Origin of the sequence: Ectothiorhodosinus mongolicus, assembly GCF_022406875.1 — a bacterium.
Taxonomy (GTDB): Bacteria; Pseudomonadota; Gammaproteobacteria; order Ectothiorhodospirales; family Ectothiorhodospiraceae; genus Ectothiorhodospira; species Ectothiorhodospira mongolica.
In genome coordinates, this window is the sequence record NZ_CP023018.1 from 1327512 (window position 1) to 1370913 (window position 43402).

Annotated in this window: 44 protein-coding genes and 2 tRNA genes (2 of these 46 only partly in view); 30 read left to right on the forward strand and 16 right to left on the reverse strand. The window is 55.8% G+C overall.

Features of this window, described 5'->3' with window-relative positions; translation table 11 throughout:
• Window positions 1-330 carry the end of an adenosylcobalamin-dependent ribonucleoside-diphosphate reductase gene (locus CKX93_RS06350; protein ID WP_076755824.1) on the forward strand. 1827 nt of this gene lie to the left of the window's left edge, so 330 of the gene's 2157 nt are visible here — the last part of the coding sequence; its start codon lies beyond the left edge, outside the window; its stop codon occupies window positions 328-330.
• 16 nt (window positions 331-346) lie between these two features.
• Window positions 347-1069 carry a TSCPD domain-containing protein gene (locus CKX93_RS06355; protein WP_076755825.1) on the forward strand — a complete coding sequence of 241 codons (723 nt, stop codon included), beginning with the start codon at window positions 347-349 and terminating at the stop codon, window positions 1067-1069.
• A gap of 6 nt (window positions 1070-1075) precedes the next feature.
• Here the strand turns inward: CKX93_RS06355 and CKX93_RS06360 are convergent, their stop codons facing one another.
• Genes CKX93_RS06360 through CKX93_RS06390 form a run of 7 tightly spaced genes read right to left on the reverse strand, consistent with a single transcriptional unit; the run spans window position 1076 to window position 9279 of the window.
• Window positions 1076-2086, reverse strand: coding sequence for a glucokinase (locus CKX93_RS06360; RefSeq protein ID WP_076755826.1), 1011 nt, complete (start codon window positions 2084-2086; stop codon window positions 1076-1078).
• Between the two features lie 9 nt (window positions 2087-2095).
• Window positions 2096-3223, reverse strand: a complete 1128-nt coding sequence (gene tal, locus CKX93_RS06365) for a transaldolase (protein WP_076755827.1) — start codon at window positions 3221-3223, stop codon at window positions 2096-2098.
• Window positions 3224-3271: 48 nt separating this feature from the next.
• Window positions 3272-4069: a 16S rRNA (adenine(1518)-N(6)/adenine(1519)-N(6))-dimethyltransferase RsmA gene (rsmA, locus tag CKX93_RS06370; RefSeq protein ID WP_076755828.1), complete on the reverse strand. Its 798-nt coding sequence runs from the start codon at window positions 4067-4069 to the stop codon at window positions 3272-3274.
• 5 nt (window positions 4070-4074) lie between these two features.
• Window positions 4075-5091 carry a 4-hydroxythreonine-4-phosphate dehydrogenase PdxA gene (pdxA, locus tag CKX93_RS06375; protein ID WP_076755829.1) on the reverse strand — a complete coding sequence of 339 codons (1017 nt, stop codon included), beginning with the start codon at window positions 5089-5091 and terminating at the stop codon, window positions 4075-4077.
• Window positions 5088-6446 (reverse strand): peptidylprolyl isomerase, encoded by a 1359-nt coding sequence (locus CKX93_RS06380; protein WP_234982827.1) that lies wholly within the window; start codon window positions 6444-6446, stop codon window positions 5088-5090. Before CKX93_RS06380 ends, pdxA begins: the two co-directional genes overlap by 4 nt.
• The gene (locus CKX93_RS06385) at window positions 6430-8592 is read right to left on the reverse strand and encodes an LPS-assembly protein LptD (RefSeq protein WP_234982828.1); all 2163 of its coding nucleotides are present in this window, start codon (window positions 8590-8592) and stop codon (window positions 6430-6432) included. The genes CKX93_RS06380 and CKX93_RS06385 overlap by 17 nt, the downstream gene beginning before the upstream one ends.
• Window positions 8593-8628: 36 nt before the next feature.
• Entirely contained in the window at window positions 8629-9279 is a 651-nt protein-coding gene (locus CKX93_RS06390; protein ID WP_076755961.1) for an adenylate kinase, read from the reverse strand.
• Window positions 9280-9451: 172 nt separating this feature from the next.
• On the opposite strand from CKX93_RS06390, the gene ppa reads away from it, so the two are divergent.
• The 9 genes from ppa (at window position 9452) to lipB (ending at window position 17862) form a co-directional block, all read left to right on the forward strand.
• The gene (gene ppa / locus CKX93_RS06395; RefSeq protein WP_076755831.1) at window positions 9452-9985 is read left to right on the forward strand and encodes an inorganic diphosphatase; all 534 of its coding nucleotides are present in this window, start codon (window positions 9452-9454) and stop codon (window positions 9983-9985) included.
• A gap of 27 nt (window positions 9986-10012) precedes the next feature.
• On the forward strand, window positions 10013-11857 hold the full coding sequence (mrdA, locus tag CKX93_RS06400) for a penicillin-binding protein 2 (protein ID WP_076755832.1): 1845 nt from the start codon (window positions 10013-10015) through the stop codon (window positions 11855-11857).
• Window positions 11854-12978 (forward strand): rod shape-determining protein RodA, encoded by a 1125-nt coding sequence (gene rodA / locus CKX93_RS06405; RefSeq protein WP_076755833.1) that lies wholly within the window; start codon window positions 11854-11856, stop codon window positions 12976-12978. Before mrdA ends, rodA begins: the two co-directional genes overlap by 4 nt.
• Window positions 12975-14000: a lytic murein transglycosylase B gene (mltB, locus tag CKX93_RS06410; protein WP_143339932.1), complete on the forward strand. Its 1026-nt coding sequence runs from the start codon at window positions 12975-12977 to the stop codon at window positions 13998-14000. Before rodA ends, mltB begins: the two co-directional genes overlap by 4 nt.
• On the forward strand, window positions 13997-14857 hold the full coding sequence (locus CKX93_RS06415) for a septal ring lytic transglycosylase RlpA family protein (RefSeq protein WP_076755834.1): 861 nt from the start codon (window positions 13997-13999) through the stop codon (window positions 14855-14857). Before mltB ends, CKX93_RS06415 begins: the two co-directional genes overlap by 4 nt.
• Window positions 14858-14924: 67 nt before the next feature.
• Window positions 14925-16088: a D-alanyl-D-alanine carboxypeptidase family protein gene (locus CKX93_RS06420; RefSeq protein WP_076755835.1), complete on the forward strand. Its 1164-nt coding sequence runs from the start codon at window positions 14925-14927 to the stop codon at window positions 16086-16088.
• On the forward strand, window positions 16085-16948 hold the full coding sequence (locus CKX93_RS06425) for a D-amino acid aminotransferase (protein ID WP_076755836.1): 864 nt from the start codon (window positions 16085-16087) through the stop codon (window positions 16946-16948). The genes CKX93_RS06420 and CKX93_RS06425 overlap by 4 nt, the downstream gene beginning before the upstream one ends.
• Window positions 16945-17214 (forward strand): YbeD family protein, encoded by a 270-nt coding sequence (locus tag CKX93_RS06430; protein WP_076755837.1) that lies wholly within the window; start codon window positions 16945-16947, stop codon window positions 17212-17214. The genes CKX93_RS06425 and CKX93_RS06430 overlap by 4 nt, the downstream gene beginning before the upstream one ends.
• A 3-nt stretch (window positions 17215-17217) precedes the next feature.
• On the forward strand, window positions 17218-17862 hold the full coding sequence (lipB, locus tag CKX93_RS06435) for a lipoyl(octanoyl) transferase LipB (protein ID WP_076755838.1): 645 nt from the start codon (window positions 17218-17220) through the stop codon (window positions 17860-17862).
• Here lipB and CKX93_RS06440 read toward each other — a convergent pair.
• Genes CKX93_RS06440 through hemA form a run of 4 tightly spaced genes read right to left on the reverse strand, consistent with a single transcriptional unit; the run spans window position 17859 to window position 21511 of the window.
• On the reverse strand, window positions 17859-18269 hold the full coding sequence (locus CKX93_RS06440; protein ID WP_076755839.1) for a hypothetical protein: 411 nt from the start codon (window positions 18267-18269) through the stop codon (window positions 17859-17861). The genes lipB and CKX93_RS06440 overlap by 4 nt on opposite strands.
• Window positions 18270-18305: 36 nt before the next feature.
• On the reverse strand, window positions 18306-19139 hold the full coding sequence (gene prmC, locus CKX93_RS06445) for a peptide chain release factor N(5)-glutamine methyltransferase (protein ID WP_076755840.1): 834 nt from the start codon (window positions 19137-19139) through the stop codon (window positions 18306-18308).
• A 9-nt stretch (window positions 19140-19148) separates the two neighbouring features.
• Complete coding sequence (gene prfA / locus CKX93_RS06450) at window positions 19149-20231, reverse strand: peptide chain release factor 1 (protein WP_076755841.1); 1083 nt, start codon at window positions 20229-20231, stop codon at window positions 19149-19151.
• On the reverse strand, window positions 20228-21511 hold the full coding sequence (gene hemA, locus CKX93_RS06455) for a glutamyl-tRNA reductase (RefSeq protein ID WP_076755963.1): 1284 nt from the start codon (window positions 21509-21511) through the stop codon (window positions 20228-20230). The genes prfA and hemA overlap by 4 nt, the downstream gene beginning before the upstream one ends.
• A 183-nt stretch (window positions 21512-21694) precedes the next feature.
• Here hemA and CKX93_RS06460 point away from each other — a divergent pair, with 183 nt between their 5' ends.
• From CKX93_RS06460 to CKX93_RS06520, 13 genes are all read left to right on the forward strand, one after another.
• Entirely contained in the window at window positions 21695-23257 is a 1563-nt protein-coding gene (locus CKX93_RS06460; protein WP_159435530.1) for a tetratricopeptide repeat protein, read from the forward strand.
• Window positions 23257-23859 carry a lipoprotein insertase outer membrane protein LolB gene (gene lolB, locus CKX93_RS06465; RefSeq protein WP_076755842.1) on the forward strand — a complete coding sequence of 201 codons (603 nt, stop codon included), beginning with the start codon at window positions 23257-23259 and terminating at the stop codon, window positions 23857-23859. The genes CKX93_RS06460 and lolB overlap by 1 nt, the downstream gene beginning before the upstream one ends.
• Window positions 23856-24755 (forward strand): 4-(cytidine 5'-diphospho)-2-C-methyl-D-erythritol kinase, encoded by a 900-nt coding sequence (gene ispE, locus CKX93_RS06470; RefSeq protein ID WP_076755843.1) that lies wholly within the window; start codon window positions 23856-23858, stop codon window positions 24753-24755. The genes lolB and ispE overlap by 4 nt, the downstream gene beginning before the upstream one ends.
• Window positions 24756-24760: 5 nt before the next feature.
• Window positions 24761-24835, forward strand: a tRNA-Gln gene (locus CKX93_RS06475).
• Window positions 24836-24878: 43 nt separating this feature from the next.
• Window positions 24879-25817, forward strand: coding sequence for a ribose-phosphate diphosphokinase (locus CKX93_RS06480; RefSeq protein WP_076755844.1), 939 nt, complete (start codon window positions 24879-24881; stop codon window positions 25815-25817).
• A gap of 59 nt (window positions 25818-25876) precedes the next feature.
• A complete protein-coding gene (locus CKX93_RS06485; protein WP_076755845.1) occupies window positions 25877-26530 on the forward strand; it encodes a 50S ribosomal protein L25/general stress protein Ctc in 654 nt (217 codons plus the stop codon).
• Window positions 26531-26541: 11 nt separating this feature from the next.
• Window positions 26542-27120, forward strand: coding sequence for an aminoacyl-tRNA hydrolase (gene pth, locus CKX93_RS06490; protein WP_076755846.1), 579 nt, complete (start codon window positions 26542-26544; stop codon window positions 27118-27120).
• 24 nt (window positions 27121-27144) lie between these two features.
• Entirely contained in the window at window positions 27145-28236 is a 1092-nt protein-coding gene (gene ychF / locus CKX93_RS06495) for a redox-regulated ATPase YchF (RefSeq protein ID WP_076755847.1), read from the forward strand.
• Window positions 28237-28295: 59 nt separating this feature from the next.
• A tRNA-Met gene (locus tag CKX93_RS06500) sits at window positions 28296-28372 on the forward strand.
• A gap of 101 nt (window positions 28373-28473) precedes the next feature.
• Complete coding sequence (locus tag CKX93_RS06505; RefSeq protein WP_076755848.1) at window positions 28474-29517, forward strand: efflux RND transporter periplasmic adaptor subunit; 1044 nt, start codon at window positions 28474-28476, stop codon at window positions 29515-29517.
• Window positions 29514-32630 (forward strand): efflux RND transporter permease subunit, encoded by a 3117-nt coding sequence (locus CKX93_RS06510; RefSeq protein ID WP_076755849.1) that lies wholly within the window; start codon window positions 29514-29516, stop codon window positions 32628-32630. The genes CKX93_RS06505 and CKX93_RS06510 overlap by 4 nt, the downstream gene beginning before the upstream one ends.
• Before the next feature lie 2 nt (window positions 32631-32632).
• The gene (locus tag CKX93_RS06515) at window positions 32633-33271 is read left to right on the forward strand and encodes a flavin prenyltransferase UbiX (RefSeq protein ID WP_076755850.1); all 639 of its coding nucleotides are present in this window, start codon (window positions 32633-32635) and stop codon (window positions 33269-33271) included.
• Window positions 33268-33843 carry an LON peptidase substrate-binding domain-containing protein gene (locus tag CKX93_RS06520; RefSeq protein WP_143339934.1) on the forward strand — a complete coding sequence of 192 codons (576 nt, stop codon included), beginning with the start codon at window positions 33268-33270 and terminating at the stop codon, window positions 33841-33843. The genes CKX93_RS06515 and CKX93_RS06520 overlap by 4 nt, the downstream gene beginning before the upstream one ends.
• Before the next feature lie 13 nt (window positions 33844-33856).
• Here CKX93_RS06520 and hemL read toward each other — a convergent pair whose 3' ends face one another.
• The 3 genes from hemL to thiD form a co-directional block, all read right to left on the reverse strand.
• The gene (hemL, locus tag CKX93_RS06525) at window positions 33857-35137 is read right to left on the reverse strand and encodes a glutamate-1-semialdehyde 2,1-aminomutase (protein ID WP_076755852.1); all 1281 of its coding nucleotides are present in this window, start codon (window positions 35135-35137) and stop codon (window positions 33857-33859) included.
• 104 nt (window positions 35138-35241) lie between these two features.
• A complete protein-coding gene (gene thiE / locus CKX93_RS06530) occupies window positions 35242-35892 on the reverse strand; it encodes a thiamine phosphate synthase (RefSeq protein WP_076755853.1) in 651 nt (216 codons plus the stop codon).
• Window positions 35879-36703, reverse strand: a complete 825-nt coding sequence (gene thiD / locus CKX93_RS06535; protein WP_076755854.1) for a bifunctional hydroxymethylpyrimidine kinase/phosphomethylpyrimidine kinase — start codon at window positions 36701-36703, stop codon at window positions 35879-35881. Before thiD ends, thiE begins: the two co-directional genes overlap by 14 nt.
• An 80-nt stretch (window positions 36704-36783) precedes the next feature.
• Between thiD and CKX93_RS06540 the strand changes: the two genes are divergently transcribed.
• A complete protein-coding gene (locus CKX93_RS06540) occupies window positions 36784-36948 on the forward strand; it encodes a rubredoxin (protein WP_076755965.1) in 165 nt (54 codons plus the stop codon).
• Here the strand turns inward: CKX93_RS06540 and CKX93_RS06545 are convergent.
• Window positions 36945-37616 (reverse strand): histidinol-phosphatase, encoded by a 672-nt coding sequence (locus tag CKX93_RS06545; RefSeq protein WP_076755966.1) that lies wholly within the window; start codon window positions 37614-37616, stop codon window positions 36945-36947. The two genes, CKX93_RS06540 and CKX93_RS06545, sit on opposite strands and share 4 nt — an antisense overlap.
• Before the next feature lie 113 nt (window positions 37617-37729).
• Between CKX93_RS06545 and CKX93_RS06550 the strand changes: the two genes are divergently transcribed.
• The 5 genes from CKX93_RS06550 to CKX93_RS06570 all read left to right on the forward strand — a co-directional run bounded on the left by CKX93_RS06550 (window position 37730) and on the right by CKX93_RS06570 (window position 42691).
• Window positions 37730-38254 (forward strand): RNA pyrophosphohydrolase, encoded by a 525-nt coding sequence (locus CKX93_RS06550; RefSeq protein ID WP_076755967.1) that lies wholly within the window; start codon window positions 37730-37732, stop codon window positions 38252-38254.
• Between the two features lie 8 nt (window positions 38255-38262).
• Window positions 38263-40539, forward strand: coding sequence for a phosphoenolpyruvate--protein phosphotransferase (gene ptsP / locus CKX93_RS06555; protein ID WP_076755855.1), 2277 nt, complete (start codon window positions 38263-38265; stop codon window positions 40537-40539).
• A 40-nt stretch (window positions 40540-40579) separates the two neighbouring features.
• A complete protein-coding gene (gene argC, locus CKX93_RS06560) occupies window positions 40580-41611 on the forward strand; it encodes an N-acetyl-gamma-glutamyl-phosphate reductase (protein ID WP_076755968.1) in 1032 nt (343 codons plus the stop codon).
• A 96-nt stretch (window positions 41612-41707) separates the two neighbouring features.
• Window positions 41708-42073: an iron-sulfur cluster insertion protein ErpA gene (gene erpA / locus CKX93_RS06565; protein WP_076755856.1), complete on the forward strand. Its 366-nt coding sequence runs from the start codon at window positions 41708-41710 to the stop codon at window positions 42071-42073.
• A 12-nt stretch (window positions 42074-42085) separates the two neighbouring features.
• Entirely contained in the window at window positions 42086-42691 is a 606-nt protein-coding gene (locus tag CKX93_RS06570; RefSeq protein ID WP_076755857.1) for a tetratricopeptide repeat protein, read from the forward strand.
• On the opposite strand, the gene CKX93_RS06575 is transcribed toward CKX93_RS06570, so the two are convergent.
• Window positions 42688-43402, reverse strand: the 3' portion of a protein-coding gene (locus tag CKX93_RS06575; protein WP_076755858.1) for an anhydro-N-acetylmuramic acid kinase. 404 nt of this gene lie beyond the right edge of the window; only the last 715 of its 1119 coding nucleotides appear in the window; its start codon lies beyond the right edge, outside the window — the gene reads right to left on this strand; the stop codon is at window positions 42688-42690. The two genes, CKX93_RS06570 and CKX93_RS06575, sit on opposite strands and share 4 nt — an antisense overlap.

The window sequence follows — 43402 nt, forward strand, 5'->3', positions numbered from 1 at the left end:
CAGGCCGCGGCGCAGAAATGGATTGATTCCTCCATTTCAAAAACAGCCAATGTACCCACCGATTATCCTTTTGAGGATTTCAAGAATATTTATCTCTATGCCTATGAGCAGGGTTTGAAAGGCTGTACCACCTTCCGTTTCAATCCTGAGGCCTTCCAGGGCGTTCTGGTTAAGGAAAAGGATCTGGAGAATACCGTGTATCGCTTTGTCTTAGAGGACGGCAGCACGGTGCTCGCCAAGGGCAATGAGGAAATTGAATACGACGGCGAGACTCATACGGCCGCTAATCTCTACGATGCCCTGAAAGAAGGGTACTACGGTAAATTCTGATTACGGAGTGACAACAATGGCTATTCAGATCGCAAAACAAATTGTCGACTTCGGCATTCAGAAGGACGAACCAGAAACTCAGCCGGCTGCAGAAGCGCCAGCGGCAGAGCAGGCGGTTACCCCTGCTGCCGAGGTCACCGCTAAGGTCGTGCAAATGCACGAAAAACTGGAGCGTCCGGAGATGCTCTTGGGTTCGACCTATAAGCTCAAGACGCCGCTGTCCGAGCACGCACTCTATGTGACGATTAATGATGTGGTGTTAAACCCAGGCACAGAGCATGAATTGCGCCGGCCCTTTGAGATTTTCATCAATTCAAAGAACATGGATCACTTTCAGTGGATCGTCGCTCTGACGCGGATTGTCTCGGCAGTGTTCCGTAAGGGTGGGGACGTTACCTTTTTGGTGGAAGAGCTGCGCTCGGTGTTTGACCCGCGTGGTGGCTATTTCAAAAAGGGTGGCAAATACATGCCCTCGCTGGTGGCCGAGATTGGCGATGCGATCGAAAGCCATATGCGCATGATTGGTCTTATCAAAGACAAACTCGATGAGCATCAGCAGCGCCACGTACAGGAAAAGCGGGCGGAATTTGAAGCTCTAACCGACGCCGGCACCGTGGGTGAAGCGGAAGGTAATTTCCCGGCGACCGCTACTTTATGCGGCAAATGTCACACCAAAGCTGTGGTGGTCATGGATAACTGCCTGACCTGCTTGAATTGCGGCGACAGCAAGTGCGGCTAGTTTAAATCAGGCGCGCAATCGCTCTCTGGCATACCGGGCTGCGCCCAGCAGCCCGGCATCCGTTTCTTGAATAATACCCACCGGCATGCGCTGCAATAGGTGCTGCATGGGTGGCTTGTGGGTAAAGGCTTCAATGAAGCCGCTAGTCGTCAGCAGGGGACGCAGCTTCGCAGCAATTCCCCCGGCAATATAGACGCCGCCAAAGGGTAAGCAATCCAGCGCCAGATCCCCCACCTGACTGCCGTACATTTCGATAAATTGCTGCAACACCCGCAGTGCTAGAGGGTCCTCCTGTTCCAGTGCTAGTGCAGCGATTTGTGCGGCCGGATCAGTCTCTTCAAGGGCCTTTTCTAATGCGGGGCTGGTCATATCTGGCTGTCCACAAAAGAACGCGGCGATACGGGCAATGCCGCGGCCGCTCAAAAGATCCTCGCGTGTGCAACGGCCCTGTTGGGCGTGGATGAATTGCCAAAGTGACTGTTGCAGTGCATTGCTGGGCGCAAAGCCCGCATGTCCGGCTTCTGTGGCCAATACTTGAGGCGTGGGGCCAGACAAGCGCAGGCAAGCGCCAAGGCCCGTGCCAGCGCCCACCACCAAGCGCGGCGCCTGATTATTGGGCGTGCCCGTCTGCAGCCAAAATAGCGAGTCCGGTGGTAAATCATCAAGACCCTGCGCAATGGCCGCAAAATCATTCAATAAATGAACCTCTGTGATCGCCAGAAGCTGGGTGAGTTTTTGAATATCCACCTGCCAAGCGAGATTGGTTAATGTCACTTTTTGGAATGGCGCATTCATATCAACAGGTGCAGCAACCGCCAAGACCGCCACGTCAATAGAGCCGACGGTCTGGGTTTTGAGGAATGTCTGTAACAAATCCTCGATTGAGGCATGGTCGCCGCACAGGGTTTCCCAGCGGGCTATCGGCTGCCAACCATTGTCATTCTCTCGAGTTTCGCCCAACAACAAGCGGGCGCGTGTGCCGCCGATGTCTGCTGCCAAAAAGCATTGACCAGGCATGTTGGCTGACTAGGAGGCCTGCAATTGCCGCCGCTTGCGGTCAACGGTTTGCAACAAATGGTCGAAGGCATCGACAAAGGCCTGCACGCCCTCCCGTTCGAGTCTGTCGGTGATGCTGGTCAGGTCAATGCCTAAATCGCTTAAAGCGCTCAGACGTGGAGCCGCTTCATGGGCGGGCGCAGGCAGTTGCGTGGACGCCACGCCGTGGTCAAGAAACGCTTCATAAGTAGCTGGGGGTAGGGTGTTGACCGTGTTCTCACCAATCAGTGCTTCGACATAAACCACGTCACGATACTCAGGGTCCTTGGTACCCGTGCTCGCCCACAAAAGGCGCTGTGTTTGTGCCCCTGCAGCCGCCAATTTCTGCCAGTCGGCACCGCTACAAGTGTCCTGGTAATGAGCATAAGCCAGCTGTGCATTGGCGATGGCGATTTGCCCCAGCAAATGGCTCACAGATTGGCCTTGCTGCAGCCGATCTTTGAGCAGCGCATCCACAGCGCTGTCGACGCGGCTGATGAAAAAGCTGGCTACAGAGGCGATATTGCTAATGTTCTTACCCGCAGCAAGACGCGACTCTAGACCGCGCATGTAAGCGCTGAGTACTGCCTGATACCGCTCCAGAGAGAATAAGAGCGTGACGTTAACGCTGACTCCTTCGGCAGTCAGCTGTTCAATGGCATCGATCCCCGCCAAGGTGGCCGGCACCTTGATCATCAGGTTGGGGCGCTTGACACGGGCATGTAGCTCTAAAGCCTGATGAATCGTCGCCTTGGCATCATGCGCCAAATCCGGCGAAACCTCGAGGCTGACATAACCGTCACGGCCGTTGGTTTTTGCATAAGTGGGCGCAAAAATATCAGCGGCTGCCTGAAGATCTTCTATGGCTAGTTGATAAAAAAGATCGGCCGTGCTGATATCCGGTTCGCGTTGTCGCTGCTTGCGGATGCGCTCATCATAAAGCGAGCTATCACTGATGGCTTTATCAAAAATTGCGGGATTGGAAGTCAAGCCGGCCAAGCCATGCTGCGCAATGAGCTCGGCAAGCTGCCCGCTGGACATTAAGTCACTGCGGATATAGTCATACCAAATGCTCTGTCCCAGAGCGCGTGCCTGCAGCAGTGGGTTGGTGTTCGACATTCAGCGCAACTCCTTCATGGATAAGCTTTCAACAGTGTAACCCGAGCCTTAAACGGGCTTCGAGCCTTGGCGATCCAGGCAGGCGTTACTCAAACGCACGAAATCATCCACACTCAAGGTTTCTGGTCGTCGTTGAGGGTCGATTTCAAGTGCCTCGATCATCGCTGGCGGGCAATAAAGACTCAGCGCATTGCGCAGTGTTTTGCGACGCTGAGAAAATGCATCACGCACCAGCCTGCCCAAATGTTGTGGGTTGCTGGCCACGCGCAAAGGTTGGCTATGTGGGATTAGGCGCACCACGGCAGAGTTGACCCTAGGTGGTGGATTGAAGGCGCCCGGTGCCACATCAAACAGGCGCATCGCCTGGCAGTGATACTGAATCATCACACTCAGACGCCCATAGGCATTGCCACCCGGAGGCGCGGTGAGTCGGTCAACCACCTCTTTTTGCAACAGAAAATGCATATCAGCAATTTGCTCGATCTGCTCGAGCAAGTGGAACAGCAAAGGCGTGGATATGTTGTAGGGAAGATTTCCCACCACCCTCAGTGGCCTTGGACCAATGATGTCATTTAAGTCGAAGCTCAGCGCATCTTGTTGATGAATCTGTAAGTCACCAAGACCCGCGCAGGCTCGCTGTAGCAGCGGAATCACATCCCGATCGAGTTCGACAACGTGCAAACGGCCAAGGCGCTCAAGCAAGCCTCGGCTAATGGCGCCGAGTCCTGGACCGATTTCCACCAAGGTATCGCCGGCGCAGGGATGGATGGCGTTAATCATGCGTTGGATAACGCCGGGGTCATGCAAAAAGTGCTGCCCAAAGCGTTTGCGTGCTTGATGTTCCATCGGATCTAGCGGCTGGCCGAAGAGGACAGCGGTGCCTTTTGGCTTAAATCCACGGCCATTTGCAGCGCTGCCTCTAAACTGCCGATATCGGCTTGGCCCGTGCCAGCAAGATCCAGCGCCGTGCCATGATCCACCGAAGTGCGAATCATCGGCAGTCCCAGAGTGATATTCACCGCATGACCAAATCCAACATGCTTCAGTACTGGCAAGCCCTGATCATGGTACATCGCAAGCACGGCATCGGCATCCCGTAGATGTCGGGGCGTGAACAAGGTATCCGCCGGCAGTGGGCCTTCTAAGTGCATGCCTTCACGACGCAGCTGATCGAGTACGGGGATGATAATGCGGCATTCTTCATCACCCAGATGGCCATTCTCCCCTGCGTGCGGGTTAAGACCGGCTACGACGATACGCGGCTGGTCAATCTTAAACTTAGCCTGCAGATCAGCCTGCAGGATGCGCAGCACCGCAATCAGGCGCTCAGCCGTCACGGCGTCGGCAACAGCGCGAAGCGGCAGATGCGTGGTAAGCAACGCAACACGCAGATCATCAGCTACCAGCATCATCACCGGTAAAACCTGACCACAGCGCTCGGCAAGAAATTCGGTATGCCCAGTAAAAGTGATTCCCGCATCATTGATTACGCCTTTGTGCACGGGTCCGGTGACCATGGCCGAAAACAGATTTTGTAAACACCCGTCAGCGGCTTTTTTCAGCGTCTCAAGGACATACTGGGCGTTGGCTGGATTCAGTTGGCCGGCTTGTGCGGGCGCAGAGATCTGCACTCCGGGCATGACATGCATGACGCCGGGGTGGTCGGCCACCGCCGGTTGATCCGCGTCGAAGGGGGTGAACTCCACAGGCAAGGATAGCTGTCTTGCGCGTTGTCGCATGAGCTCAAGATCGGCGACTACCACGCGCTGGGCAGCACTGGCATGCATACCCAGCTGGCAAACTAAATCAGGCCCGATACCCGCCGGTTCCCCCGGGGTAATGGCGACTCTGGGGACCCGCTCACTCACCGCAGGCGGCGGCCACGTTCCATGCCTGCTGCCAGAGGATCATCAAGGCGATACTCGACAAAAGATTCATCGCGCAAACGACGCAACCAAATCTCCAGTTCATCCTCACGTTTTCGCTCGCGAATGAGGTCACGAGCTTGAGCCCGCATGATCTCGCGAGAACTATCGTGGCTGCGCCGTTCAGTGACTTGCAGAATATGAAAACCAAAGGGGCTAGCAAAGGGCTCTGAGACATCACCCACGGCGGTACGATTCATGACGTCCTCAAAGGCCGGAACCATCATGCCGGGGTCAACCCAGCCTAGGTCTCCGCCGCGCGTGGCACTGCCAGGGTCATCAGAATGCGCCCGCGCCAGTTCCGCAAAATCTGCACCATCGGCAATGCGGTTATAGAGATTGCGCAGCCGCTCACGTGCCTCTTCGGGGGTGAGGATCTCCGAGGGTGTGATCAGAATGTGGCGGGCACGTGTTTGTTCGATTTGTACCTGCTCATTGCCGCGGCGCTCAGTCAGCTTGACTAGATGAAAGCCCGAAGGAGAGCGAATGACTTCACTGATGTCACCCTCACGCATGAGCACTACATGACGCGAGAACAAGGTTGGGACTTGGGCGGCGGAACGCCAACCCAAATCGCCGCCATCCAGCACGGTTTGCCCTTCAGATTCACGCAACACCAGTTGTGAGAAATCAGCTCCGTCCAAGGCTTCGCTGCGAATCGCTTCAGCGCGCGCCCGCGCTTCGCGAATTTGCTCAGGATTGGCACCCTCCGGCAGGGAAATAAGCAGATGCTGTAACCGATATTCTAAATTGCGATCAATAGCACCGCTCTCGCTGGCAATCAAATCATCGATTTCCTGCTCACTCACCTGAATACGTGTATCCACACGGCGCCGATGCAGTTGTGAGATGGTCATTTCGTCACGAATCTGTTCGCGAAAAGCCCTGAAATCGATACCGTCGGCTACCAAGCGATCGCGAAACTGCCCTAAACTCATGCGATTTTCACGGGCGATGTTTTCCAGCGCATTGTTCAGACTGATGTCATCAATGCGAATGCCGAGGCGACTGGCCTCCTGTAATTGCAAACGCTCCATGATCAAGCGATCCAGAACGGGTCTGAGTAAAGCCTCGCGAGGCGGTCTCTGACCATCGCGAGCGGCAATTTGCTGTTCAATCAAGCGCAGACGCTCGAGCAACTCACTTTGCATGATCACATCTTCATCGACCACAACAGCAACGCGATCTAAGAGTTCACCATCGCCCGCCTGCGGGACCGTTCCTTGAGCTTGCGCGGCGTTTAAAGCGTAGGCGCCGAGTAGCGCACAGGCCAGCATCGATTTAATAATCTGTTTCATAACCTAAGACACCCTCAGAAATCAGCTCGCCCAGTGGGTCACCCAAACTGCCCATGCCGCTAAAAATAAGTTGTAGAAAAACGCCCTCATTATACGGCTCTTCTGTGTTTGCTGTGAGGATACGTCGTCCCAAAAGCCGCACAGCCCAACAACAGCTCCGATATTCCAGCCCCGCAAAGGCTTCAAGGTCTTCTTGGTCGCGCAAGCTATAGGACCAACGTCCCACAGCCGTCCAGCGAGAGCCCAGCGGCCAAGCGGCAGAAAAGTCGACTTGCTCTTGATTGTCTCGGCGGTATCGGTGCGCCAGGTTCAAGACGCGCTGCTGGTCGGGTCGATATTGTAATTGAGTCGTCCCCTGTTCAATTTGTTCCCAATTTTTATCCCATTGCGCGGTGGTTCTCACACTCACGGACCGCCAGGGTCGCCAAGCCGCCTCACCGATGTAGGAAGAAGCGGATTCCGTTTCAATTTGATTGGATCCTAAGCCTACCCGTCGGTCGCTGAGAAAATGAATTTGCCCCAAGCTGGCGCGGAATTCCTCGATGCCCGAGTCCAAATTGATGACGCGGGTGGTGAGCGCGGTGGTGATCTGATTGGTATCGCCGACGCGGTCTGCACCGCTGAATCGTTGTTCATTAAACATCTGATCGAAACTAAACCCGAACCTTGAAGTGTCAAAGCGCGGAATGTCGTCTTGATCTCGAAACGGCGTGTAGGTGTAGAAAAGGCGGGGCTCTAGGGTCTGCAGGCGTTGCTCACCGAAGAAGCGATCGAAAAATAGCCCCCCATCCAGGCTGACCGTTGGTAGTGCACGGCTGAGCGAATCATCCCCAGAGGCAAAGGCATTATCCGCCTCAATATTGTTTAAAGCATAGTGGGTCAGCCGATAACTGGCCTTAGGCGTAAAAAACCACCCCGGGGCGCGTTGTGGCCAGCTTAAGCCATAGGTCACATCGGTACGCTGCGCTGTTAATGAATCACGTCGATCGAACGCCACCCATTCCGCATCTAAGCGGTAATCCAGATCGCTGCCCGCAAAGCCACCGCTGCTGCGCCATTGAATTTGCGGCAGGCGTTTGTAGGGACGTGATCGGCCAGCGATACTTGGGTCGATGGTCTCATAGTCCTGAGCCCGTGCCAGAAGACTCCAGCCATTACCGCGATAATTCAGATCAGCACGTCTTTCCAAATGGGTGGCACTGGTGATGTTCAGGCTGTCTGCAAAATCATCAAAATACTCAGGGTCTGATACCGTTGACCCAAAGGTCGAGAACCCCAGTCTTGGAGAAATATCCCAGCGATGCTGCCAGGCAAATAGGCTACGGTCATCGTTATAGACAGAATCATTGGGCAGATAATCCAGTTCCAGCTGACCGCTGCTCGCCGAAGTTAGGTAGCGGTACTCGGTGCGCAGCATGGTGCCGCGTCTTTGCATATAGCGGGGTGCTATCGTCGCGTCACGCTGTGGTGCTAAATTGAGGTAATAAGGGATTTCAATATCGGTGCCGGTACTGGTCGAGTTGCCGAAACTGGGGATGAGAAAGCCGGATTTACGCCGATCGTCAATCGGGAAATCCACGTAAGGCGTGTATAGTAATGGCACGCGGTAAAAGCTCAGCCAAGCATTTCTGGCCACGCCCCTTCCAGTCTCTTGATTAAGATCGACGCGCGATGCCCTGAGTAACCAATCATTGCGACCTGGATCGCAAGTGGTGTAGCTCGCGCGGGTCAGCCGGGTGCGGTTTTCACCGCGCGGTTCGATTAAATCCGCCTCGCCTCGAGCATGGCGAGGGTATAGGAAGTATTCCGCCTCGCGAAACTCACCCTGTAGCGTCTCTAAAAAAATAAACCCTTCTGGCCCAGTAATGCTTAATTCACTCGCCACATCCAACTGCACATTGCCAAAGGCATCAACGCGCCCTTGGGCTTCGTCGTATTCAATTCGATCGGCATAAATGCTGCGTGCATCTTGATGTGCCTCAGCATTGCCGATCAGTTCTGAGATTCCGCCTCGATCCATGAAACCCGAATCACCAAAGAGGCGAAGCTGTCCATCGGCGGGGAACAATACAGCAGGTGGCTCAGGCTGATATGTGCATAAGGCCCATTCGCCCAAGGTCGTCGTTGGCAGCAGGGCTGCTGCCAACAATAAAAATCGTGGGTGAAAACGCCGCAAGGATTTTTAGTGCTTACTTAAGACCGCCGCTACTGCAGCAAACACATCCTCGATCTCACCTTCTCCCTGAATACTATGCAATAGGTCCTGCGCGCTGTAATGCTCGATTAGAGGCTTAGTCTGGTCCTCATAAACCTTGAGACGGCTGGCGATGGTTTCTTCTTTATCGTCAGCCCGATGAATCAGGTTGGTGCCGCCGCAGGCATCGCAGACGCCTTCACGAGACGGCGGATTGGTGTGAATATTATAGACCGCGCCACAATCCGCGCAGCTACGACGACCGGTAAGACGGGTCTTTAGTTTTTCCAAATCGACATCGATTAGAATGGCGGCATCCAGGGGCTGATGCAGATCGCCGAGCATGTCATCCAGTGTTTTTGCCTGCGCTAGATTGCGCGGAAATCCGTCGAGAATATAGCCGCTCTGAGCATCGGGCATAGCCAAGCGTTCGCGAATCATCCCCAAGACGATGTCATCGGAGACTAAGTCCCCGGCATCCATCGCCGCTTTGGCTTTTTGCCCGAGCGGGGTGCCCGCGGAAACTGCGGCACGCAGGAGATCGCCGGTGGAAATTTGCGGGATGCGGTAGCGGTCAACAATAAGTTTTGACTGCGTGCCTTTGCCCGAGCCCGGAGCGCCCAAAAGAACGATACGCATGTTTTTCTCCACCTGAATTTGGGTAAAAGAGTATAGTTTGTCTCGGGTTATAACCGCTCCGGTGAAGCTGGCGCAAGATGCTTGGATCATGGAAATTGTTTCTGAGGCGGTTCGTATTGCTCCACAACCCGTTATACTGTGGGCTTTAGCACCCATTTAAGAGGCTCTTTGAGTGAATATCGCAAACATCCCTGTGGGCAAATCTGTGCCCGACGATATCAACGTCATCATCGAAATCCCCGCCAACGCCTCGCCCGTGAAGTATGAGGTGGACAAGGACAGCGGTGCTTTGGTCGTTGATCGTTTTATGGCGACGCCGATGTTCTATCCCTGCAATTACGGCTTCGTGCCGCATACGCTCTCCGATGATGGGGATCCCGTGGATGTTTTGGTACTTACCCCTTATCCGCTGCTCAGCGGTAGCGTGATTCGTGCCCGCCCCGTAGGTATGTTGAAGATGACCGATGAATCGGGTGAAGACGCAAAAGTATTGGCTGTTCCTATCGACAAGCTCAGCCCCGTTTATCAGCATATTCAGGGTCCTGAAGATGTGCCGCCCTTGTTGCTCGAGCAGATCCGCCATTTCTTTGAACACTATAAAGAATTGGAGCCAGGCAAATGGGTGCGCGTTGACGGTTGGGCGGGTGTAGATGCTGCTCGGGCGGAAATTACCGCATCCATCAAGCGCTATGAACAACAAGCCTGAGTTCTGGACTTTCCCTGTTGAAAGGGGATGATGCGGCGGCAAAGGCTTAAAGACCACCAGCAGGAACAGCATCTGTTCCGCGTGCGGATTATTATTGCCACGGTGGTGGCCGCACTGCTGCTTGGCCTACTGGGTGTGCGACTAACCTACCTGCAAGTGGTCAACCACAGCCACTTTGCGACTTTATCGCAAAATAATCGCGTCCGAATTGAGGCTCTGCCGCCGCCGCGTGGTTTGATCTTTGATCGCCATGGCGTGGTAATTGCGGAAAACCGCCCCTCACATCAGCTTGAACTGATTCCCGAACAGGTGCGGGATTTGGAAGATACGCTGGCTCGGCTTGGCGAGCTTATTAGGCTAGAGCCACAAGACCTCGAGCGTATTCAGCGCGGGCTGCGCACCTCGCGACGATTCAATAATGTGGCTGTGAAAAGCAATCTGAGCGATGAGGAAATTGCTCTTTTTGCCTTGAACCGGCATTTATTTCCTGGAGTGGATCTCTACGCCAGGCCGGCCCGACATTATCCTTACGGCGCTTCTTTGGCGCACGTTTTAGGTTACATGGGCCGTATCAATGAGAATGAACTACAGCGCATCGATCGGCGCAATTATGCCGGCACCATGCACATCGGTAAGACCGGAGTTGAGCGCTTTTACGAAGATAAGCTGCATGGTCAGGTGGGACTGCGGCGCGTTGAGGCTAATGTTCAGGGGCGCGTGTTGCGTACCTTGGAAGAGCAGCCGCCGATTTCCGGTCAGGACATCACGCTCACCATTGACGTCACTCTGCAACTAGCAGCCGAGCAGGCTTTGGGGCAATCAGCCGGTGCAGTGGTAGCACTAGATCCGCGTAACGGCGAAGTGCTGGCGATGGTCAGTACACCCAGCTTTGATCCTGGCCTGTTCTTTCACGGCATTCCCCAACACACCTACTCCGAGTTGATGAGCCATCCGCGGCGCCCTTTGTTTAATCGAGTTTTGGCCGGTCAGTATCCACCGGGGTCTACCTTGAAGCCAGTGCTGGCTTTGGGTGGTTTAGAACATGAGTTGATTGTGCCATCCCGCTCTATGTATACCCCGGGTTACTACCAGTTGCCCAATTATTCTCGGCGTTTTCGTGACTGGACTTATCATGGTTGGGTGAATATGGATGAGGCGATTGCGCGCTCATCCGACGTGTATTTTTATGACCTCGGGCATCGCATGGGTATCGACCGTATGTCTGAATTCTTTGGTCTTTTTGGTATCGGAGAGGCTACGGGAATCGATTTGTTGGGAGAGCGCCGCGGCGTCTTGCCCAGTCGGGCTTGGAAGCGGCAGGCCATGGGTGAGTCATGGTTTCCCGCGGAAACCATTATCGCTGCGATTGGTCAAGGATATATGCTCACCACGCCTCTGCAGTTAGCCAGTATCACCGCCACGCTGGCAATGCGTGGGCAGCGGGTCACTCCGCACTTACTAAAGTCTCACGAGACCGACATGGATCTGCCCAGCAGTGAACGTGGACGTAATGGTTTGCAGCCAGTGACAGTTCGCCGCGACAGTCTATGGGATCCGATCATAGAAGCCATGGTCAATACCATGCATCAACCCTATGGCACGGCATTTCGCACCGGCCGTGATGCGCTCTATCAGATGGCCGGTAAGACTGGGACGGCTCAGGTATTTGGCTTGGCTGAGGACGAGGAATATGACGAAGAGTTGGTTCCGGAGAAGCTGCGCGATCATGCCTTATTTGTTGGGTTTGCCCCCGCTGATGATCCGCGTATTGCAGTGGCGGTGATTGTTGAGAATGGCGGCAGCGGTGGCCGCGTGGCAGCACCCATAGCGCGCCAGGTGGTGGATGCCTATTTGTTAGGAGATGGCTCTTGAGCCTGCTGCGCAGCATCGAAGACGACCGCTCTGTAAGCGGACAGTTGTTGGGCGTTTTGCGGCTCGACCCCCTGCTTCTATTGGGTATCCTGCTCTTATTGGGGCTGGGTTTGGCAGCGCTTTACAGTGCCAGCGGAGAAAACATCGATATGTTGACCAAGCAGGGTATGCGCTTGGGAGTGGCATCATTGGCGATGATCGTCATGGCACAAATCAGCCCTGAACAGCTGCAGCGATGGACGCCCTGGATCTTTGTGGCTGGGGTACTGCTGTTGGTGGCCGTGGCTTTCTTTGGCGAGGTCGGCAAGGGGGCCCAACGTTGGCTGAATCTTGGGTTTGTCCGTTTCCAGCCGTCAGAGCTGATGAAGTTGGCAGTGCCCATGGCTTTGGCTTGGTATTTTGCGGAAAAGCCCTTGCCGCCACGTTGGCATGAGCTGCTGCTGGCCGTTCCCATCGTCGTCATTCCCGCCGTTCTTATTGCGCAGCAACCGGATCTCGGATCGGCGCTGTTGGTGGCCGGTGGGGGTGTCGCGGTAATTATTCTCGCTGGCATTCGCTGGCGTCTGGTGATGTTGTTGGGCGGGCTGGGCATGATGGCTTTGCCCCTGCTTTGGTATTGGATGAAGGACTACCAAAGACAAAGAGTGCTGACTTTATTGAACCCCGAGAGTGATCCCTTGGGTGCGGGTTATCACATCATTCAATCCAAAATCGCCATTGGTTCTGGTGGGCTATACGGAAAAGGTTGGTTAAACGGTACCCAATCTCAGCTGGAATTCCTGCCCGAGCGCTCCACCGATTTCATTTTTGCCGTTTATGCCGAAGAGTTTGGTTTACTTGGGGTTCTGCTGCTGCTGGTGCTTTATCTGTTTGTGATTTTGCGTGGCATGTCTATTGCGCTGCAGGCTCAAGACACCTATTCGCGTCTTTTGGGGGGTGGTTTAAGCCTCATTTTCTTCACCTATGTGTTCGTAAATATCGGCATGGTTTCAGGGCTTGTGCCGGTGGTTGGCGTGCCGCTACCGCTTTTTAGTTACGGCGGGACTTCGCTGGTGACCCTGATGGCAGGTTTCGGTATTCTGATGTCCATTCATTCTCACAGGCGACTGCTCGCACCATGATGAAACGATTGATTGCCGTTGTATGTGCCGCTGTTTTACTCGGTTTTGCGGGCCATGCACAGGCGCGTTATGTCGCCGGTGAGCCCCCTTACCTGCAACGTGAAGAGGTGCAGTCTTTTATCTCTGAACTCGTGGCAGAAGGTTTTGATGAGGCGCAGCTGCGCGAGCTCTTTGCCAACGCCAGACCACAGCAACGAGTCATTGACTTAATCTCGGCCCCAGCCGAGGCGCGCCCCTGGAAAACCTACCGGCCGATATTTATCACTCAGCAGCGAATCAATGAGGGTGTGGCTTTCTGGCAGGAGCACGAAGCGCTGATTTTACGAGCCAGTCGTGCGTTCCAAGTGAACCCAGAGATTATCGTATCGATTATCGGCGTTGAGACCTCCTACGGCCGCAACCAGGGCAACTTCCCAGTGCTAGACACTTTGATGACCCTGGGGTTTGATTATCCGCCAAGAGCAAATTTTTTTCGCTCGGAATTAGCGCATTTTCTGCGTCTGGTTCGGGAGGAGGGCATCGACTTATTGGCGACCCGAGGTTCCTATGCGGGAGCCATGGGGCGAGGGCAGTTCATCTCTTCGAGCTACCGAGCCTATGCCGTGGATTTTAGTGGGGATGGCCGTCGTGATTTGATGAATTCTTGGCCCGATGCCATTGGCAGTGTTGCGAACTATTTTCAACGCCATGGCTGGGCCATGGGCGAACCTGTGGCATTGCGTGCCGATGTCGATGGCGAGCGATACAAGGAACTCCTGAGTCGGGATTATCGCGCGCGCATCTCGCTTCAAACACTGGCCGAACATGGTGTGACACCGACGCGGCCAGTGCCCGAAGATGCTCAGTTCTCCATCATCGAATTAGAAACCGAAAGCGGATTTGAAGTCTGGTTGGGTTACCCCAATTTTTATGTGATTACGCGTTACAATCGTAGCCCTCTCTATGCCATGGCGGTCTATGAGCTGGCGAGCTTGATTCGCAAGGAGCGCATCACCCAAAGTGCCGTCGGTGAGAGTCAATGACCAGTCGTATCGGCCCTTTGCTGCTGATAGCTGTCGTTATTGTTGTGTTGTCGGCGTGTGCCAGTAAACCAGATGGCCCGGTGCTCGATGATCGCGCACCCGATCCTCGCTCGATTCCTGATCTTGACGCTATTCCTGAGCCCACTCCTCGCTTTGAGCCGCCCAGCCGTTATGGCAACCCGCCTTCTTATGAAGTTTTTGGTCAGCGCTACTACACCATGAATAGTGCCGAGGGTTATCGCGAACGCGGAGTGGCTTCGTGGTATGGCGCCAAGTTCCATGGCCGCCGTACCTCTAGCGGTGAGCCCTATGACATGTTTGCCATGACGGCGGCGCACACGAGCCTGCCACTTCCCACGTATGTGCGCGTCACCAATCTGGACAACGGCCGCAGCGTCGTGGTGCGGGTAAATGATCGGGGCCCCTTTTTGCGCGGCCGCATCATTGATTTATCTTATGCAGCGGCGCATCGCATCGGTATGGTAGATCAGGGAACGGCGCGCGTTGAAGTGGTGGCGCTGAATGCGCGCGAGGAGCCTCAGCGTGTAGCGAGAGAGCAGCGTCCTGCGAGAAGTCCTGAGCCAATCACCACCCAAACCGAGGTTGCGATGACGCAGGCAGACAGTTTGGTTTTCGTACAAATGGGTGCTTTTGGAGAACAGCGCAACGCCGAGCAGTTACAGCGTCAGCTGCAGGATGCGGGTATTGAATCGGTGATCATCACCTCCCGAGCGCAGTCTTCTGATGGTTTTTTTAGGGTTCGCATTGGACCCAAGCGCAATCAGTTCGAGGCGCATCAACTCATTGAAAATCTTCGGCAATTAGGATTTGCAGGGATGGCAGTGATCGCCGAGTGACGGTGCGGTGGCCCAAAGCTGGCATGCTACTATTTCGGTTTTTTTCTCCAAGAGGTTGTTACCGGCCATGAAAAGTTGGCTCATTATCGCCGCATTCCTGCTATTCCCTTCCTTGGCTTTGGGTCTGGATGTCCGCGTTCCTCCGCCCTCGGATTTATCGGCGCGCAATTTCGCGGTGATGGATTTTGCCTCAGGAAATCTCCTAGCAGCGCGCGATCCTGATGAACGCGTGGAGCCCGCCAGTCTTACCAAGATAATGACCGCCTATGTGGTCTTTCGTGAAATCGATGAAGGCAAGCTGCGGCTAGATGAGTCGATTCGGGTCAGTGAGGCCGCCTGGCGTACCGGCATGCGTGGCGCCTCGCGCATGTTTATTGAAGTCGGCAATGAAGTAGGTGTCGAAGACTTATTGCGCGGCATGATTGTGCAGTCAGGCAATGATGCTTGTGTGGCTTTGGCTGAGCGTATCGCCGGGACCGAAGGGGCTTTTGTCGATTTGATGAACGCCACAGCCCGCTCCTTAGGTATGAACGACACCCAGTTTCAAAACAGCCATGGTCTTCCCAGCGATGAGACACAGTACACCACGGCTCGAGATATCTCTTTATTGATGCGGGCTTTGATTCGCGAGTTTCCTGAACTCTATCGCTACTATGCCGAGCGCAGCTTCACCTTCAATGGCATCAGTCAGAACAACCGTAATCTGTTGTTATGGCGGGATGATTCGGTTGATGGCGGCAAGACTGGTTGGACCAGCGCTGCGGGATATAACTTGGTGTCATCGGCACAGCGCGATGAGATGCGCATGGTGGTCACGGTCATGGGTGTTCGTGCTTCTAACCACCAGGAAGGTGGCCGTGTGCGCGCCAATGAATCACAGGCCTTATACAATTGGGCCTTCCGTGAGTTTGAAACTCAGCGCATTTATCGCGCCGGACAAGTGGTGATCGAGGGGCGTGTCTGGGGTGGGGAAGAGCGCTCCGTGCCTTTGGGTTTGGTGGAGGATCTTTTTGTCACTCTGCCACGGGGCCGCTACGCTGATTTGGGCGCTGCGACGCAATTGGCTGACCCCTTGGAGGCGCCTTTGGTGCAAGGCAGAGACTATGGACGTTTGCAAATCACATTGGACGACTCAGTGCTGATTGAGAAACCCCTGGTGGCCTTAGAGCCCGTGGCTCAGGGTGGCTGGTTGCGGCGCTTGATTGATACCGTTTGGAAGCAATTTTCATGAGTGAACGGGTGGTCTACTTAAACGGCCAGTATGTGCCGGAGTCCGAAGCACGTATTTCCGTGCTGGATCGGGGTTTCTTGTTCGCGGATGGGGTTTATGAAGTTATCCCAGTCTATGGCGGCTGTCTGTTGCAAGAAGATGAACACTTGCAGCGTTTGGTGCGCAGCCTGGAACAAGTGAGATTGCCCAATCCGCTATCGCTGCCACAATGGAAGTCGGTGTTTGCCGAATTATTACGTCTTAATCCCGGACCCGAGCGCGGTATTTACCTTCAGGTGACGCGTGGCGCAGCGCGTCGAGATCATGCTTTTCCCAAAGCGGCTGAGCCTACGGTGCTGGTCATGGTCAACCCCATCAGCTTGCCCGATGCGGAACTCCTTAAGACCGGCGTGGCGGCTGTCACCCTAAGTGATGACCGCTGGTCACGCTGTGACATCAAATCCATCAGCTTATTGCCCAATGTTTTGGCTCGCCAGCAAGCAGTCGAACAGGGAGCAGCTGAGGCCATTTTGATTCGCCAAGGTTTGGCGGTAGAGGGGGCGGCCAGTAATCTTTTTGTGGTGGCCGATGGAGTGATCGTTACGCCACCTAAAGATCGGCATCTGCTGCCGGGCATTACCCGCGACCTAGTGATTGAGTTGGCCCAGCAACAGGGTTATCCGGTGATGGAATCCGTCATTCCTGAAGATCAGCTAAGCGTCGCTCAGGAAATCTGGTTGACCAGCTCCACCCGCGAGATTTTGCCCGTGACCCGTTTGAATGAGACGCCGGTTGGCGATGGCAAACCCGGCCCAGCGTGGCAACAGATGCATGCCCACTATCAGCGCTTTAAAAAGGAACGGCAGGCCCTGGAATCATGAGTGATGAAGACAGCATAGAGTTTCAGTTCCCCTGTGATTTCCCCATCAAAGTGATGGGCGCGGCACTGCCTGAGTTTCACCAGCGCGTGGAAGAAATCATTCGCCGCCATGTCCCCGAAGTGGGCGCCGATGCTTTTTCCAGTCGTGCATCCAGTGCCGGTCGGTATGTATCGATTACTGTGGTGATCCAGGCTCAAAGCCGTGCTCAACTGGATGATATTTATCGGGATTTGACATCCTGCGAACTGGTGACCATGGCTCTTTAGGGCATGGGTTGCGACTCAGAGATAAAAATACGGCGATTGGGCCTTCAGGCCTACGAAACTACTTGGCAGGCGATGCGCCAGTTCACCGAGGAGCGCCAGCCCCACACCCCCGATGAGATCTGGCAGCTAGAGCACCCGTCGGTATTCACCCTAGGTATCAGTGGTCATGCGGAACACATCCTCGATGCTGGGCCAGTGCCGGTAGTACAAAGCGATCGAGGTGGGCAGGTGACATATCATGGTCCTGGTCAGGTGGTGCTCTATGTGCTGCTGGATCTGAAGCGCCGCCAATGGGGTGCGCGTCGCTTAGTGACGGCCTTAGAGCAATGTGTGATCAGCTATTTGGCCGAGTTGGGGGTGAGCGCCATAGCGCGCCAAGATGCGCCCGGGGTTTACGTTGATGGCGCCAAAATCGCCGCTTTGGGTCTGCGTGTGCGGCGCGGTGGCAGCTATCATGGTCTCGCCTTTAATGTGCATCCCGATTTAAGCGTCTTTAAGCGTATCAACCCCTGTGGCTATGCCGGGATGGACGTGTGCTCACTGACAAGTCTTGGGATCGACCAGTCTTGGCAGCAGGCTGCTGATGCGTTGACACGGACGTTTTTGGCAGAGTGGGCGCGCCCAAGCGCAGACGCTGGCAAGGCCTAGAGATACTCTCGCCAATGGCGGGGGCGTTGATCCCGGCAGCCATGATCCTGTTGTTGATAATGGTGTATGAAGACTTTTTGCGCCACGCCTTTTAAGGTCTCACGGGTTAATCCCAAGTTGGCACGAATGGTGTCTTCTTGGTAGTGATACAACGCGCGGCGCAGTTTGCTGATCAGGCTATTGTCCAAATGAAAGCCCACTTCTATGAGCGCCTGCTCGATTTCCGCATAGGTGATGCGGCGAATGTCATAGCTAACCCATAGGCGTTTGTCCCCGCCGCTACGCACCTCCATTACCGCATCGGCTTCGCGCAGCATCAGCCAAGCAGCCTCAATTTGCTGATTTTCATTCTGCGGCCCCTTAAAAATCAGCTCGCGCTGCCGCAGGTAATTTTCATTATTATCCATGGGGTAATGCTAACCACCGCGCCGGAATATGCAAGATTAAATCCAATAACCTAAGGTACAGCGAAGGTGGCCTGCTAGATCCTGGCGACTGGAAACCTGCTGAAAACCCGCTCGCGTCATCCGTTCTTGTACTGCCACTGCCTGATTCCAGCCATGCTCGAGTATCAGTAAGCCGCCTTCATTGAGGTGCTTGGTTGCTGCATCAATGATGGTGAAAAGATCGGCATAACCCTCAGCCTCGCTGTGCAATGCCATCTGCGGTTCGTGCCGCAAACTAGGCCAATGTGGATCATCCCCAGCGATATAAGGGGGGTTGCTGATAATCAGATCAAAGCGCCGGCCTGTGATGGGCGCAAACCAGTTGCCCTGGCAAAATTCGATGCGCTCCGCCAGCCCCAGAGCATGCGCATTTTGTTGGGCCACAGCTAAGGCTTTTGGGCTGTGATCGGTGGCGATGATGTGCAGTAAAGGCCGCTCGCTGGCCAGCGCTAAGCTGATGGCCCCTGAGCCTGTGCCCAGCTCCAATACGGTTTGCGCGTCACTTGAGGGTAAGTAGGCCAAAGCCACTTCGACCAAGGTCTCAGTGTCGGCGCGTGGAATTAAGACATCGGGCGTGACGCTAAGTCGTAAGGACCAAAACTCTTGATGTCCCAAGATATAGGCCAAAGGCTCACCCTGGCAGCGCCGATTCGTCAAGGCTCGAGTTTCATTCCGCAACAATGGATCAGTAATCTCGTCCTCGCCATGGGCGTAAAGCCACGCGCGATCCCGGCATAGAGCATGAGCCAATAACCACTGGGCCTCGAGTTCAGCGGCATCAAAGCCTTCTAGGGCTTGCTGCATCTCAGCCAGGAGTTGCTGGTAATTCATGACGCGTCTTTAGTCGGCAAGCTGCGCCAGCTGCTCGGTCTGATGCTCATTGATCAGAGGGTCAATAATGGGGTCAAGCTCACCAGCAATAATGGCCTCAAGCTTGTATAAGGTGAGATTAATGCGATGATCAGTGACGCGCCCTTGCGGGAAGTTGTATGTGCGAATGCGCTCTGAGCGATCACCGCTGCCTACGAGGCTTTTGCGGGTGGCGCTTTGTTCCTGATGGCGGCGCGTTTCCTCCATCTCCAATAGGCGTGCCGCCAATAAGCTCATAGCTTTGGCTTTGTTCTTGTGCTGGGATCGTTCCTCTTGGCATTCCACGACAATGCCGCTTGGCAGATGCGTCAGGCGCACGGCTGAGTCTGTGCGATTGACGTGCTGGCCGCCGGCGCCGCTGGCGCGGTAAGTGTCAACGCGAAGATCGGCTGGATTAATATCTGGGATTTCCATTTCATCGGGTTCGGCCATGATGGCGACGGTGGCCGCTGATGTATGAATGCGGCCTTGGGATTCGGTTTCCGGAACCCGCTGTACCCGATGGGCGCCGGATTCAAATTTCAGTCGCGAATACACGCCTTGACCGATAATGCGGGCAATCACCTCGCGGAACCCCCCATGTTCTCCCTCATTGGCCGACAATAGTTCTACCTGCCAGCCCCGTGATTCGGCATACCGGCAGTACATGCGAAACAGATCGCCCGCAAAAATAGCTGCCTCATCGCCACCCGTGCCGGCACGTATTTCCAAAAAGGTATTGCTTTGATCATGAGGATCGCGGGGAATCAACAGCTTTTGCAGGTCAAGTTCTAAGGACTCCAGCGCTGCCGATGCCGCTGCTGCCTCCTCCTGAGCCATGGCACGCATGTCCGGATCTGGGTCGGCCATCATCTCTTCCGCCGTTTTTAGCTCCCAGGCGCCCCGCAAATAATCGCGCCAGCCTTGAGCCACGGGCTCGAGCTGCGCATATTCCATCGAGTAACGCCTGAAACGCTCCTGATCCTCGATAACATCCGGAACAGCCAGCAGCCCACTGAGTTCTTCAAACCGCTCGGCGATCTGCTCCAATTTGCGACGTATGGAGTCTTTCACGAACCGAATTTATCTGTGGGCTTATCGCTACCCGGCAGGTCAAACAGCGTTTGCGCCGCTTCAATGAGATGGAGCTTGCCATCGCGCGCAGACTCATTCAGTCGATGGCAAGGATCATGCAGCAGCTTATTGGTAAGGGTATGGGCGAGGAAGGTGAGAGCCTCCTCTGGAGTTTTCCCGTGTTCTATCATGCCCAGCGCCTTGTCCAGCACTTCGATCTGCACGCCATGGGCCTTGTCACGAAAAGCACGGATAGTGCCGACGGCATTTTGCGCCCGCAGCCAGCCCATAAAGCTATGCACTTGGGCCTCAATGATTTCTTCAGCCTGACGCGCCGCTTCGCGGCGAGATTGCAGGTTTTCCTGAATCACATCCTCAAGATCATCCACTGTGTATAGATAGATGTTTTCCATAGAACCCACTTCCGGCTCGATGTCGCGGGGGACGGCAATATCCACCATGAACATAGGCCGCCGTTTGCGCGCTTTTAATGCGCGTTCCACAGCGCCTTTGCCAAGAATCGGCAGGGGGCTGGCGGTAGAAGAAATTAAAATGTCCGCCTCGGGCAAGCGCGAGGGGATGGCCGGCAGAGTAATAATTTCCGCACCAAATTGATCGGCCAAAGGTCGTGCGCGTTCCACCGTGCGATTGGCCACGATGATATGTCCCACCTGATGGCTGTGTAAGTGCCGTGCCGCCAGCTCAATCGTTTCACCCGCGCCGATCATCATCGCCGTCAGGGGACGCATATCTCCCCAAATTTGTCGGGCTAAAGAAACAGCGGCAAATGCAACGGAGACGGGGCTAGATCCAATGGCCGTGGAGGTGCGAACGTTCTTCGCCACCGAGAAGGCGTGTTGAAATAGGCGCCCCAGTTGTCGGCCCAGAGTGCCTGAGTTGCCGGCACTTTGATAAGCCTCTTTGAGCTGTCCCAATATCTGCGGTTCGCCCAGGACCAGAGAATCTAGGCCACAGGCAACCCGCAGAAGGTGGCGCACCGCATCGTCTTGGGTATGGCGGTATAGGTAAGGTTGGATTTCGTCAGGCTTGAGGCGATGGTACTCACCCAACCACTGCAAGACCTTGCGGTCCGGATGGCTGGCTTCGGAGCGGAAATAGATTTCCGTACGGTTACAGGTTGAGAGAATTGCCGCTTCGTCGACTGGCGTGGCGCGTTGCAAGCCTCCCAGCGCTTCATCCATGCGATCAGGGGCGAAAACAATGCGCTCGCGTATACCCACGGGCGCCGACTTGTGGTTGACTCCAAGGGAGAACAGCATCGCGCGCGAGGTTTGTGTGAATAGCGTATTCTGCTTGAGCATTGAAGTCATGAATAGATGCTCCGCACTCCGAAGCGTTGCACGCGAGTTTACACGCTCTGACGGAGTTCTGCCCGATTTTGGGCGTGATTCAACGCAACTCCTGCGTTACGCGGTGGTCCTATAAGCATGTATAGTCGGTCCATGACACGGTATTTGCTCAGCATGATGAATTCCTTGGTGCAATGCGTTTTTTATCGTTCGAAATGGCTGGCTTTCGGCAGCGCACTTCTGCTGACCGCCTGCACCACGTTGCCGGATCAGCAACGTGTCTCCATGCCACAGACTAGCGTATCTGACGCAGAATGGGTTGCGGAGAGTCAAGACAGCGCCGAATTCATGTATGAATTACTGGTCGGCGAAGTCGCCGGACAGATGGGTGAGCTGGCCCTAGCTGCCGAATATTACCTTCGTGCTGCGCGGCGATCAGACGACCCCGATATTGCGGAAAGAGCAACGCGCATTGCCCTGTTCTCCGGCGATTTGGATCTGGCCTTGCCCGCCGCCGAGGTCTGGATGGAACGTGTGCCAGAGCATCTCGAGGCCCGCCAGATATACGCCGCCTTGCTCATCAGTGCCGGAGACAGTGAACAAGCCGCCGAACAGTTGGATCAGTTGTTTCAGCAGTTGGAAATCTCCGGTGGAGACGGATTGAGTTTGTTGGTGAGCCTAGTTGCGCGCAGCGAGAATACGGAAGCAGCGACCGCGGCGCTGAGTCAGTTGGTAGACAATTACCCAGAGAATCTCGAGTTGCAGCAAGCTTATGGGCGCCTTCTGTTGCAGCAAGGCGATTATGAGGCGGCGCATGCTGTGTTCGCTGTCATCGTCGAGGCCCGGCCTGATGATGGCCATGTGCTCTACACCTTGGCGCTGATTCATATCGAAATGCAGCAATATGATGAGGCTGGATCGCTGCTACAACGTGTTCTAGGCACGGGGGAGCGTCTCGAAGAGAGTCACTACTACCTCGGGCGTATCGCTGAGCTAGAGGGGGATGTGGCTGCAGCGATTGGCCACTACCGGCGCGTGCAAGCCAATAATCATGAGCGCGATGCCGTGTTTCGTCTGGCTCGCCTACTTGGCGGCGAGGGTCAGTTAAGCGAGGCCCGTCAGGCGCTGTCGCGTTATCGTCAGCGCACCCGCGAACCTGTGGTGCAGATTCAGACCTATGTGCTTGAGTCGGCTCTGTTGCGCGATGCCCAGGAATATTCTGCTGGTTTGGAGCTGCTGAACGCAGCTCTGGGGGAGCATCGCGGGGATTTTGAATTGCTGTATGCACGGGCGCTGATGGCAGAACGCTTAGGTGATATCGACACCTTGGAAGAAGATCTGCGTTTCATCCTGCGTCAGGATCCTAACAATGTGACGGCCCTCAACGCCCTAGGCTACACCCTAGCCGATCGCACAGATCGTCACCAAGAAGCGTATGCCTATATCACCCGTGCCTTTGCACAGCGTCCTGATGATGCCGCGATTACTGACAGTATGGGCTGGGTACTGTACCGGCTTGGGCGTCTAGATGAAGCCGAAGACCTGCTGCGGCGCGCACATGCCATGATGGATGATGGCGAAATCGCCAGCAATTTAGCCAAAGTGCTGTTTGCTCAGGGTAAGCGCAGTGAAGCTCGCCAGGTGCTGGAAACAGCCTTAGAGAAATACCCCGAGCATGAGCGCCTGCTGCGATTCCAGCAGCAAATGGGGTTTTGATGCGGGCGCAGATTGCGGCGCTGGGGGCCTTGGTCCTGTTGTCAGCCTGTGCCAGCCTGCCCCAGCCGCCGGCGGTGGATGATGCCCAGCAGGCCTATGAGCATCATGTTAAGGTGCTGCTAGAGCGCCAGCACTGGACTCTGACCGCTCGGGTAGCCGTGCATCATGACGAAGAGCGCTGGCATGCGAATCTGCGCTGGCAACAAAACCAAGATGCCTTTGATATTCAACTCTATGGTCCCCTGGGTCGTCAGATCGCGCATTTGCAAGGCAATTCAGGCGCGGTGCTGCTGCGCTTGCCCGATGGTCAGCAGCTAGAGGACTCCGAGCCTAGCGCCCTGATGCAACAAGCCGTGGGCTGGTCTATGCCGGTTGCCGGCATGCGCTATTGGCTGATGGGACTGAGTGCGCCGCAATCGCCGATACAAGCCAAAGCATTGAACGAGGCTGGCCTGCTGCAACAGTTGGCGCAGCAGAATTGGACCATTCAATACGAACGCTACCAGGATGCCTCAGGTCAGCTCATGCCGCAGCGCCTGCAGATGCAATGGCAGGACACGCAGCTGCGCTTAGTCGCTGATTCCTGGGAGTGGGGCAGATGAATACTCAGCTAAACTTTGCTGATCAGCAATGGGCTGCATCCTTAGAGTCCGGTAAAGCTTGGCCAGCGCCGGCCAAGCTCAACTTGTTTTTGCATATCACCGGACGCCGCGCCGATGGATATCATGAACTGCAGACTCTGTTCCAATTTCTTGATATCGGTGATTTGCTGGATTTTGCGATCACCGATGACGGGCAAATAACCTGCCTGCATCACCTGCAGGGGCTCAATCCAGAACAGGATTTATGCTGGCGTGCGGCGCGCCTGTTGCAAAAAAGTACGGGCTGCTCAGCAGGCGCGCAGATTCACTTGTACAAACAACTGCCCATGGGCGGCGGCTTGGGCGGGGGTAGCTCAGATGCGGCTACCGTGCTGGTGGCACTCAATGCCCTCTGGAATACTCAACTGAGTAGCGAGGAGCTGGCGGCGCTGGGCTTGTCTCTGGGCGCGGATGTGCCGATTTTCGTGCATGCGCAAGCGGCTTGGGCAGAAGGGGTGGGCGAGTATTTGCAGGCTGCCGACCCACCCGAGCCGATTTATCTGGTGATTCATCCCGGAGTACATGTCGCCACGGGGCGGGTTTTCAGCGATCCTGGATTGACACGCACTTGCCCACCAATCACAATGTCCGACTTTATTTTGGGTCGAGCAGGCAATGTCTGCGAGCCCTTGGTGCGGCGCTTATACCCTGAGGTGGGGGAGGCGCTGGACTGGCTCAGTAATGCGGGATGTGAAGCCCGCATGACCGGCACCGGTAGTTGTGTGTTTGCAGCGCTGGGTGATCAGGCTGCGGCACAGAACTTATTGGGTAGTCTCCCAAGCCGCTGGACAGGCTGGGTAGCGAGAGGTAGGAACCAATCGCCATTGATGGATCGCTTGCAACTGTTTGAAAATTGAATAATTGGGCCGTCGCCAAGTGGTAAGGCACCGGGTTTTGATCCCGGCATTCGCAGGTTCGAATCCTGCCGGCCCAGCCATTAATTACAGCTTCCCGGGTTTGCCGTTGTGGAGAAGAACAAGATGATGATTTTCGCCGGGAACGCAACACCCCGGCTGGCTCAAAGCGTAGCCTCGCATCTTAATCTCCCGCTGGGGAAGGCTGTGGTGAGCCGCTTTAGTGACGGTGAAGTCCAGGTAGAGATTTTAGAAAACGTGCGCGGTCGCGACGTTTTCATTGTGCAGTCCACTGGCAATCCGACCAATGAAAACATCATGGAGCTGCTGATTATGGTGGATGCGCTGCGCCGCGCCTCAGCCGGCCGCATCACCACCGTGGTTCCTTACTTTGGTTACTCCCGCCAAGATCGTCGCGTTCGCTCAGCACGTGTGCCGATCTCGGCCAAGGTGGTGGCTAACATGCTTGAAGCTGTGGGTGCCAATCGCGTTTTAACCGTCGATGTGCACGCTGATCAGGTGCAGGGTTTTTTCAACGTGCCGGTAGATAATGTGTACGCCTCACCCATCTTGCTCGGCCACATCTGGCGGCAAAAAATACCCAACCTTTTGGTGGTCTCGCCCGATGTGGGCGGTGTGGTGCGGGCGCGCGCTTTGGCTAAGCGCTTGGATGATGCTGATTTGGCCATTATCGACAAGCGTCGTCCTCGGGCCAATGAATCCCAAGTGATGAATATCATCGGTGATGTTGAGGGCAAAACCTGCATCATCATCGACGACCTCGTGGATACCGCCGGGACCTTGTGTCTGGCCGCCGCAGCATTAAAAGACCATGGCGCAGAAAAAGTGATTGCTTACGCCACACACCCGGTGCTCTCCGGTCCAGCCATCGACAACATCAATGGTTCGCAGCTGGATGAACTGGTGGTCACCGATACCCTGCCGCTTACTGCCGAAGCGGAAGCCTGCGATCGCATCACACAGTTGAGTGTTGCCGGCATGCTGGCGGAAACTATTCGCCGCATTAATCGCGAAGAGTCGGTGAGTTCTTTGTTTATTGATTAGTTTTTTGGCCCCGCTTCTGGTCGCGGATGCGGGTTTTATTGTTTGTTTGGAGAATCTCAATGAGTCTTAATTTTGAACTTGAAGCTGAGCCGCGCGAGTTGCAGGGCAAGGGTGCGAGCCGCCGCCTGCGTCGCGAAGGCAAGCTGCCGGCGATTGTCTATGGCGCTGGCAAGGAACCACTTAGCATTACCTTAGACCACAACACGATATGGCTAAGTCAGGCCTATGAAGCGTTTTACAGCCATATCCTGACCGTCAAATTGCCGGGTAAAAAAGCCGAGCGGGTGATTTTGCGGGATATTCAGCGCCATCCCATCAAGCCACTGATTTTGCACATGGATTTGCAGCGTGTGGTGGAAAATGAAGCCCTGCGAGTGCACGTACCCCTGCATTTCCTCAATGAAGAAATCTGTGTCGGCGTGAAAACCGGCGGCGGTATGATTAGCCATCAGGCCGTGGAAGTGGAAGTCGAGTGCTTGCCCAAGGATCTGCCCGAGTACATTGAGGTGGACGTTGCCGAGTTGAATGTCGGCGATTCCCTGCATCTCTCGCAAATCATCTTGCCTGCCGGTGTGAGTATCGTGGCGCTGCAACAGGGTGAGGATCATGACTTGCCGGTGGTGAGCGTACTGAAAACGCGTGGCGCAGCAGGTGCGGATGATGAAGCCGCTGATGAAGCCGAGGGCGGCGAACAAGCCACTCCAGAAGAATGAGGTAGTGGCGGATGGGCGCCCAGGTATCGCTGATTGCCGGCTTGGGCAACCCTGGGCCTAAGTATGAACAGACCCGGCACAATGCCGGGTTCTGGTTATTGGATGCGCTGGTTCGTGAGCAAAACGCTAGCTTCCGTTTGGAGGCTCGTTTTGGCGGGGAGATCGCGCGTATCCAGCTGGCCGGTCATGATGTCTGGCTGTTAAAGCCCATGAGCTTCATGAACCACAGCGGCCAACCGCTGCGGCAAATGGCTCATTTTTATAAGCTCGATGTGGCTGATTTGTTGGTGGTGCATGACGAAATCGATTTGCCGCCGGGAACGGCTCGCCTGAAAAAAGGCGGTGGGCATGGTGGGCATAATGGCCTGCGCCACATTTTGAGCCATTTTTCTGCGGATTTTTGTCGCCTGCGCTTGGGGGTGGGCCATCCGGGCCACAAAGACCAAGTTGTGAATTATGTGTTGGATCGGCCAAGCCGTGACGAAGAAGAGGCCATTCACGCGGCGATTCAACGTGCACTGCAGGTTCTGCCTTTGGTAGTGGGTGGTGAATGGGAAAAAGCCATGAACCAGCTACACACCGAACCCTAAAACCCGAGTGGAAGCGAAGACTTTATGAGCGTCAAATGCGGTATTGTCGGGCTGCCCAATGTGGGCAAATCGACGCTTTTTAATGCTCTGACCAAAGCCGGTATTCAGGCAGAGAATTATCCTTTTTGTACCATCGAGCCCAATGTGGGTGTGGTTGCCGTGCCTGACCCGCGGCTACAGGCCTTGGCAGAGATTGTGCAGCCCGAGCGTGTGCTTCCGACTACCGTAGAGTTTGTCGATATCGCCGGTTTGGTGGCTGGAGCCTCAAAAGGCGAGGGCTTGGGCAACCAGTTTTTGGCGCATATCCGCGAAACCGATGCCATTGCCCATGTTGTGCGTTGTTTCGAGAACGATGACGTGGTGCATGTCGCCGGGCGTGTAGATCCCGTGGCCGACATAGAAACTATTCATACTGAACTGGCGTTGGCTGATTTAGAGACGGTGGAAAAGGCCTTGAATCGCTTAACGCGAGCCGCCAAGTCGGGCGACAAAGCGGCGATAGCACGCAAAAATCTAGCGGAAAAAGCGATGGCCACTCTGGCCGATGGTCAGGCCGCACGTACCTTGTCTTTGACCGATGAAGAGCGGCCCTTGTTGCGCGAGTTGCAATTGATCACCGCCAAACCAGCGATGTTTATCGCCAACGTCAATGAAGATGGATTTGAAAACAATCCGTTGTTGGATCGAGTGCGCGAGTTGGCTGCCGCAGAACATGCCGAAGTCGTGCCGATTTGTGCCAATATCGAGGCCGAAATCGCCCAGCTTGAAGAGGATGAGAAAGCCGAGTTCTTGGCTACTATGGGTCAAGATGAGCCGGGGCTAGATCGGGTGATTCGCGGCGCCTATGTATTGCTCGGATTGCAAACCTTTTTCACGGCGGGGCCCAAAGAGGTTAGGGCATGGACGATTCGCCAAGGGGCCACCGCGCCGCGTGCCGCTGGCGCGATTCATACGGACTTTGAAAAAGGCTTTATTCGGGCAGAGGTGATTGCCTATGCGGACTTCATCGCCGGTCGCGGTGAACAGGGGGCCAAAGACGCTGGAAAATGGCGGCTTGAGGGCAAAGAATATGTGATGCATGAAGGTGATGTGGTGCACTTTCGTTTCAATGTCTAAAGCCTGCTCAGCTTGACAGCAGGCAGGCTGCGCGCCAGAATGCCGCGCTTCATGTTAATGGCTACGTAGCTCAGTTGGTTAGAGCGCGGCACTCATAATGCTGAGGTCGGTGGTTCAAATCCACCCGTAGCCACCAAACTCTAGTTAGGCTGCCTTAGGCAGCCTTTTTCATGCGCAAAGCCCCAGTCGCGTGGTAATCTTTAATTCAATTTGCCCGACCGTAACACGAGGATATTTGTGAAAAAAATCCTGAGTATGGCTGCGCTCGCCGCTTTGTTGCTGCTCGCTGCGTTTTGGCTATTTGCCCCCAAAAATGATGCGCCCACACGCGCTGGCCCCCAGGGCCCTGTGCTGGTGGTGGCTGCGCCTGTTGATGAGGCCCTGTTCCAGACTCGGCTCAGTGCACTGGGCACCGCTATTGCCAATGAGTCTGTGGATATCACAGCACGCGTCACCGCTCCGGTAAGCGCGATCGAATTTGTCGATGGTCAGCAGGTTCAAGCCAATCGCGTGCTGGTGCGCCTGCAGGCCGATCAAGAGCTGGCCGAAGCCCGCGAGCAAGCGGTACGGGTTGAAGAGCAACGACGTGAGTTGGATCGCATTCGTGGCCTCGTGGCCGATCGCAATTTGCCGCGCCAGCGCTTGGATGAACAACAGTCGCGCGTGAGTGAGGCCGAAGCGCGTTTGGAAGCCGTGCAGTCGCGCGTTACCGACAGAGTCATCCGCGCTCCCTTTGATGGTGTGGTGGGTTTTCGCCGCGTCAGCGTGGGCGCCATGGTCTCCACTGGCACCATTATCACCACCTTAGATGACATCAACAGCATCAAACTGGATTTCAATGTGCCAGAAACCTTTTTGCCTGGGATTGCAGTCGGGCAAAACATCGAAGCTAGCGGTGCTGCCTTCCCAGATGAGCTATTTCGTGGCGTTGTCACTGGGGTTGATGTGCGCGTCGATCCGAGCACGCGGGCAGCCATGGTGCGTGCTGAGATTCCCAATCCCGATGCGCGTCTGCGCCCGGGAATGCTGCTCACGGTGCAGTTGATTAAGGATGAGCGGCTCTCATTGAGTATCCCAGAAGGCGCCCTATTGCAGCGCTTGGATGAGCATTTTGTGTACGTTATCACGGCTGAGAACACCATCGAGCGGCGGGTCGTGACCATTGGTCGGCGTCAGCCCGGGGTGGTTGAGATTCTCGAGGGTCTGAGCGCCGGCGAACAAGTTGTTGCTGAGGGCACCATGCGTGTGCGTCCCAGATCCCGCGTTGAGGTGCGTTCGTGATTATTTCCGACGTCGCCAATCGACGTCCGGTGATGGCGGTGGTCATCAGCTTGTTGCTGGTGACCTTTGGGCTTTTATCTTTTGATCGACTGCCACTGCGCGAATATCCCGATATTGATGCCCCAGTGGTTACCGTGCTCACCGATTATCCGGGTGCAAATGCGGCGATTGTGGAAAGCCGCATCACCACTTTGGTGGAAGATAGAGTCAGCGGTATCGAGGGCATTAAATGGATCTCCTCCGACAGTACCGATGGGCGCTCTCGGGTCACCATCGAATTCAATGTCAGTCGTGATATCGATGCCGCGGCCAATGATGTGCGTGAGGCGGTAGCAAGGGTGGTGCGTCAATTACCCGAGGAAGCCGATACACCCATGGTGTTTAAAGCCGACACCAATGCCAGTCCGATCATGTGGCTGAACCTAGCTAGTGACAGCCTCAATCGCATGGAACTAACGGATTTTGCCGAGCGCTTTGTGGTCGATCGCCTCTCCACTGTAGAAGGGGTGGCATTAATTCGGGTGGGCGGCGCACAGCGTTATGCCATGCGGATTGCTTTGGATCGCGAGGCCTTGGCGGCACGCGGTCTGACCGTTGAGGACATTGAAAGTGCCTTGCGTCGGGAAAATGTGGAGCTGCCAGCAGGCCGTGTCGAGTCTTTAGACCGGGAATTCACCGTGCGTTTGGCGCGCGGCTATGAGGTTGCTGAGGACTTTTCCCGCTTGGTGATTCAGCGCGGCAGTGATGGGCATTTGGTGCGTTTGGGTGAAGTCGCGGATGTGCGTATCGGCCCCGAAAACGACCGAACCGAATTACGCGGCAACGGTGAGTTCATGGTGGGGTTGGGCATTGTCCAACAATCCACGGCCAACACACTGGCGGTATCGCGGGCCGTTCGGGCAGAAGCCGACCGCATTCGCGCTGGCTTGCCTGAGGGTATACGCCTGGTCATGAGTTATGACAGCTCGGTTTTTATTGAAGGGGCTATTAAAGAGGTATTCGTCACGCTGTTTATCGCCATGTCGGTTGTGATTCTGGTGATTTTCCTGTTTTTGGGTAGCGTGCGGGCGATGCTGGTGCCGGCTGTGACTGTGCCGGTCTCTCTGCTTGCGTCATTCATCGCGCTTTATGCCTTGGGTTTCTCGGTGAACTTGTTGACGCTGCTAGCGCTGGTGTTGGCCATCGGTTTGGTGGTGGATGATGCCATTGTTATGTTGGAAAACATCCATCGCCGAATTGAGGACGGCGAGCCGCCGCTCTTGGCTGCTTGGCGCGGAGCGCGTCAGGTAGGCTTTGCGATTGTTGCCACCACTTTGGTGCTGATCTCGGTGTTTGTGCCGCTCGCGTTTCTTGAGGGCAATATCGGCAGGCTATTCACTGAGTTTGCCTTGGCCATGGCTGCGGCCGTGGCATTCTCGAGTATTGTGGCACTGACTCTATCGCCTGTGATGTGTGCCCGCTTGATTCGCAAAGACACTCAAAACACCGGCCTAAACGCGTTCATGGAGCACCATTTTAATCGCCTAGGTGATGCCTATTCGCGTTGGCTTGAGCGGGCGCTGAATCTCCCCTGGGCAACAGGCCTGGCTATGATTTTAGCGCTGGGCGCCATCTTCTTACTCATTGACCGTATTCCTAACGAGTATGCCCCCCGCGAGGATCGCGGCGCATTTTTTGTCCTAGTGAATGGGCCCGAAGGCGCGAGCTTTGATTACATGCGAGAGCAAATGCGAGAGGTTGAAGCCCGCATGTTGCCGCTGCTTGACTCCGGTGAAGCCATGCGCGTGTTGGCGCGCACACCGCGTGGCTTTGGCAATACCGACGTGGTCAATGACGGCTTTGGCATTATCGTCTTGGAGCATTGGAACCAAAGAGATCGCTCAGCTTGGGAGATCATGGATCAGCTCAATCGCGAATTCGCGGAAATTCCGGGTGTGCGCGCGTTTACGGTGATGCGCCAGGGTCTGGGCGGACGGCGTGTAGGTCAGCCTGTGCAGTTTGTCCTAGGTGGCTCCGACTATGAAGAGCTGATGCAATGGCGCGATATCATTCTTGAACGCGCTGCAGAAAACCCCGGGCTGCGCGGCCTTGACTCAGATTTTAAAGAAACCAAGCCGCAGCTGATGGTAACCATCGACAAGGATCGAGCTGCAGACCTGGGGATCTCATTCCAAGCCATTGGTCGCACTTTAGAGACCGTCATGGGATCGCGCCGCGTCACTACCTTTATTGATCGCGGTGAGGAATATGATGTCATTATCGAGGGCCGACTCGAGCAGCGCCGGACCCCCAACGATATCCAAAACATCTATGTACGCTCCAGCACCTCAGGCGAGCTGATTCCGCTGTCTAATGTGGTGAGCTTTGTCGAACAAGCAGATTCCGCCAGTCTCAACCGATATAATCGAATGCGAGCCATTACCATCACTGCTGGCTTAAATTCCGGCTACACACTGGGTGAGGCTCTGGATTATTTGGAGGCTATTGCTTTAGAGGAGTTGCCGGCCACTGCGCGTATTGACTACAAAGCCGAATCCTTGGAATTCCGCGAAGCCGGTGGCGCCGTGCTGTTCATTTTTGTCTTGGCCCTAATGGTGGTGTTTTTGGTCTTGGCCGCTCAGTTTGAGAGTTTTGTGCAGCCTCTGGTGATTTTGACCACCGTACCCTTGGCGGTTGTGGGGGCGCTCGCGGGATTGCATCTAACCGGTCAAAGTCTGAACATTTTCAGTCAGATTGGCATAGTCATGCTCATCGGCTTAGCGGCCAAGAATGGCATTTTGATCGTCGAATTCGCCAATCAGCTGCGCGATGCGGGCCATGAGTTCCGCAAGGCGCTGGTGGATGCCGCGCGCATTCGTCTGCGTCCGGTGTTGATGACAGCGGTGACCACGGTGATGGGCACGCTGCCGTTGATTCTGGCCAGTGGCCCGGGTGCTGAGAGTCGCTTTGTCATCGGTGTGGTGGTGTTTTCTGGTGTCTTATTCGCTACCCTTTTCACCTTATTTGTTGTTCCGACAGCCTATTTGGTGTTGGCGCGTCATACCGGCTCGCCAGGAGCGACGGCCCAGAAAATTGACGAGCTCGATCGAGAGTTTGGGGAAGCCAAGGTGTGATCATGGCCAAGACTTCAGTGGCAACAGACAAACCTATTGCGTTGGCGATGACCGGTGCATCAGGGGCACCCTATGGGTTGAGGCTGTTGCAATGCCTGCTGCAAGAGGGTCGCCAGGTCTATCTGATGATTTCCAAGCCGGCGCAGGTGGTGTTGGGTATGGAAACAGACCTCAAACTGCCCGGTCGGCCGCGTGAAATTCAAGTGCATTTAGGCGAGCTGTATGATGCAGCGCCCGATCAGCTACAGGTGTTTGATCGCGAGCAATGGACAGCGCCGGTGGCCAGCGGCTCCTCCCCCCCCGAGGCGATGGTGGTGTGTCCCTGTACCACCGCTACTTTGGCTGCCATATCCCAAGGCGCCAGCCGGTCTTTGATTGAGAGAGCGGCCGATGTGGTGCTCAAAGAGCAGCGCAAACTGATCTTGGTGGTGCGCGAAACACCCTTCTCAGAAATTCACCTAGAGCACATGCTGCGCCTAGCGCGCATGGGGGTGGTGATCATGCCGGCAAACCCCGCGTTTTATCATCGTCCAGAGAGTATCGAGGCGTTGGTGGATTTCGTCGTAGCGCGCACCTTGGATCATTTAGGGATTGCCAATCAGCTGATTCCCCGCTGGGGGCAATCGCTTCAGGAAGACTGATGGACCTCGCGGTGTTTCCGTTAAACACAGTGCTCTTCCCCGGAGGGGTGCTGCCGCTGCGAATTTTTGAAACCCGTTACTTGGATATGGTGCGGCGCTGCATGCGCGAGGATCAGCCATTTGGCGTGTGTTTAATGCTGGCGGAAAATCCCGGAGTCTCGGCAGCTCGAGTCTGTGAAGTTGGGACTTGGGGTCGCATTGTTGATTGGGAACAGCGCAGCGATGGTTTGCTGGGCATCACCGTGATGGGCGAGCAACGCTTTCGGATTTGCCGCAGCTGGACCCAGCCCGATGGCCTGAATATGGCGGAGGTGGAGGAGCTAGACTGGCCAGATGAAGTGACCTTGCCGCGCGAATATGAGCCATTGGCCGGCTTATTACATCGTCTCTTGCAGGAATTGCCAGAGCCCTATCGCCTGTTGCAAGGGGATTTGCAGCGGGCCGGCTGGGTGTCGGCGCGCCTATCAGAGTTGCTCCCTCTAGAACTGCCACAAAAGCAAATGCTTTTGGAGATGGACAACCATCTTAACCGCTTGCAATTGCTGCGCGAGACCATGCTCGGCGACACCTGAGTTCAGGCCAAATTTAGAGCTCAGCCAGCGCCGCTGCGGCCGCATCAATGGTCTGCTGTAGGTCCTCATCACTGTGCATAATAGAGACAAATCCCGCTTCATAGGCCGATGGGGCGAGATAAACCCCTTTGTCCAGCATGGCATGGAAAAACCGCCCAAAGCGAGCAGTATCGCAGTGACCGACCTCGGCGAAATTACTGACCGTTGGCTGATCGGTAAAGAACAAGCCGAACATACCGCCGACCTGATTGGAGGTCATGGGTACGCCGGCGTTTTTGGCGACGGCCATGATGCCATCCACCAAGGTTTTGGTCTTAGCGGTCAGTCGATCATGGAAACCGGGGGCGGATAAAAGCTCTAAGGTTTTGAGGCCCGCAGTCATCGCGATCGGATTACCAGAAAGCGTCCCAGCTTGATACACCGGCCCGATGGGCGCCACATGTTGCATCACATCACGGCGACCGCCAAAAGCACCCACTGGCATGCCGCCGCCAATGACCTTGCCGAGTGTGGTGACGTCCGGCGTCACCTGATAAAGGGCCTGGGCGCCTCCCAAAGCCACACGAAAACCGGTCATCACTTCATCAAATATCAACAAAGCGCCATGCGCATCACAGACTTCACGCAAGCATTCCAAAAAGCCGGGCAGCGGCGGGATACAGTTCATATTGCCGGCCACCGGCTCGACGATAATGCAGGCAATCTCATCACCCATGCGCGCGAACAGCTCGCGCACCTGATCAGCATTGTTATAGTCCAAAGTTAGGGTATGTTCCGCCAGTGCGGCTGGCACGCCTGGAGAATTGGGCACGCCCAAGGTCAAAGCGCCCGAACCAGCCTTGACCAAAAGTGAGTCACCGTGGCCGTGGTAACAGCCCTCAAATTTGATGATCTTATCTCTGCCGGTGAATCCACGGGCTAAGCGAATCGCACTCATGGTCGCCTCGGTGCCGGAACTGGTCATGCGCACCATATCCATCGAGGGCACCAGTTCACAAACTCGGTCTGCCAGTTGCGTTTCAAGTCCCGTAGGGGCGCCAAACGACAGGCCGCGCACCGCCGCTTCGCGCACCGCCTCAATCACCTCGGGGTGGGCATGACCACAAATCATCGGTCCCCAAGAGCCGATGTAATCAATGTAACGCTTGCCATCCGCATCAACCATATAGGCGCCGCTGGCATGATCGATAAAAACAGGCTCGCCGCCCACGCCTTTAAAAGCGCGCACCGGTGAGTTCACACCGCCGGGAATATGCTTTTGGGCCGCCAGAAAAAGCTCGTGGGATCGGGTCATGACAAATCGCCTTATATCAGCAGGGCTTGAAAGGAAAACTGCCGGCAAAGATACCTGATTCACCCCGCCGGTTGAAAATCAGATCGCCCTTTTCATGGCAAGGCTCAAAAAATGGCCGCCAATTGTGTGGCAGTCAAGCGTGGATCATCCGCCGTAAACACCGCATCGATCACGGCGATTAAATCAGCTCCAGCAGCCTTAAGCTCAGCGGCATTGCCCGCATTAACGCCGCCAATCGCACAAATGGGTAGGTCCAGTTCTGCGCGCGCTTGGGATAACAGGTTAAGCGGTGCCAAAGTCGCTTTGGGTTTGCTTCTCGAGGGGAAAAAGGCGCCAAAGGCCACGTAGCTGGCGCCGGCTGCCGCCGCCTCAAGGGCGAGATCAATGCGGTCATGACAGGTCACGCCAATGATCGCCGCAGGGCCCAAAAGTGTTCGCGCCTCGGGCACCGACCCATCCTCTTGTCCCAGGTGCACGCCATCCGCGCCTACAGCCTGAGCTAAAGCCACATCATCATTGATGATCAGTCCGGCGCCATGTCGCTGGGTTAGAGCCCGCAGCATGCCCGCATCCGCCAGGCGCTGCCCAGGGTCCGGGCTTTTGTCGCGGTACTGTAGCCAGCGCGCACCGCCGGCAAGTGCCGCTTCAATGCGGGCCAGCCAGGCAGCTTGATCACCAGCAGCGCCAGCCTTATTCGCTCGCTGCGGGGTAATCACATAAAGTCCCTGCAACGGCAGGACTTCAGTGCAATTCATGACGTTCGCTGCCGCTCAGGGGTGCGTCCGTAAACAGTCGATCAGGGATTAACTGGCCAGACCCGAGTCGATGCGCGTAACGCAGACTATTCCATGTGTAGTGCAGGCCCTGATGTACGGCGTCGCTCATCGGTAGGCCCCGGGCAATCAGGGCGGCCACGGCAGCAGCCAAAGTGCAACCCGATCCATGGAACTCGCCGGGAAGGCGGCTCAGGGTGATGGTCTCGATCGCGCGACGCGGACTGTAGAGTCGATTGTGCACCGGGCCGGTGTCCTCGTGAGTGCCCGTGATCAAAACATGATGCGTTCCCGCTTCCATCAGCGCTGTGGCACATTCGTCCAATAGCTCCGTGTCGGGCACCAAAATGCGCGCTTCCTGACTATTGGGAGTGAGCAAGGTCACATGAGGCAGGAGTACATCGATGATGGCTTCCTGCAGGGCCACATCCGCCAGCGGAGTGCCGCCACCGGCGGCCAATACCGGATCCAGAACCACAGGGATCTCTGGATACTCCTCGAGCAATTCCGCCAAGGCGAAAGCATTCTCGGCGGAGCCCAGCATGCCAACCTTGATCGCCATTACCGGCATATCTTCCAGCACTGCACTGGCCTGCTCCAGCAACAGTTCGGCATCCAGCGGCCCAAACCCCATGACATCTGTGGTGTTTTGCACGGTAATGGCTGTCACCACCGGTGCAGGATGGGCGCCCATGCTGCCGATAGCCTGAATGTCTGCCTGCAGTCCGGCGCCGCCGCTAGGATCATTGCCGCCAATAGCTAGCACGACCGGAACATCCGAATAATCGCTCATGTTAGACTGCCCAAGAAAAGACACCAATGAAGTCTAGCATCGGCGGCAGAATATCTGCTGATCGTAAGGAGGTTGTTGCCATGAGAAAATTCCAGTGTGTGATTTGTGGGCATATTTACGACGAGGCCATTGGTGCGCCTGATGATGGTCTGCCTGCGGGAACCCTGTGGGAAGACATTCCCGATGACTGGATGTGTCCCGAGTGCGGTGCCACTAAAGCTGATTTCGAGGAAATGGCGAGTTAAACCGCCGCAGAGTCGCGCAACGATATGCTTGGCCAGCCGCGCTGGCGGGCCACTTCAGCAAGGGTCTCATCCGGATCAACGGCCACCGGATGGGCCACCTGTTCCAGTAGCGGTAAATCATTGTGCGAATCGCTGTAAAACCAGCTATCGGCTAGTCCCAAGTCTGGCTGACCTTCTAGCCACTGTTGCAAGCGGATCACCTTGCCGTGCTGAAAGCAGGGCACACCCGCGAGTTCGCCGGTGTAGCGTTGCCCCGCAAACTCAGGCTCAGTTGCCAAAAGGTGCGGGACGCCTAAGCGCTCGGCAATGGGTTCGGTGACAAAGCGGTTGGTGGCGGTAATGATGACCGGCACATGCCCGGCCTCGCGATGTTTTTGCAGCAAGTCGGGTGCCCCCGGAGCGATCAGCGGTTCGATGCGTTCCAGTACAAACTGCTGCCGCCAGGCCAAAAGCTCACTTAGCGGGTGGCGAGCTAAGGGCTCAAACGCAAACCGACAAAATGCCAATATGTCCAAACGGCCGGCGCGGTAGTCATCGTAAAAAGCCTCGTTCCGCGCCCGATGACGCGCACCGTCAACCACGCCCAGGTCGGCCAGAAAGCGACCCCACTCAAAATCGCTGTCGCCGCTTAGCAGGGTATTATCTAAGTCAAATAAAGCCAGTGGCACCACAATATCCTCACCTTCAGTAGGACCATGATGATAACAGATAGCGGCATTTGCCGAATGCGCATGCTTGTGGAAAAATGCAGGAGATTGAAAGACTTTGGAGCATGGCAGGCGTGATTGACCCGGATGGATTTAGACCCAATGTAGGCATCATTCTGTGTAATCAGCAGGGTCAGCTATTTTGGGCGAAACGTCTGGGGCAGCGTGCTTGGCAATTCCCGCAAGGCGGTATCCACCGCAATGAGTCGCCAGAGCAAGCCATGTTCCGCGAACTGACCGAGGAAACCGGCCTGCAAGCCGAGCATGTGGAGGTCATGGGCTGTACCCGCGAGTGGCTCCGGTATCGACTGCCCAAGCATCTGATTAGGCGTCATTCCAACCCGGTATGTATCGGTCAAAAACAAGTCTGGTTCTTGCTGCGTTTGGTGGGCTCTGAGGCTAATGTCCGCTTAACAGCAGCGCCAGTGCCCGAGTTTGATGATTGGCGCTGGGTGGACTATTGGCATCCACTGCAAGAAGTGATTTTCTTTAAACGACAAGTATACCAACAAGCTTTAGAGGAACTGGCGCCACTGCTGTTCGCCGATGCCGTGCCTGAACCGTCGCCGAGTGAGTGCTCGGCGCATCAGTCAGGCTGAGCGCGACCGTGCTCGATGTTCTCCGTCGCATTGTTCTTGAGGTCAGTGCTGCCAATAATCTGACCGAGGCGCTGGAAATCATCGTCCGCCGCGTTCGCCAGGAATTGCAGATTGATGTCTGCTCGGTGTACTTGCGCGATACCGCCTCGGAGTCACAGCAACAGATGCTCTTGATGGCCTCCGAAGGTCTGAACCCAGAATCCATCGGTCAGGTCGCGATGAAGGCGGGTGAGGGCCTGGTGGGTTTGGTCGCCGAGCGCGCTGAGCCAGTCAACCTGGAAAATGCGCCAGACCATCCGCGTTTCAAATATTTCCCAGAAACCGGTGAAGAGCGTTTCCATGCTTTTTTGGGTGTACCCATCGTGCATCACCGGCGCCTGCTTGGAGTACTGGTAGTCCAACAGCGCGAGCGTCGCAGCTTCGATGATGAGCATGTGGCTTTTTTAATTACCCTGGCGGCGCAGCTCGCCGGAGCCATTAGCCATGCTGAGCTCAGCGGTGAAGTCAGCAACCACCGAGGCCAGATCAAACAAGAAAACCTGCAGATCAGTGGGATTGCCGGATCACCCGGCGTTGCCGTGGGCAAAGGGGTGGTGGCCTACACCCTAGCGGATTTGGACTCGGTGCCCGATAAAGCGCCAGATTCAATCAAGGCCGAAGAGGCGGCGTTCAAACGGGCCGTGGCCTCGGTTCAAGCGGAGCTAGATGAGATCAAACAGCGCATGACCGCGGTGCTACCGGCCGGCGAACAACTGCTGTTCGACGCCTATGCCATGATGCTGCGCGGTGACAGCCTGATTAAACGCACCATCGACCATATTCACAGCGGCAATTGGGCGCCGGCGGCGCTGCGCGACACCGTGCGCGAAAACACACGGGCGTTTGATGAAATGGAAGACCCCTACCTGCGCGAACGCGCTGCAGACGTGCGTGATATTGGGCGGCGTATCTTAAAGCACTTGCAGGCGCCATCGATTGCCGAAGAAAAATTCCCGGAGCGCACCATCTTAGTGGGCGAAGATTTGACCGCCACCCACCTCGCCGAAGTGCCTCCAGAGCGACTGGTCGGGGTGGTGTCTTCACGCGGAACCGGCTCATCCCATGTCGCTATCCTGGCCAGAGCCATGGGTATTCCCGCGGTCATGGGTGTGGAAGATTTGCCAGTGGGGCGGCTCGAAGATCGCGAATTGGTCGTCGATGGCTATCGCGGTACGCTTTATGTGCAGCCCAGCCCGGAGTTACTTGAAGCCTTCAAGCATCTTCAAGAAGAAGAGCGTGAGCTGACCGAGGGGCTGCGTGAATTGGCCCAAGAGCCAGCGATTACCACCGATGGTATCGAAGTGCCGGTTTACGCCAATAGCGGCTTGTTGGCAGATATTCAGCCCTCTCTTCAGTCGGGAGCAGACGGCATTGGTCTGTACCGCACGGAAGTGCCATTCATGATTCGCGAACGCTTCCCCGGCGAGGGAGAACAAAGCCGTATTTATCGCGACGTGTTGGAGCCGTTTGATCCTAAGCCTGTGATTTTGCGGACTCTGGATGTCGGTGGCGACAAAGCCTTGCCGTATTTCCCGGTGGTAGAAGACAATCCATTTTTGGGTTGGCGCGGCATTCGCATCACCCTAGATCACCCCGAGATTTTTCTCACTCAGTTGCGCGCCATGTTGCGTGCCAGCGTGGGTCTTAGCAATCTGCACATTATGTTCCCGATGATTGGGGCGTTGAGCGAGCTTAAAGGCGCTTTGCAATTGCTGCAGCGGGCGCGTGATGAATTGCTCGACGAGGGTTATGCCGTAGACATGCCCAAAGTCGGCGTCATGGTGGAAGTGCCCTCGGCGGTTTATTTGGCGGAAACCTTGGCGCGTCGCGTGGATTTTTTGTCGGTGGGCACCAATGACTTGGTGCAGTATCTGTTGGCGGTCGATCGCAATAACCCTCGGGTCGCTGCGCTTTACGACGGTATGCATCCGGCGGTTTTACATGCACTCAAACAAGCGGCCGAAGGGGCGCATCGGGCGGGCAAGAGCATCAGCGTTTGTGGCGAGATGGCGGCCGATCCTGCTGCCGTTATTTTATTGCTGGGATTGGAGATTGATGCGCTCAGTGTCAGTGTCGCCTCTTTGGCACGGATTAAATGGGTGATTCGCAGCTTCTCTCGTGAACGCGCTAAAGAATTGCTCGATCAGTGTCTCACCATGGAGGAGCCAGTAGCGATTCGCGCCTTGCTCGACAATGCCTTGGTGCAGGCGGGTTTGGGCGGACTGGTGCGTGCCGGTAAGAATTGAGTCCTGATACACTGCGCGCTTAATGGCGGAGGAAAGCTCGTTGATTAAAGCTGGAATTGTCGGCGCCACCGGGTACACCGGTGTCGAGTTAGTGCGTTTGTTGCTCGCCCATCCCCAAGTGGAATTGGCGGCGGTTACCTCGCGCTCGGATGCCGGTCAGCGCCTAGACCAAATGTTTCCCAATCTGCGCGGCCACTGTGATTTGGTGTTTGCAGCGCCGGATGTCAAACAACTGGGTCGTTGTGATGTGGTTTTCTTTGCCACACCCCATGGCGTCGCCCATGCCATGGCGGCGGAGTTGTTGGCTGCCGGACCGCGCATTATCGATTTATCAGCGGACTTTCGGCTGCGTGATGCCGAGCTCTGGGCGCAATGGTATCAACAGCCACATGGGGCGCCCGAGTTGTTGCCCAAGGCGGTTTATGGCCTACCAGAAATCCATCGCCAACAAATCGCTACTGCTGAACTGATCGCCGTGCCTGGGTGTTACCCGACGGCCATCACCTTGGGCTTCTTACCCCTGCTGGAGCAGGGCTTGGTCGATGTCGATCACTTGATCGCTGATGCCAAGTCCGGTGTCAGCGGCGCGGGTCGCAAAGCCAGTGTAGGTAGTTTGCTGTGTGAAGCCGGTGAGAACTTTAAAGCCTATGGCGTCGCCGGACATCGCCATTTGCCGGAGATCCTGCAGACCCTGAATCAGCTGGCGGGTCAGTCCACGCAGCTCAGCTTTGTACCCCATTTACTGCCGATGATTCGCGGTATTTTGGCGACGCTTTATGCCAGGCTGTCAGATCACTCCAAAGATTTGCAGGCGATTTATGAACAGCGCTATGCGGCTGAGCCTTTTGTCGATGTGATGCCGGCGGGCAGTTTGCCGGAAACCCGTAGCGTGCGTGGCAGCAACCTATGTCGCATCGCTGTGCATCGGCCTTTGGGCGGCGATACCGCGGTTGTGCTCTCGGCCATCGATAACTTGGTCAAGGGCGCCTCTGGCCAGGCGGTGCAAAATCTGAATATCATGTTTGGGCTTCCCGAAACCATGGGATTGCAAAGTATCTCCGGCTTGCCCTAGGTCATTAAACTAATCTTGACCATTTCACTCAGGAAATGGTAGCGTTTCAGAACAAACTAATATGCGGTAGGTGCCGCATGTCGATGGAGACGGAATATGAGCGCAACCGAACAGGCGATAACCGAAGAAATGCCAAGCCCGCTGAACTTTACCGATGCAGCTGCGGCCAAGGTGAAAACCCTGATTGAAGAGGAAGAAAACCCCTCTTTGAAACTGCGCGTGTTTGTCAGCGGTGGCGGATGTTCCGGTTTTCAGTACGGCTTCACCTTTGATGAAGAAATCAATGATGGCGATACAGCCGTTGAGAAAGCCGGTGTGACCTTGTTAATCGATCCCATGAGTTATCAGTATCTCGTGGGCGCTGAAATCGACTACACCGAGAGCTTAGAAGGCGCGCAGTTCGTGATTCGTAACCCGAATGCCACGACCACCTGCGGCTGCGGTTCGTCCTTCTCGGTTTAAGTTAAAAACAGCATGGCATCCGGCGGACTGGCCGCGCGGCTGCGTTTTCTCTGGTATCAACTCATGGCCCGGGCGGGGCACGCCACGGGCCAATTTAATGTGGGTGTGATGCTGGCCAAAGGGCAGGGTGTGGATCAAGACGAAGCAGCGGCTATTCACTGGTATGAGCAGGCCGCCTTCAAAGGCGATGTGCACGCGCAAACCAATCTGGCACTGATGTATCTACAGGGTCGGGGTGTCACTGTTGACCCTGCTCAAGCCGTTCACTGGTTTCAAGCAGCAGCCGATCAAGGCAGCACCAATGCGCAATGCAACCTAGCGTTTATGTACTTAGAGGGCCGCGGCGTCACGGCCGATCCCGGGCAAGCAGCCCACTGGTATCACATCGCGGCGGATCTCGAAAACCCTGTAGCCCAAGCCAATCTCGGGGTGTTATACGCTGAGGGTCGCGGTGTACCCCAGGATTGGGTGCTGGCGGGCATGTGGTCTGAGTTGGCTGCAGCGCAAGGGCATGAGACGGCACAACAAAACCTCAAGCGCTATGCCCAGCAAATGTCAGAGCAGGATTGGCAGGAATCGCAAAGGCGCGCCAGTGCCTGGCAGCCTGGAGCTGCTTAAAACCCTTGGCGTCCCGGCACAATGCTCCCTAAAATCACATTCTCTTTTGCCCCGGTGACTGCCATTAAATCAGCTGGGCGACCTGCCAGCGTCTCGCCGGCTAGCCAAGCAAACGCCAAAGCTTCGACGTAATCGGGATCGATGCCATGAGTGGCTGTCGAGCCCACCGGTAGATCGGCCAGCTCAGCGGCCAGTGCCTGCATCAAAGCCTCATTGTGCACGCCGCCGCCACACACCAGTAACTCCTGGCATGAGGGCATGGCCTGTTTGAGGGCTTGCGCGATGCTTTGCGCGCTCAATGCCAGCAAAGTGGCTTGTACATCGGCAGCCGAGAAATCACCCAGATCGCCACATTTTTGTGCCAGCCAGTCCCCACTGAAATACTGGGTGCCGGTGCTCTTGGGGGCTGAGGCGCGGAAAAAATCATCATCTAAAAGCGCCGCCAATAAATCCATTTGTACGCGCCCGCTGGCCGCCCATGTACCGCCGGCATCATAGGGTTGCTGGCGATGACGCCGGCACCATAAGTCCAGCAGCGTATTAGCAGGGCCAGTATCAAAACCCCGCAATGGGCTGCCATCGTTGGAGAGTAAGCTGAGGTTGGCGATGCCCCCGAGATTGAGCACCGCAATCGCTGCGTCAGGTCGACCAAAAACGGCTTGATGAAATGCCGGGACCAAGGGCGCGCCTTGACCGCCAGCCGCCAGATCG

Bases quoted from the DNA above. Each gene is read 5' to 3' on its own strand.
- CKX93_RS06460 (WP_159435530.1), top strand. From the start codon at position 21,695: ATGACACGGTATTTGCTCAGCATGATGAATTCCTTGGTGCAATGCGTT.
- CKX93_RS06485 (WP_076755845.1), top strand. From the start codon at position 25,877: ATGAGTCTTAATTTTGAACTTGAAGCTGAGCCGCGCGAGTTGCAGGGC.
- CKX93_RS06430 (WP_076755837.1), top strand. From the start codon at position 16,945: ATGAGTGATGAAGACAGCATAGAGTTTCAGTTCCCCTGTGATTTCCCC.
- CKX93_RS06515 (WP_076755850.1), top strand. From the start codon at position 32,633: ATGGCCAAGACTTCAGTGGCAACAGACAAACCTATTGCGTTGGCGATG.
- thiD (WP_076755854.1), bottom strand. From the start codon at position 36,703: ATGAGCGATTATTCGGATGTTCCGGTCGTGCTAGCTATTGGCGGCAAT.
- lolB (WP_076755842.1), top strand. From the start codon at position 23,257: ATGCGGGCGCAGATTGCGGCGCTGGGGGCCTTGGTCCTGTTGTCAGCC.
- ychF (WP_076755847.1), top strand. From the start codon at position 27,145: ATGAGCGTCAAATGCGGTATTGTCGGGCTGCCCAATGTGGGCAAATCG.
- prmC (WP_076755840.1), bottom strand. From the start codon at position 19,139: ATGAATTACCAGCAACTCCTGGCTGAGATGCAGCAAGCCCTAGAAGGC.
- hemA (WP_076755963.1), bottom strand. From the start codon at position 21,511: ATGCTGTTCTCCCTTGGAGTCAACCACAAGTCGGCGCCCGTGGGTATA.
- CKX93_RS06360 (WP_076755826.1), bottom strand. From the start codon at position 2,086: ATGCCTGGTCAATGCTTTTTGGCAGCAGACATCGGCGGCACACGCGCC.
- CKX93_RS06420 (WP_076755835.1), top strand. From the start codon at position 14,925: ATGAAAAGTTGGCTCATTATCGCCGCATTCCTGCTATTCCCTTCCTTG.
- CKX93_RS06380 (WP_234982827.1), bottom strand. From the start codon at position 6,446: ATGAAACAGATTATTAAATCGATGCTGGCCTGTGCGCTACTCGGCGCC.
- hemL (WP_076755852.1), bottom strand. From the start codon at position 35,137: ATGACCCGATCCCACGAGCTTTTTCTGGCGGCCCAAAAGCATATTCCC.
- CKX93_RS06440 (WP_076755839.1), bottom strand. From the start codon at position 18,269: ATGGATAATAATGAAAATTACCTGCGGCAGCGCGAGCTGATTTTTAAG.
- CKX93_RS06480 (WP_076755844.1), top strand. From the start codon at position 24,879: ATGATGATTTTCGCCGGGAACGCAACACCCCGGCTGGCTCAAAGCGTA.
- mrdA (WP_076755832.1), top strand. From the start codon at position 10,013: ATGATGCGGCGGCAAAGGCTTAAAGACCACCAGCAGGAACAGCATCTG.
- tal (WP_076755827.1), bottom strand. From the start codon at position 3,223: ATGTCGAACACCAACCCACTGCTGCAGGCACGCGCTCTGGGACAGAGC.
- CKX93_RS06570 (WP_076755857.1), top strand. From the start codon at position 42,086: ATGGCATCCGGCGGACTGGCCGCGCGGCTGCGTTTTCTCTGGTATCAA.
- ispE (WP_076755843.1), top strand. From the start codon at position 23,856: ATGAATACTCAGCTAAACTTTGCTGATCAGCAATGGGCTGCATCCTTA.
- pth (WP_076755846.1), top strand. From the start codon at position 26,542: ATGGGCGCCCAGGTATCGCTGATTGCCGGCTTGGGCAACCCTGGGCCT.
- CKX93_RS06355 (WP_076755825.1), top strand. From the start codon at position 347: ATGGCTATTCAGATCGCAAAACAAATTGTCGACTTCGGCATTCAGAAG.
- mltB (WP_143339932.1), top strand. From the start codon at position 12,975: ATGATGAAACGATTGATTGCCGTTGTATGTGCCGCTGTTTTACTCGGT.
- CKX93_RS06390 (WP_076755961.1), bottom strand. From the start codon at position 9,279: ATGCGTATCGTTCTTTTGGGCGCTCCGGGCTCGGGCAAAGGCACGCAG.
- rsmA (WP_076755828.1), bottom strand. From the start codon at position 4,069: ATGGAACATCAAGCACGCAAACGCTTTGGGCAGCACTTTTTGCATGAC.
- erpA (WP_076755856.1), top strand. From the start codon at position 41,708: ATGAGCGCAACCGAACAGGCGATAACCGAAGAAATGCCAAGCCCGCTG.
- CKX93_RS06540 (WP_076755965.1), top strand. From the start codon at position 36,784: ATGAGAAAATTCCAGTGTGTGATTTGTGGGCATATTTACGACGAGGCC.
- CKX93_RS06415 (WP_076755834.1), top strand. From the start codon at position 13,997: ATGACCAGTCGTATCGGCCCTTTGCTGCTGATAGCTGTCGTTATTGTT.
- CKX93_RS06425 (WP_076755836.1), top strand. From the start codon at position 16,085: ATGAGTGAACGGGTGGTCTACTTAAACGGCCAGTATGTGCCGGAGTCC.
- lipB (WP_076755838.1), top strand. From the start codon at position 17,218: ATGGGTTGCGACTCAGAGATAAAAATACGGCGATTGGGCCTTCAGGCC.
- thiE (WP_076755853.1), bottom strand. From the start codon at position 35,892: ATGAATTGCACTGAAGTCCTGCCGTTGCAGGGACTTTATGTGATTACC.